Origin of the sequence: uncultured Thiohalocapsa sp. (genome assembly GCF_913063425.1) — a bacterium.
Taxonomy (GTDB): domain Bacteria; phylum Pseudomonadota; class Gammaproteobacteria; order Chromatiales; family Chromatiaceae; genus Thiohalocapsa.
Genome location: NZ_CAJXYK010000017.1, coordinates 56,595 through 103,277 on the forward strand (window position 1 = coordinate 56,595; position 46,683 = coordinate 103,277).

At 68.1% G+C, this 46,683-nt stretch carries 46 protein-coding genes (1 of these 46 cut by a window edge); 28 read left to right on the top strand and 18 right to left on the bottom strand.

The genetic code is table 11. The annotated features are described in order from the left end of the window. The 7 genes from QZ607_RS11360 to QZ607_RS11390 all read left to right on the top strand — a co-directional run. A protein-coding gene (locus QZ607_RS11360) for a diheme cytochrome c (protein WP_295882735.1) crosses the window boundary here: on the top strand, window positions 1–595 show its 3' portion. 14 nt of this gene lie to the left of the window's left edge; only the last 595 of its 609 coding nucleotides appear in the window; its start codon lies off the left edge, out of view; its stop codon occupies window positions 593–595. A gap of 102 nt (window positions 596–697) precedes the next feature. Then, window positions 698–2,017, top strand: coding sequence for a D-alanine--D-alanine ligase (locus QZ607_RS11365; RefSeq protein ID WP_295882736.1), 1,320 nt, complete (start codon window positions 698–700; stop codon window positions 2,015–2,017). A 150-nt stretch (window positions 2,018–2,167) separates the two neighbouring features. Further along, complete coding sequence (locus QZ607_RS11370) at window positions 2,168–2,356, top strand: hypothetical protein (protein ID WP_295882737.1); 189 nt, start codon at window positions 2,168–2,170, stop codon at window positions 2,354–2,356. Between the two features lie 158 nt (window positions 2,357–2,514). Next, window positions 2,515–4,248, top strand: a complete 1,734-nt coding sequence (locus tag QZ607_RS11375; RefSeq protein ID WP_295882739.1) for a choice-of-anchor I family protein — start codon at window positions 2,515–2,517, stop codon at window positions 4,246–4,248. A 161-nt stretch (window positions 4,249–4,409) separates the two neighbouring features. After that, the gene (locus QZ607_RS11380; protein WP_295882741.1) at window positions 4,410–6,053 is read left to right on the top strand and encodes an ATP-binding protein; all 1,644 of its coding nucleotides are present in this window, start codon (window positions 4,410–4,412) and stop codon (window positions 6,051–6,053) included. Further along, a complete protein-coding gene (locus tag QZ607_RS11385) occupies window positions 6,053–6,700 on the top strand; it encodes a response regulator (protein ID WP_295882742.1) in 648 nt (215 codons plus the stop codon). Before QZ607_RS11380 ends, QZ607_RS11385 begins: the two co-directional genes overlap by 1 nt. A 104-nt stretch (window positions 6,701–6,804) precedes the next feature. Continuing rightward, window positions 6,805–7,284: a rhodanese-like domain-containing protein gene (locus QZ607_RS11390; protein WP_295882744.1), complete on the top strand. Its 480-nt coding sequence runs from the start codon at window positions 6,805–6,807 to the stop codon at window positions 7,282–7,284. 188 nt (window positions 7,285–7,472) lie between these two features. Here the strand turns inward: QZ607_RS11390 and QZ607_RS11395 are convergent, their stop codons facing one another. Next, window positions 7,473–8,399 (bottom strand): NAD(P)H-binding protein, encoded by a 927-nt coding sequence (locus QZ607_RS11395; protein ID WP_295882745.1) that lies wholly within the window; start codon window positions 8,397–8,399, stop codon window positions 7,473–7,475. Between the two features lie 300 nt (window positions 8,400–8,699). Between QZ607_RS11395 and QZ607_RS11400 the strand changes: the two genes are divergently transcribed. Beyond that, complete coding sequence (locus tag QZ607_RS11400) at window positions 8,700–9,401, top strand: SDR family NAD(P)-dependent oxidoreductase (protein ID WP_295882746.1); 702 nt, start codon at window positions 8,700–8,702, stop codon at window positions 9,399–9,401. 72 nt (window positions 9,402–9,473) lie between these two features. Here the strand turns inward: QZ607_RS11400 and QZ607_RS11405 are convergent, their stop codons facing one another. Next, complete coding sequence (locus QZ607_RS11405) at window positions 9,474–9,818, bottom strand: HPF/RaiA family ribosome-associated protein (RefSeq protein WP_295882748.1); 345 nt, start codon at window positions 9,816–9,818, stop codon at window positions 9,474–9,476. Between the two features lie 1,309 nt (window positions 9,819–11,127). Between QZ607_RS11405 and QZ607_RS11410 the strand changes: the two genes are divergently transcribed. The 3 genes from QZ607_RS11410 (at window position 11,128) to QZ607_RS11420 (ending at window position 13,520) form a co-directional block, all read left to right on the top strand. Then, complete coding sequence (locus QZ607_RS11410; protein ID WP_295882749.1) at window positions 11,128–11,916, top strand: DNA-formamidopyrimidine glycosylase family protein; 789 nt, start codon at window positions 11,128–11,130, stop codon at window positions 11,914–11,916. Between the two features lie 145 nt (window positions 11,917–12,061). Next, window positions 12,062–12,475, top strand: coding sequence for a DUF4149 domain-containing protein (locus tag QZ607_RS11415; protein WP_295882750.1), 414 nt, complete (start codon window positions 12,062–12,064; stop codon window positions 12,473–12,475). A 55-nt stretch (window positions 12,476–12,530) separates the two neighbouring features. Next, the gene (locus tag QZ607_RS11420; protein ID WP_295882751.1) at window positions 12,531–13,520 is read left to right on the top strand and encodes a DMT family transporter; all 990 of its coding nucleotides are present in this window, start codon (window positions 12,531–12,533) and stop codon (window positions 13,518–13,520) included. 323 nt (window positions 13,521–13,843) lie between these two features. On the opposite strand, the gene QZ607_RS11425 is transcribed toward QZ607_RS11420, so the two are convergent. The 5 genes from QZ607_RS11425 to QZ607_RS11445 form a co-directional block, all read right to left on the bottom strand. Next, window positions 13,844–14,425, bottom strand: a complete 582-nt coding sequence (locus tag QZ607_RS11425; RefSeq protein ID WP_295882752.1) for a Uma2 family endonuclease — start codon at window positions 14,423–14,425, stop codon at window positions 13,844–13,846. A gap of 227 nt (window positions 14,426–14,652) precedes the next feature. Next, window positions 14,653–14,808, bottom strand: a complete 156-nt coding sequence (locus tag QZ607_RS11430; RefSeq protein ID WP_295882753.1) for a hypothetical protein — start codon at window positions 14,806–14,808, stop codon at window positions 14,653–14,655. A gap of 77 nt (window positions 14,809–14,885) precedes the next feature. After that, window positions 14,886–15,167 (bottom strand): hypothetical protein, encoded by a 282-nt coding sequence (locus tag QZ607_RS11435; RefSeq protein ID WP_295882754.1) that lies wholly within the window; start codon window positions 15,165–15,167, stop codon window positions 14,886–14,888. Window position 15,168: 1 nt separating this feature from the next. Next, the gene (gene metH / locus QZ607_RS11440; protein ID WP_295882755.1) at window positions 15,169–18,933 is read right to left on the bottom strand and encodes a methionine synthase; all 3,765 of its coding nucleotides are present in this window, start codon (window positions 18,931–18,933) and stop codon (window positions 15,169–15,171) included. A gap of 389 nt (window positions 18,934–19,322) precedes the next feature. Then, window positions 19,323–19,667 (bottom strand): cysteine-rich small domain-containing protein, encoded by a 345-nt coding sequence (locus tag QZ607_RS11445; protein ID WP_295882756.1) that lies wholly within the window; start codon window positions 19,665–19,667, stop codon window positions 19,323–19,325. A gap of 645 nt (window positions 19,668–20,312) precedes the next feature. On the opposite strand from QZ607_RS11445, the gene QZ607_RS11450 reads away from it, so the two are divergent. The 3 genes from QZ607_RS11450 to QZ607_RS11460 all read left to right on the top strand — a co-directional run bounded on the left by QZ607_RS11450 (window position 20,313) and on the right by QZ607_RS11460 (window position 21,539). Beyond that, complete coding sequence (locus QZ607_RS11450; RefSeq protein WP_295882757.1) at window positions 20,313–20,870, top strand: Uma2 family endonuclease; 558 nt, start codon at window positions 20,313–20,315, stop codon at window positions 20,868–20,870. 98 nt (window positions 20,871–20,968) lie between these two features. Beyond that, the gene (locus QZ607_RS11455) at window positions 20,969–21,184 is read left to right on the top strand and encodes a type II toxin-antitoxin system PrlF family antitoxin (protein WP_295882758.1); all 216 of its coding nucleotides are present in this window, start codon (window positions 20,969–20,971) and stop codon (window positions 21,182–21,184) included. Then, window positions 21,171–21,539, top strand: coding sequence for a type II toxin-antitoxin system PemK/MazF family toxin (locus QZ607_RS11460; protein ID WP_295882759.1), 369 nt, complete (start codon window positions 21,171–21,173; stop codon window positions 21,537–21,539). The genes QZ607_RS11455 and QZ607_RS11460 overlap by 14 nt, the downstream gene beginning before the upstream one ends. A gap of 66 nt (window positions 21,540–21,605) precedes the next feature. Here the strand turns inward: QZ607_RS11460 and QZ607_RS11465 are convergent, their stop codons facing one another. Continuing rightward, the gene (locus QZ607_RS11465; RefSeq protein WP_295882760.1) at window positions 21,606–21,845 is read right to left on the bottom strand and encodes a hypothetical protein; all 240 of its coding nucleotides are present in this window, start codon (window positions 21,843–21,845) and stop codon (window positions 21,606–21,608) included. A 516-nt stretch (window positions 21,846–22,361) separates the two neighbouring features. Here QZ607_RS11465 and QZ607_RS11470 point away from each other — a divergent pair. Then, window positions 22,362–23,912, top strand: coding sequence for an ATP-binding protein (locus QZ607_RS11470; protein WP_295882761.1), 1,551 nt, complete (start codon window positions 22,362–22,364; stop codon window positions 23,910–23,912). Between the two features lie 58 nt (window positions 23,913–23,970). Here QZ607_RS11470 and QZ607_RS11475 read toward each other — a convergent pair whose 3' ends face one another. After that, window positions 23,971–24,261 carry a type II toxin-antitoxin system ParD family antitoxin gene (locus QZ607_RS11475; protein WP_295882762.1) on the bottom strand — a complete coding sequence of 97 codons (291 nt, stop codon included), beginning with the start codon at window positions 24,259–24,261 and terminating at the stop codon, window positions 23,971–23,973. 524 nt (window positions 24,262–24,785) lie between these two features. Between QZ607_RS11475 and QZ607_RS11480 the strand changes: the two genes are divergently transcribed. After that, window positions 24,786–25,352 carry a hypothetical protein gene (locus QZ607_RS11480; RefSeq protein ID WP_295882763.1) on the top strand — a complete coding sequence of 189 codons (567 nt, stop codon included), beginning with the start codon at window positions 24,786–24,788 and terminating at the stop codon, window positions 25,350–25,352. 129 nt (window positions 25,353–25,481) lie between these two features. Next, on the top strand, window positions 25,482–28,391 hold the full coding sequence (locus QZ607_RS11485; RefSeq protein WP_295882765.1) for an SUMF1/EgtB/PvdO family nonheme iron enzyme: 2,910 nt from the start codon (window positions 25,482–25,484) through the stop codon (window positions 28,389–28,391). A gap of 53 nt (window positions 28,392–28,444) precedes the next feature. On the opposite strand, the gene QZ607_RS11490 is transcribed toward QZ607_RS11485, so the two are convergent. After that, on the bottom strand, window positions 28,445–28,792 hold the full coding sequence (locus tag QZ607_RS11490) for a hypothetical protein (protein WP_295882766.1): 348 nt from the start codon (window positions 28,790–28,792) through the stop codon (window positions 28,445–28,447). A 597-nt stretch (window positions 28,793–29,389) separates the two neighbouring features. Next, entirely contained in the window at window positions 29,390–29,845 is a 456-nt protein-coding gene (gene avd / locus QZ607_RS11495; RefSeq protein ID WP_295882767.1) for a diversity-generating retroelement protein Avd, read from the bottom strand. Between the two features lie 54 nt (window positions 29,846–29,899). On the opposite strand from avd, the gene QZ607_RS11500 reads away from it, so the two are divergent. Together QZ607_RS11500 and QZ607_RS11505 are read left to right on the top strand one after the other, a co-directional pair. Continuing rightward, window positions 29,900–30,142 (top strand): hypothetical protein, encoded by a 243-nt coding sequence (locus tag QZ607_RS11500; protein WP_295882769.1) that lies wholly within the window; start codon window positions 29,900–29,902, stop codon window positions 30,140–30,142. A 201-nt stretch (window positions 30,143–30,343) separates the two neighbouring features. After that, window positions 30,344–30,556 carry a hypothetical protein gene (locus QZ607_RS11505; protein WP_295882770.1) on the top strand — a complete coding sequence of 71 codons (213 nt, stop codon included), beginning with the start codon at window positions 30,344–30,346 and terminating at the stop codon, window positions 30,554–30,556. A 283-nt stretch (window positions 30,557–30,839) separates the two neighbouring features. On the opposite strand, the gene QZ607_RS11510 is transcribed toward QZ607_RS11505, so the two are convergent. Both QZ607_RS11510 and QZ607_RS11515 read right to left on the bottom strand, forming a co-directional pair. Beyond that, a complete protein-coding gene (locus QZ607_RS11510; protein WP_295882771.1) occupies window positions 30,840–31,166 on the bottom strand; it encodes a BrnA antitoxin family protein in 327 nt (108 codons plus the stop codon). Window positions 31,167–31,190: 24 nt separating this feature from the next. Beyond that, the gene (locus QZ607_RS11515; protein WP_295882772.1) at window positions 31,191–31,412 is read right to left on the bottom strand and encodes a BrnT family toxin; all 222 of its coding nucleotides are present in this window, start codon (window positions 31,410–31,412) and stop codon (window positions 31,191–31,193) included. On the opposite strand from QZ607_RS11515, the gene QZ607_RS11520 reads away from it, so the two are divergent. After that, window positions 31,411–32,178, top strand: coding sequence for a DedA family protein (locus tag QZ607_RS11520; RefSeq protein WP_295882773.1), 768 nt, complete (start codon window positions 31,411–31,413; stop codon window positions 32,176–32,178). The genes QZ607_RS11515 and QZ607_RS11520 overlap by 2 nt on opposite strands. Window positions 32,179–32,303: 125 nt before the next feature. Here the strand turns inward: QZ607_RS11520 and QZ607_RS11525 are convergent, their stop codons facing one another. Together QZ607_RS11525 and QZ607_RS11530 are read right to left on the bottom strand one after the other, a co-directional pair. After that, window positions 32,304–32,570, bottom strand: a complete 267-nt coding sequence (locus tag QZ607_RS11525; protein ID WP_295882774.1) for a hypothetical protein — start codon at window positions 32,568–32,570, stop codon at window positions 32,304–32,306. 1 nt (window position 32,571) lies between these two features. After that, complete coding sequence (locus tag QZ607_RS11530; RefSeq protein ID WP_295882775.1) at window positions 32,572–34,149, bottom strand: cobyric acid synthase; 1,578 nt, start codon at window positions 34,147–34,149, stop codon at window positions 32,572–32,574. Between the two features lie 181 nt (window positions 34,150–34,330). Between QZ607_RS11530 and dnaQ the strand changes: the two genes are divergently transcribed. After that, entirely contained in the window at window positions 34,331–35,068 is a 738-nt protein-coding gene (dnaQ, locus tag QZ607_RS11535) for a DNA polymerase III subunit epsilon (protein WP_295882776.1), read from the top strand. Window positions 35,069–35,270: 202 nt separating this feature from the next. Here the strand turns inward: dnaQ and nhaD are convergent, their stop codons facing one another. The 3 genes from nhaD to QZ607_RS11550 form a co-directional block, all read right to left on the bottom strand. Continuing rightward, the gene (gene nhaD, locus QZ607_RS11540) at window positions 35,271–36,692 is read right to left on the bottom strand and encodes a sodium:proton antiporter NhaD (RefSeq protein WP_295882777.1); all 1,422 of its coding nucleotides are present in this window, start codon (window positions 36,690–36,692) and stop codon (window positions 35,271–35,273) included. A 305-nt stretch (window positions 36,693–36,997) separates the two neighbouring features. Next, the gene (fnr, locus tag QZ607_RS11545; RefSeq protein ID WP_295882778.1) at window positions 36,998–37,756 is read right to left on the bottom strand and encodes a fumarate/nitrate reduction transcriptional regulator Fnr; all 759 of its coding nucleotides are present in this window, start codon (window positions 37,754–37,756) and stop codon (window positions 36,998–37,000) included. A gap of 318 nt (window positions 37,757–38,074) precedes the next feature. Continuing rightward, the gene (locus QZ607_RS11550) at window positions 38,075–38,476 is read right to left on the bottom strand and encodes a sulfur globule family protein (RefSeq protein WP_295882779.1); all 402 of its coding nucleotides are present in this window, start codon (window positions 38,474–38,476) and stop codon (window positions 38,075–38,077) included. 300 nt (window positions 38,477–38,776) lie between these two features. Between QZ607_RS11550 and QZ607_RS11555 the strand changes: the two genes are divergently transcribed. The 7 genes from QZ607_RS11555 to QZ607_RS11585 all read left to right on the top strand — a co-directional run bounded on the left by QZ607_RS11555 (window position 38,777) and on the right by QZ607_RS11585 (window position 45,454). After that, a complete protein-coding gene (locus QZ607_RS11555; RefSeq protein ID WP_295882780.1) occupies window positions 38,777–40,435 on the top strand; it encodes a CTP synthase in 1,659 nt (552 codons plus the stop codon). Between the two features lie 176 nt (window positions 40,436–40,611). Continuing rightward, window positions 40,612–41,889, top strand: a complete 1,278-nt coding sequence (gene eno, locus QZ607_RS11560; RefSeq protein ID WP_295882781.1) for a phosphopyruvate hydratase — start codon at window positions 40,612–40,614, stop codon at window positions 41,887–41,889. 74 nt (window positions 41,890–41,963) lie between these two features. Next, a complete protein-coding gene (gene ftsB, locus QZ607_RS11565; protein ID WP_295882782.1) occupies window positions 41,964–42,260 on the top strand; it encodes a cell division protein FtsB in 297 nt (98 codons plus the stop codon). 46 nt (window positions 42,261–42,306) lie between these two features. After that, entirely contained in the window at window positions 42,307–43,020 is a 714-nt protein-coding gene (gene ispD, locus QZ607_RS11570) for a 2-C-methyl-D-erythritol 4-phosphate cytidylyltransferase (RefSeq protein WP_295882783.1), read from the top strand. Continuing rightward, window positions 43,014–43,487, top strand: coding sequence for a 2-C-methyl-D-erythritol 2,4-cyclodiphosphate synthase (gene ispF / locus QZ607_RS11575; protein WP_295882784.1), 474 nt, complete (start codon window positions 43,014–43,016; stop codon window positions 43,485–43,487). The genes ispD and ispF overlap by 7 nt, the downstream gene beginning before the upstream one ends. Continuing rightward, window positions 43,484–44,608 carry a tRNA pseudouridine(13) synthase TruD gene (gene truD, locus QZ607_RS11580; RefSeq protein WP_295882785.1) on the top strand — a complete coding sequence of 375 codons (1,125 nt, stop codon included), beginning with the start codon at window positions 43,484–43,486 and terminating at the stop codon, window positions 44,606–44,608. Before ispF ends, truD begins: the two co-directional genes overlap by 4 nt. A gap of 369 nt (window positions 44,609–44,977) precedes the next feature. After that, window positions 44,978–45,454, top strand: coding sequence for a type II toxin-antitoxin system VapC family toxin (locus QZ607_RS11585; protein WP_295882786.1), 477 nt, complete (start codon window positions 44,978–44,980; stop codon window positions 45,452–45,454). The last annotated feature ends 1,229 nt before the right edge of the window (window positions 45,455–46,683 follow it).

Sequence of the window (46,683 nt, forward strand, 5' to 3'; positions counted from 1 at the left end):
GCGCATCGGCGGCCTGGTGGCCGGCGCCCTGCTGGCGCTCGGCCTCGCCGGGCTGGCCCTCGGCGACGACGACGATCACGACGACCACGACGACGATCACTACGAGGAATACGAGCACGAGCACGGCAGTTGGATAGAGCCGGGCGAGGACGTGAAACCCGTCGCCAACGCCACCTATGCCGAGGAGTGCGGCGCCTGCCACATGGCCTATCAGCCGGGGCTGCTGCCCGCCGCTGCCTGGCAGCAGGTTATGGCGCCCGAGGCGCTCATGGACCACTACGGCGACGACGCGTCCCTGTCCACGGCGCTGCGCGGCGAGCTCACCGACTACCTCACGGCCAACGCTGCGGGGCAGGCGCGAAAATCCCGCTCCCGTGCCTTCGCGGTGGGCGATGCCGGCGCCGGCGACCTGCCGCGCATCACCGCGACCCGCTATTTCCGCAACGAGCACCACGAGATCCCATCGAAGCTGGTCGCCGGCAACCCGGAGGTCGGCAGCTTCAGCAACTGCAATGCCTGCCATACGGGCGCGGATGAGGGCGTCTACAACGAGCACCGGGTGCGCATACCGGGCTACGGCCGCTGGGACGACTGAGCAGCAGTCGGCGCTTTGGCCCCCTTGATCGCACGCAGGCCCCAGGTCTTCAGCGGGCCGTCTAGGGTCTGGGTATGGCTTGCGGCGGCGCAGGGGGCCTCTATGCGACACGTCTTCGTCGTCGGGCTCGACGACTTCCATCTGCGACAGCTGCACACGCTGCCGGGCGCCGACGAGATTTACTTCCATCCGCTGTTCACCAGTGCAGAGCTGAAGCAGCAGGACGCCTTTCCCGTGGCCCGGCTGCTGGACGAGGGGCGGCGGACGCTGCGGAGCTTCCCGCAGCGCGTGGACGCGGTGATCGGCTACTGGGATTTCCCCGTGAGCACCGTGCTGCCCATCCTGCGTGCGGCGGTGGGCCTGCCGGGACCGCGCCTGGAGGCGGTGCTGCGGTGCGAGCACAAGTACTGGAGCCGGCTGAAGCAGGCGGAGGTGGCGCCGGAGCAGGTGCCGCCCTTCTGCGCCGTGGACCCCTTCGCAGAGGAGCCGCTGGGACAGTGCCGGGTGGGCTTCCCGTTCTGGCTGAAGCCGGTGAAGGCCGTGCTCTCGCACCTCGGCTTCCGCATCCGGGATGCCGACGACTTCGAGCGGGCCCTGCCCGTCATTCGGGCCAGCATCGGGCGCTATGCCGAGCCCTTTAATCTGATTCTGGAGCATGCCGCCCTGCCGCCGGAGGTGGCCGCTGTGGACGGCTGGCACTGCATCGCCGAGGGCATGATCGCCGCTCGCCACCAGGTGACCCAGGAGGGCTATGTCTGGCGTGGGGACGTGCGCGTCTACGGCACCGTGGACTCCCTGCGCACCGGGCCGGTGGGCTCCTCCTTCGACCGCTACCAGTATCCCTCCCAGCTGCCGGCCGCCGTGCAGGCGCGGATGACGGCGGTGACACAGCGGGTGATGCGCCACATCGGCTACGACATGGGGCCCTTCAACATCGAGCACTTCTGGGACCCGGCGACGGACCGGCTCTCGCTGCTGGAGATCAACACCCGCATCTCCAAGTCCCACGCGCCGTTGTTCCGGATGGTGGACGGGCAGTATCACCACCGCGTGATGCTGGACCTGGGGCTCGGCCGCGAGCCGGATTTTCCGCAGGGCCGCGGGCGCTGCAGGCTCGCCGCCAAGTTCATGCTGCGGCACTTCGAGGATGCCCGGGTGGAGCGCGTGCCGACGCCCGCGGAGATCGCGGCGGTGGAGGCGGCGGTGCCCTGCACCCGCATTCTGATGGAGGTGGCGGCGGGCGAGCGGCTGTCGGACCTGCGCGACCAGGACAGCTACAGCTATGAGCTGGCGACGCTGTTCATCGGCGCCGACTCCAATGCCGAGCTGGAGGTCCGTTACCGGGAGTGCCTGGCCCGGCTGCCGCTGGTGCTGGCGCCGGTGCAGGGTCGCGGAGACGGGGCGTCTGAACTGGGCGCCTGAACTGGGCGCCAGAACTGGGCGCCAGAACTGGGCGCCAGAACTGGGCTGCCGAACGGCGAGGGCAGCGGTCGGGCGGCGCTCCCGGCACCGCGCCATTCACTTATCATGCCTTTTGCTTCGGGGGCTTAGAGAACAACCAGGAGACCGTCTATGAAGTATGCCCCAATGCTCTTGCTGTCATTGTCTCTGCCGTTGCTGCTGCTCGGCTGCGCGAACATGGACAAGTCCGAGCAGCGCATGGTGTCCGGCGCCGCCATCGGCGGCGTGGTCGGCGGGCCCATCGGCGCGGGGGTCGGCGCCGGCATCGGCTATATCGTGGACCGGAGTGAGGAGGACTGACACCCCGGGATGCTGAGCCGCCTGCGACTGCGACTGCCGGGCGCGACGATCGCGCCCACGGCGAGCCCCTCCAACCGTCATAAGATCGTCGCATTCCTCCGGTAGTCTGTCCGCCGCCGGCTGACGGCAACAGATCCAAGCACCCCGGGGGGCACAGTATGCAGACCTTCGCGCGCAGCGTCCTCGCCGCCGGCATCGCAGCCGCCGGCGTTTTCTCGATGACGGCCGTACAGGCCGCACCCTTCGTAAGCTTCAACAAGGTCTGGACGCACTTTGCGTCCATCTCACAGAGTGAGCCTCAGGCCGACGTGTTCGATGAGAGCGCGGCGGAGATCGTCGCGTATGACCCGGACACGCAGCGCGTCTTCGTGGTCAACGGGGATGTCGACCGCGTCGACGTGCTCGATGCCGATGACGGCGCTTTCCTCGGTTTCCTCGATGTGTCGGGCTTCGGCGGCCCCAACAGCGTTGCGGTGAAGAACGGCATCGTCGCCGTCGCCGTGGAGGACGGCACCAGCGCCCAGGCCGACGGCAATGTGGTGTTCTTCGACGCCGCCGATGCCGGTATCGGCACGGGCGGCACGAGCACCGCCGCTGTCCCCGTCGGCCCCTTGCCGGACATGGTGACCTTTACGCCCGACGGCTCCAAGGTCCTCGTCGCGAATGAGGGTGAGCCCGACTTCTACGGGCAGGACGGCACCGATCCCGAGGGCAGCATCTCCATCGTCGACATCTCCGGTGGCGTCGGCGGCGCGTCCGTGAGCACCGCGGGCTTCACCGGCTTCAACAAGCCGGACCTTGTCACCGACGGCGTGCGCATCACGGGGCCCGGTACCGGCGGCGCCAGCGAGGCTACCGCGGCCCAGGATATCGAGCCCGAGTACATCGCTGTCTCCGAGGATGGCAGCAAGGCCTATGTGACCCTGCAGGAGAACAACGCCGTCGCTGTGGTGGACATCGATTCGGCCACGATCGAAGAGGTCCGCTCCCTCGGCTTCAAGGACCACGGCGTCGATGGCAACGGGCTCGACGCGAGCGACCGCGACAACATGATCAATATCCGCACCTGGGACAACGTCAAGGGCATGCCCATGCCGGACTCCATCGGCGCCTACACCGCCGGCGGCAAGACGTACTACGTCACGGCGAACGAGGGCGACGCGCGTGAGTACGACGTCCCTGCGGGCTCGACGGGGATTGATTACACCGACGAGACTCGGGTCAAGGATGTCACGCTCGGCGCCGGCTTCCCCGCGAATGCGCAGGACGATGATCAGCTGGGCCGGCTCCAGATGAGCAGCGTCGATCTCGACGGCTCGACGCCGACCACCTACGACGAGATCATGAGCTTCGGCACCCGCTCCTTCTCCATTTGGGACGGCGAGACCGGCGACCTGATCTGGGACAGCGGGGACTTCTTCGAGCAGCTCACGGCCGGCCTGGTGCTGACCGACCAAGACGGCAACCCGGTGTTCAACTCAGATAACGACGGCAACGACAGCTTCGACAGCCGCTCCGACGCCAAGGGGCCGGAGCCCGAAGCACTGGTCATCGGCCAGATTTACCACAACACCCTGGCCTTCGTCGGTCTGGAGCGCATCGGCGGCATCGTAGTGTTCGACATCACGAACCCCGCGAGCCCGATCTTCCTCGACTATCTGCTGGACCGGGATTTCACAGTCGATGCCACCACCATGGCCGCCGGCGACATCGGTCCGGAAGGTCTCTATTTCGTCACCCCCAATGAGAGTCCCTTCGGACGGTTCGGCTTGGTGGTGGCCAACGAGGTGAGCGGCACCACGTCCTGGTACAACATCCAGGTGCCGCTGCCGGCGCCGCTCCTGCTCTTCGGCGCCGGGCTGCCGCTGCTGCTGCTCGCGCGGCGGCGCTGACCGCGGCGGCGCCCGCGCCAATGCGCTTTCCGGCCCGGGAAGGGCCGGCAGCGCAGCGGCCACGCCCACCGGGGACCTGTACCGGCGGCCGGTGTGCCGCCGGGTCTGCTATAGTCCGGTGCTCACCATGACCATCGCGTCCGCGGTGCAGCGCCCCTGCCATGACCGCCCAGCCGCCCGTTCCGCCACCCCTGGAGTCCCGGCGCCAGTCCCGGCTCCAGCCCGACAGCCAGCGCCAACGCATCCTTGAGATCCTGCGCGCGGCGCGCCTGCTGCCGCCCCTGCTGGGTGTGGCGGTGACGCTGGTGGTGGCGCTGGTGCTGCTGCTGGTGAACATGGCGGTGCCGGGGCTCGCCTGGCCCAAGCTCGTCTGCCTCGCCTTCCTCGCCATGGGCCTGTCCGCGGCGGTGCTGACAGCGTATCGGCTCAAGACCCAGCTGCTGCAGCCGCTGGTGAATCTGGAGGAATCCGTCTCCCGCGTCTGTCAGGGTGAGCCCGGGGCCAGCCGCGCGCTGGCCAATGCCGGCGTGCTGGAGACCATGGCCCGCGGCATCGGCAGCCTCAACGCGGAGCTGACGGACCTCTACGAAGACATGGACAGCCGCGTCGCCCGCCAGACCCAGCGCCTGGCGCAGAAGACCGCCTCGCTCAAGATTCTCTACGACGTCGCCGCCGAGATCACCCGCGCCGATACGCTGGAAGAGCTGCTGCTGCACTTCCTGCGCGTGCTGAAAGAGATGGTCAACGGCCGCGCCGCCACGGTGCGCGTGGTGGCGGCGGACGGCGAGATGCGGCTGGTGGGCTCCATCGGGCTCGATGACGACCTGGTGCGCCAGCAGGACATGCAGCCGGTGGAGCTCTGCCTCTGCGGCACCGTGCTCTGCCCCGGCGAGATCGTCTGCGACAACGACCTGCGCTACTGCTCCCGCGTCTACGGCCGGCGCATGCTCGCAAGCGATGCGGTGGAAGTCGTCACCGTGCCGCTCAAGCACCACGACGAGCTGCTGGGCGCCTACAGCATCTTCGTGGACCGCCCGGGGCTGCGCGAGCGCGAAGACATCCTGGAGCTGCTCAGTACCATCGGCCAGCACATCGGCGTGGCGCTCGCCAAGCACCGCTCCGACGTCGAGGCCCGGCGCCTGTCCATCGTGGAGGAGCGGGCCTCCCTGGCGCACGAGCTGCACGACTCCCTGGCGCAGACGCTCGCGAGCCTGAAGCTCCAGGTGCGCATGCTGGGCGATGCCCTGCGCGATGCCGACGTGGCGCCGCAGGCCCGGGCGGACCTGAGCCGCATCCGAAACGGCATCGACGAGGCCCACGGCGAGCTGCGTGAGCTGCTCGCGAGCTTCCGCGCGCCCATGGACCGCCGCGGCCTCATCCCCACCCTGGAGGACCTGATCCGCCGCTTCGGCCAGCAGAGCGGCATCCATGCCGTGCTGCAGCTGAACTGCCGGCCCTTCGAGGTGACGCCGACGGAGGAGATGCAGCTGGTGCGCATCGTCCAGGAGACCCTCACCAATGTGCGCAAGCACGCCGACGCGCAGACGGTGCGGGTGCTGCTGACGCGGGAGCAGTCGGGCGACTATGTGCTCTTGGTGGAGGACGACGGCGTCGGCTTCAGCGCCCGGCGCAAGGCCGCCAGCCGGCCCGGCGAGCACATCGGCCTGTCCATCCTGGAGGAGCGGGCGCGGCGCATCGGCGCACGGCTGGACATCGAAAGCGAGCCGGGCGAGGGCACACGGGTGGAGGTCACCTTCACCGCCGGACGCACCGGCCGGGCACCCTTCACCGAGCAGGCCGCCTGATGCGCGTGCTGCTCATCGACGACCATGCCCTGTTCCGGGTGGGCCTGCTGGAGCTGCTGGAGCGCCGCGGCATCGAAGTGGTGGACGCCGTGGGCGACTGCGACGTGGGGCTCAGGCTCACCCGTGACTGTGCGCCGGACGTGGTGCTGCTGGACCTGCGCATGCCGGGTCCGGGCGGGATCGAAATCCTGAAGCAGATCCGCAGCGAGGGCCTGGACCGGCGGGTGGCCATGCTCACCACCAGCACCGATGAGCAGGACCTCATCGCCTCGCTGCAGGCGGGCGCCAACGGCTATCTGCTGAAGGACATGGAGCCGGACGAGCTGGTGGCGGCATTGTCGGACATCGTCGCCGGCAAGACCGTGGTGGCGCCGGAGCTCACCGGTGTGCTGGCCCGCGCCGTGCGCCAGGAGCCGGAGCCGGCGGCGCCGGCCCAGCCGGTGCTCTCGGAGCTGACGCCGCGGGAGCAGGAGATCCTCTGCCATCTGGCGGCGGGGCAGAGCAACAAGGCCATCGCGCGGGAGCTCGGCATCTCGGACGGCACCGTGAAGCTGCACGTCAAGGCGATCCTGCGCAAGCTCCAGGTGCACTCGCGGGTGGAGGCAGCCGTCATGGCGGTGGAGCAGGGGCTCTGCGCGCGGGCCTGATGCAGGTCGCCGGCCCGCGGGCGCGATTGACGATCGTGGACGCATCCCAGGGCAGCGCTCGGGTATAACGCCCGCGGTCAAATGCCAAGCATCGGGAGAACGCCATGAAGAACTTTCTGGAGCTGATCCGCAACTGCCTGACGGACGTGCGCGAGATCATGCCCTGGGACCTGGAGGAGCGCCTTGCGGAGAACCCGGACCTGCTGGTGGTGGACGTGCGCGAGCCGGACGAGTACGCCGCCATGCACATCGAGGGCTCCATCAACGTCCCCCGCGGCATCCTGGAATCCGCCTGCGAGTGGGATTACGAAGAAACAGAGCCGGAGCTGGTGCGCGCCCGGGACCGGGAGATTGTCGTCGTCTGCCGCTCAGGCTATCGCAGCGTGCTCGCGGCCAACTCCATGCAGGTGCTGGGCTACGAGAACGTCGCCTCGCTCAAGACCGGGCTGCGCGGCTGGAAGGACTACGAGCAGCCGCTCGTGGACGCGGAGGGCCAGGACGTGGATCTCGACGACGCCGATGTCTACTTCACCCCCAAGCTCCGCCCCGAGCAGCAGCGGCCGAAGGGCGCCGGAGCCGGCTGAGACGGCGCTCCGAGGTCAGGCTTGCGTGTCGGGGCTCGGGGGTTACGGTCTAACAGTGCAGGAGTGCAAAAGTGCAGGAGTGCAGGACCCGCAACATACAATTTCGCACTTCTGCACTTCCCAGCATCGCAGTCAGGCCTGTCCGAACGCCGGCCCTCGTGCTGCCGTGGAACCCACAGTCCGCCCGATCACTCCCCCGTCGCCAGATAGGCCAGCGTATCCGGATCGAACGGCTTCGGCGCGATGCCTAAGGGCGTGAAGCCGTCCTCCACACAGGTGTTGCCGCCGAGCAGCATGGTGAGCTGATCCCGGGTCACCGGGAACCAGTCGAAGCGCCCCATCACCGAGGCCACCGGGCCGATGACCATCACCGGTGCCGGCAGCATCAGTTTCTTTTTACCCGAAGCCGCGGCAATTCCGGAGAGGATCTGCTTCCAGCTCCAGGCATCCGGTCCGCACAGCTCCAGGGTCTGGCCGATGCTCTCGGGGGTCTCCAGGGCCTTGGCGAAGGCCGCCGCGACGTCCTCCACATGCACCGGCCCGAGCTCGAAGGCGCCGGCATCCGTGGGCAGCAGTCCTTCGTAGAACAGGGGCGCGGGCATGGGGCTGTCGATGAGCTCCTGCTTGAGCTGGGTGCAGAATTCCATGCGCCCCCGCGGTGGGCCGAAGATCACCGACGGCCGGAAGATGGTCCAGTCCAGGGGCGAGGCCTTCAGCGCCTCTTCGGCGGCGAGCTTGGTGGTCTGGTATGGGGTGGCGGCGGCATCGATGCCGTTGGCACTCATGAGCAGGAAGCGCCTGGCGCCCGCTGCTTCGGCCACGGCGATGGCCCGCTCGGCGCCGCGGCGCTGGAGCGCATCGAAGGTGATGCCCTGGCTCGGCTGCTCGCGCAGGATTCCGATGAGATACACGGCCGCATCACAGCCCTCGAAGCAGGCACGCACGGCCGCCTCGTCGCCCACGTCGCCGGTGACCGCCTCCACCGCGGGCAGCTCCGGCAGCTTGTGCTCGCTGCCGGGGCGCATCAGCACCCGGAGGCTGTGGCCGCCTGCCGCGAGTGCGTCCAGGACGTAACTGCCGACGAATCCAGTGCCGCCGATGATGCCGATCTTCATGGGAGCCCTCTTTAGGCTGATTCGGGGTGGGTCGGGTGTCGATGGAGCCGCTGGGGGCTGCGGTGGTACGTCGCAGCGCCGGTCGGCCGCTCTGACCTGCTCCCGAGGTGCGGCACTTCGTTGCGGATTTCACCCCCGCGCAAGGGTGGGGCGATCAGTGTTGTCCAGAAGATGTCGCGTCGAAAGGGCGTTTGTACCGATCATGTAAATGCATAATGCGCCCTGATGGGCTTCTTGCATAACTTCTGTCCGGCGTCATGTGCTTCAGCTCACTGAACCGCAGCAAGAGGATTATGAGTCATGTCGAAGCACTATCTGATCGTTGGCGCCAGCTCCGGCATCGGCGCAGCGTTGCTTGAAACCCTGGTGGCCCAGGGTGCGGCCGTGACGCACCTGTCCCGCGCGCCCGAGCGCGCACCGGACCTGCCGGGCACGACGGGCGTGCGCTGGGATCTGCAGGCCGAGCCGTTCCCGGCGGATGCGCTGCCGGACCGCCTTGATGGTATGGCCTACTGCCCCGGTGGCATCCGGCTCAAGCCCTTCGAGCGGCTCAAGGAGCAGGACTTCAACGCGGAGTGGGAGCTGAACCTGCTCGGCGCCGTGCGCAGCCTTAAGGGCGCCCTGCCGGCGCTCAAGCGCAGCGAGGCGGCATCGGTGCTGTTGTTCAGCACGGTGGCGGTGCAGACGGGCATGCCCTTCCATGCCGCGGTGGCGGCGGCAAAGGGTGCGGTGGAGGGGCTGACGCGCTCGCTCGCCGCGGAGCTCGCGCCCAGAATCCGCGTCAACGCCATTGCGCCGACCTTGACGGACACGCCCCTGGCGGAGCGCCTGCTGGGCTCTGACGACAAACGCCGCGCAGCCGCAGAGCGGCATCCGCTCAAGCGCGTGAATGATGCGCAGGATGTGGCACGCACCGGCGCCTGGCTGCTTGCGGATGCGCCCTCGGTGACCGGTCAGGTCATCGCGGTGGATGCTGGCCTCTCCGGCGTGCGCCTGTTCTGATGCCGGCGGGCCGCCGGTGCGCCCGGCGGCACCGCGCGCAGCCGCAAGCGTCGAGGTACGCCGCGCGGGGAATCAGGTGCCGGTGGCACGCAGTGCGTCTGCGGCGCCGGCCTTGCCGAGACTGCGGATGCGCAATCGGCGCAGCTTCGTCCGCAGCCCGGTGAACGCCGTGTCGATGGACTCCTCGGCCTTCTTGTGGGCCTCCCGCACAATGATCTGGCGCTTGGCGGACAGGTTGGCGACCAGCTCGCAACGCACGCGGTGGCCCCTCACCTGGTCGAACTCTTCCGCGATCTTGACCTGAAGGTCCAGTTGTTGATCCGGTGCCGCTTTGCCGAGCTCGGTTGCGAGCCGATTGATGCGGCGAACCAGCTTGCGATCCAGGGCAAGCATGTCTCCTGTGATTCGTACGCTCATTCACTACCTCGTTGTGATGCGTAGAGCGGTCCCGGCGTTGCCGGGCAAGGCTTGCAGGCCGATTGGCCTGATGACGTGGGAGGGTCTGGATGGGGGTGCGCTGCCGTCGGTGTGCCCACGTGAGCCTGTCGGGCGGCAGCGCGTCGATGCGCCGACCCACCAGCCCCGGCTGCGGGGCAGCCGGGCTTGCCGGCCGTCCAGCAACCCGCCGCCGCAGCCGCAGAGGCCGGCCCGGGGGGGGAGATCCTCGCGGCTGCGGTGACCAGTTGAATCGTACTGGGTCGAATCGAACTGGGTCGAATCGAACTGGGTCGAATCGAACTGGGTCGAATCGAACTGGGTCGAATCGTACTGGGTCGAATCGTACTGGGTCGAATCGTACTGGGTCGAATCGTACTGGGTCGAATCGTACTGGGGTGAATCGAACTGGGGCTCGTGCAACGGCGGTGCTTCCGAATGGTGCGGACCCAGCGGGCCGGTCGAACCATGCTGTGGCTGATTGCGCTTTGGTGTGCCGGGCGCGTGTCTGGTCGGTGGTGCCTTCCGCTGCGCCGCTGTGCCTGCGCTTTCAATACAGGGGCAGTCACACACCGCATCGGCGGCCTGTGCGGCAGCAGTGGCTGTGCGCTGGACCGACTGTCTTCGCGATGCCCGTCAATGGCCCCGGTGCCTTCTGCGACACATCGGGGACAGGAGCGATTCGGTGTCGGGGGCGTTCGGGCTGCGAGCGGGGAGACGCTGAGGCCAGCGTTGCAACCTGAACAACTCGCCTGACGATAGCACAAGTTTCGCGCCGCGTCGCCACCCTGACAGCTTCGGCTGCGACATGCGCCAGTTCGGCACAGCCCAGGCCGATTTCAACCCGCGCCCGGCGGCGCATCGCAAAGGCGAGCCGCGGGTCCGGCTCAGGTGTCCGGCGATGGGTGCGCGCGGACACCGCAACCGCAGCGGGGGTGGCTTTGTCTGCATCTTTCGCGGGGTTTTACGGGCCCGTGATTGGCGAACTTTCCGCGGCGCCCCGGCTCCAATCCCGCGAGCTTCGTTGAAGCTCTCTGACTCCTTGTCGTGTTCCCCCGCCCTCGGGCGGGGTTTTTTTTTGCGCCTGGGCCGGCGCTCATCCGGACGCGGCGGCTGAGGCCGCCCTCTGCGCCAGCCTCTGCACGGCTCTGTCCATGGCTGCGACCGCCGGCTGACCCGGCTTCGCCGTGGCTTTGCTTAGAATGGCGTCCAGCCCCGGTGGCCGCTCAGCTGCAACCCGGTCACACCGTCCTGCAACGCGCGACAAGCACCCCGCGACTCGGGCACACCGATGCCGGAAGGTGACACGATCCACAAGGTGGCCGCGTATCTGGACGCGGCGCTCCGCGGTTGTGCGGTCACCGCCGTGCGCCTGCACCCGGCGTTCGGGCCATCAGCAGGGCCGCGCCGCGTCGCGCGCGTCGCGAGCGAGGGCAAGCATCTGTTCGTCACCTTCGACGACGGCACCGAGCTGCGCAGCCATCTCGGCATGTACGGCGCCTGGCACACCTATCCGCGGGGTGCCGACTGGCGCAAGCCCCGGCGGCAGGCGTCTTTGGTCATCAGTACCGACAGGCAGGACTTTGTCTGCTTCAATGCCAAAGAGGTCCAGTGGCTGCGCCTGCATGGCTTCCGCCGTGCGGATCAGGGTGCACGCCTCGGCGCCGACCTGATTCGCGACGGGCTGGAGCCCAGGGAGCTGTTGGGTCGCATCCGGCGCTTTTGCCCGCCGCAGACCCTGCTGGTGGACCTGCTGCTCGATCAGCGCATCGCCGCCGGCATCGGCAACGTCTACAAGTGCGAGGTGCTGTTCCTGGAGGGACGACTCCCGCCCGAGCGCCGCGTGCAGGATCTGGACGACGACGCATTGCTGGCGCTGTACCGGCGCGCCGCAGCGCTGCTCGGGGAGAACCTCGGCGGCGGGCCGCGGCGCACGCGCTTCGCCGCAGACGACGGCGGTGGGCTCTGGGTCTATGGTCGCGCCGGGCTGCCGTGCCGGCGCTGCGGGGCGCCGGTGCGTCGCGCCAAGCTGGGCATACTGCCGCGCTCCACCTACTGGTGCGAGCGCTGCCAGGGCTGAGCAGTTGGTCCATCACGCAGCACGCCGCCGGGCAGTGGGTGCCGATGGTCCGCCATGCCGGTGTTGCGTCCAATGAGACCATCCCAATGATGCCTGTCAACCAAGGCGCACACGTTTGCGTCAGTTCCGTTCAAGGAGCCGCACCATGAGCCTGACCCTCGGTTTCCACGTCATCGCCGGCCTCGCGCTGGCGCTCGCCTTCGGTGGCATGACCTTCTTCTCCGCGGTCATGGCGCCGCTGGTGTTCACGAAGCTGCCCTTCGAGACCGCGGGCGGCTTCATCCGCCAGGTCTTCCCCTGGTACTACCTGAGCATCGGCATCGTCTCGGCGGTGGCTGCGCTGACGCTGCTGCTCGGTGCCCAGCACTGGGCCGCGCTCATGGCGGCGCTGGTGGCGGTGGGCTTCTGGGTGGCCCGCCAGGTGCTGATGCCGCGCATCAACGCGGCGCGCGACGGCGGCGAGCACGCGCTGTTCAACCGGCTGCACCGCGTCAGCGTCATGATCAACGGCGTCCAGTGGCTCTTGCTCGCGGCGGCGCTGGTGCTGGTGTTGTTGTGAGGTGCCTGCTGTGTGACGGCGTCGCGGCCGCGGGCCTGTCGTCCTCGGTGGCGGCATGACCACAGGCGGGGGCTCCACGCAGGCGGTGGCGCATCGGCATGGGCTCAGGGAATGGCTGAGCCTGCTGGCGCTGACGGCCATGTGGGGCTCGTCCTTCCTGTTCACGAAGATTGCGGTGACGGCGCTGCCGGCGGAGACGGTGGTGACGGTGCGGCTCGTCATCGCCGCGGTGGTGCTGGTGCTGCTGGCCCGGCTGTTGGGGCGGGCGCTGCCGCGCGGCGGGCGGCTGTGGTTGTTCTTCGGCCTGATCGCGGTGGTGGGGAACCTGCTGCCTTTCTCCCTCATCACCTGGGGGCAGCGCGCCATCGACAGCGGGCTTGCGGGGATCCTGATGGCGGTGATGCCGCTTGCGACCCTGGGGCTCGCGCACCTGTTCGTGCCCGGCGAGCGGCTCACCGGCAACCGGGTGGCGGGGTTTCTGCTGGGCTTTGTCGGCGTGGTGGTGCTGATCGGGCCGGAGGCGCTGCTCGCCGTCGGCGGTGCCGACGGGCCGCTGGTGCCGATGCTGGCGGTGCTGGCGGGGGCGCTCTGCTACGGCACCTCGGCGATCCTGGCGCGGCTGCGCCCGCCGAGCGATGCGCTGTCGACGGCGGCGGCCACCATCGGCATTGCCGCGCTCCTGTCGATGGCGGTGGGGCTGCCCGGTGCATCCGCAGACGCCGCGCTACCCGCCGTCACCGACCTCGGCCCGCGTGTGCTCGGGGCGCTGCTGTTCCTGGGGCTCTTCTCGACGGCCACCGCGATGGTGGTCTACTTCCGGCTCATCCGCACCGCGGGGCCGTCGTTCACGTCGCAGCTCAACTATCTCATTCCGCTGTGGGCGGTGGCAGTCGGCGTGGTATTCCTCGGCGAAGAGCCGACGCTCGGGCATCTGCTGGGGCTGGTGCTGATCCTGGCCGGCATTCTCTGGTCGCGGCGGCCGCCGCCGCGGGCGCCGGAGCCCGTGGGGATGCCTACTCGAACAGGTCGCGGAAGGCCTTGCTGAAGCCCCTGCAGGCATGCCAGTCGGCCTTGTCCATGGCCGCGTCGGTGACCCCCGCGGTTCTCCTTCTGCTCACCCATAAGCTGCTGGATCTCGAAGCCTGTTGCGCTTCGACTCTGTGCCCGAGACCGGCGAGGCGAACCTGAACGGGCTGCTGTCCGCACAGCCGGGATGGGCGCCAGCGGAATCCGGGCACGGCGTCACCAGCACGGAGGCGTCAAGGGGCTACGGCAACCCCTGGATTCCGCTGCGCTGCATCCAGGCTGCAACGTCTCCGCTCATCGAAGATGTGCCAGGGTCTGTGGGCGACCGCGACGCTCGGACGATCAGACTGCGTTGAATTCGACCTTGTCGTAGAGCTCGCCGAGCCTGAGCTCCACGTCGACGGCAGCGAGCGGGATGCGGTCTTCGGCGCCGATGAAGGCGGTGAACTGCCAGGTGTCGTCCGGCTGGCGCACGAACAGCTCCGCCTGCATGCGGTCCTGCGAAAGCAACAGATAGATTTGCAGGCTCGGCAGTGTCCGATAGTGGGCGAACTTGTCGCCGCGGTCGTAGGCCTCGCTGGAATCGGACAAGACCTCGACGATCAGCGTGGGATTGGTGACCACGTCGCGGCGGTCGTCGTGGAAGGCGCGCTCGCCGCAGATCACCATGGCGTCCGGGTAGGTGCCGACATTATCGGCCTTGATGCGGACTTTCAGGTCGCTCGGGTAGACGCGGCAGGGCTTGCGCTTGAGCGCGTTGCCCAGCTCGCGGACGACATTGCCGACGATCAGGTTGTGCTGCTCCGTCGCGCCGGTCATCGCGAAGACCTCGCCGGCGACGAACTCGCTGCGCTGGTCTTCGGCGGCGCGCTCGATGGCGAGCCAATCCTCGAAACTGAGCTGGGGTAGGGGCTGGGCGGTCATGTCGGCCACGCTCTGGGGTTGCGAAGCGGTTGATCGACAGTATAGCGCTGCGTGCCGGCGTCCCTGGGGAGATACCGGTTTATTGGGCATCCTGCCCAAAAATCGGACGGAACCGCTCCTGGTCTCAACCAGGGGCGGTTTCCCGGTTCATTCATTTTCAGCGCCCCGTTCCGAACAAGGCGCCGCTGAAAATGGCGGGCCATTCTGGCCCGCACGGGAAACGCCGATCAGTCGGCCTCCTGGATACCGTGCGCGTCGAGGGGGGCGCCGAAGTCCCGTAGCGCAGCCATCACGCGCCGGGCATTCGTCGCCTCGGGCTCGATGAAGAGGTCGAAGTCGCCGGTTGCCGGCGGGTACGCCGTGGGCGGCCATCGCGTGAGCACCGACGACGATGAACCGGGCGCCGGCATCGAGCAGCGCGGCGATCATGTCCTGGAAATCCGCGTTGTACTCCGGTGGCTCAGTCATCGCCCCGCGCATCGCCGGGGCGGATGACCCGCCCCGGCATCTGCTCGCGCCGGTAGTCCGGCAACGGCTTGCCGGCCATGGCCCAGGCATCGAGGCTGAGTCGCCAGACCATGGCCATGCGCTCGGCGGCGGTGGTAGCGCCGGTCAGGTCATCGTTGGGCTCCTCGCCGACCTGGTACCGGCGGATCGGCCAGTTGCGGCGTGCAACCGCCCGCGCCCGACGGCAGTCGTCCGGGTGCGCCGGGCTCGGTTGGGAATGCTCCGGTTCTTTCATCTCAAGGATCATAGCCCAACACCGGCGACAGCCAGCGCTCGGCCTGCTCCAGCGTCATGCCCTTGCGCGCGGCATAGTCCTCCACCTGGTCCTTCTGGATGCGGCCGATGCCGAAGTAGCGCGAGTCCGGGTGCGAGAAGTACCAGCCGGAAACGGCCGCCGTCGGCAGCATCGCGAAGGACTCCGTCAGCGTGAGCCCAATGCGCTCATCGGGCTTCAGCATTTCCCAGAGCGTGGCCTTCTCGGTGTGGTCCGGGCAGGCCGGGTAGCCGGGGGCCGGGCGGATGCCGGTGTACTTCTCGGCGATGAGGGCGTCGTTATCCAGCCGCTCATCGGGCATGTAACGCCAGAGGTTGGTGCGCACCAGCTGGTGCAGCCGCTCGGCGAAGGCCTCGGCGAGGCGGTCGGCGAGCGCCTTCAGCATGATGGAGCTGTAGTCGTCGTGGTCCGCCTCGAAGCGCTCGACGTGCGCATCGATGCCGATGCCGGCGGTGACCGCAAAGGCGCCGATCCAGTCCCGCTTGCCGCTGTCGGCGGGTGCCAGGTAGTCCGCCAAGGAGATATTCGGCTGGCCCTTGCCCGCCGCGCGGAACATCTGCTGGCGCAGCATGTGCAGCTCATGGGCCTTTTCGCTGCGGCTCTCGTCGGTGTAGATGGCGATGTCGTCGTCACCGATGGTGTTGGCCGGGAAAAAGCCGCAGACACAGCTGGCCTTGACCCACTTCTCCTGGACCATCTTCTCCAGGAAGGGCACTGCGTCGGCGAAGAGCTTGCGCGCTTCCTCGCCGACGATCTCGTCGTCCAGGATGGCCGGATACTTGCCGGCGAGCTCCCAGGCGTTGAAGAAGGGCGACCAGTCGATGAAATGCTTGAGGTCATCGAGCGGATAGTCGTCGATGGTGACGATCACGCCGTCGCCGACCCGCTCCAGCTTCACGTTCAGATCGAGGCCCTCCGGCAGGGCCACCTCGTCGCCGAGGATGGCCGGACGCCCCGGCGTATACGCGTCCCAGTCGATGGCGACCTTGTTGGCGCGGGCATCATTGATGGCCATGAACTTGCGGGTGGTGCCGCGGCCCTCGCGCTCGGCACGCATGCGCTCGTACTCGGCGGCGATCTCCGCCACATAGCCGTCGCGCTGGGTCTTGCTGAGCAGGTTGCTCACCACGCCGACGGCGCGGGAGGCGTCCACCACATACACCGTCGGCGCCTCGCGCTGCGGGGCGATCTTCACGGCGGTGTGCAGCTTGGAGGTCGTCGCGCCGCCGATCAGCAGCGGCATGTCCATGCCCTGGCGCTGCATCTCCTTGGCCACGTGCACCATTTCGTCGAGCGACGGGGTGATCAGGCCGGACAGGCCGATCATGTCCACGTTCTCTTCACGGGCGCGCTGCAGGATGGTCTCCGCCGGCACCATGACGCCCAGGTCGACCACCTCGTAGCCGTTGCACTGGAGCACCACGGCGACGATGTTCTTGCCGATGTCGTGCACATCGCCCTTGACCGTGGCGATCAGGAACTTGCCGTTGCTCTGGCCGGCCATGCCGGAGGCCTCCTTTTCGGCCTCCAGGTACGGGAAGAGATAGGCCACGGCCTTCTTCATGACGCGGGCGGATTTGACCACCTGCGGCAGGAACATCTTGCCGGCGCCGAACAGGTCGCCGACGACGTTCATGCCGTCCATCAGCGGGCCCTCGATGACCTCCAGGGGCTTGTCGGCGTTCTGGCGGGCGGCCTCGGTGTCCTCTTCGATGAAGTCGGTGATGCCCTTGACCAGGGAGTGCTCCAGGCGCTTCTCGACCGGCCAGCTGCGCCATTCCTGGTCTTCGGCCTTCTCGGCGCCGGAGCCGTCGCCCTTGTACTTGGGCGCCAGGTCCAGCAGCCGCTCGGTGGAGTCTTCCCGGCGGTTCAGGATGACGTCCTCGACGGCCTCCCGCAGCTCGTCGTCCAGATCGTCATAGATGGCGAGCTGACCGGCGTTGACGATGCCCATATCCATGCCCGCCTTGATGGCGTGGTACAGGAACACGGCATGGATGGCCTCGCGCACCGGGTTGTTGCCGCGGAACGAGAAGGACACGTTGGAGACGCCGCCGGAGACCAGCGCATTCGGCAGGTTCTGCTTGATGCTGCGCGTGGCCTCGATGAAGTCCACCGCGTAGTTGTTGTGCTCCTCGATGCCGGTGGCCACCGCGAAGATGTTCGGGTCGAAGATGATGTCCTCGGACGGGTAGCCCACCTGCTCCGTCAGCACCTTGTAGGCGCGGGTGCAGATCTCGACCTTGCGCGCGTGGGTGTCCGCCTGGCCCTCCTCGTCGAAGGCCATGACGATGACGGCGGCGCCGTAGCGCCGGCACAGCCGCGCCTGCTCGATAAACTTCTCCTCACCCTCCTTGAGCGAGATGGAGTTGACGATGGCCTTGCCCTGGACGCACTTGAGCCCGGTCTCGATGACCTCCCACTTGGAGGAGTCGATCATCACCGGCACCCGGGAGATGTCCGGCTCCGCGGCGGCCAGATTCAGAAATCGGTTCATGGCCTCCACCGCATCCAGCAGGCCCTCGTCCATGTTGACGTCGATGACCTGGGCACCGTTCTCCACCTGCTCCACGGCCACCGACAGCGCCGTGTCGTAATCGCCCTCCTTGATCAGCCGCTTGAAGCGCGCCGAGCCCGTGACATTGGTACGCTCGCCGACATTGACGAAGAAGCTGTCCTTGGTGATGTTGCAGGGCTCCAGGCCCGACAGCCGGCAGGCAGGCTCCAGTTCCAATGGTTGGCGCGGCGCCATGCCTTCAACGGCCTTGGCGATGGCCTCGATGTGCTCGGGGCCGGTGCCGCAGCAGCCGCCGACGATGTTGAGCCAGCCCTCGCGGGCCCAGTCGGCGACCTCTTTGGCCATCTCCTCCGGCCCCAGGTCATAGCCGCCCAGCTCATTGGGCAGGCCGGCGTTGGGATGCGTCGACACCCGGCATTCGGCGATGCGGTTCAGCTCCTCCACGTACGGGCGCAGCTCATGCGGCCCGAGCGCGCAGTTGAGGCCGATGCTCAAGGGTTGGGCGTGGCGCAGGCTGTTGTAGAAGGCCTCGGTGGTCTGGCCCGTCAGGGTGCGCCCGGACTGGTCCGTGATGGTGCCGGAGATCATGATCGGGAGCTCGACACCGTCCTGGTCGAACACCTGCCACACGGCGAAGAGCGCCGCCTTGGCGTTCAGGGTGTCGAAGACGGTCTCGACAAGGATGATGTCGGACCCACCCTCGATGAGCGCCCGGGTGGCCTCGGCGTAGGCCGTCACCAGGGTGTCGAAGTCGATGTTGCGGAAGCCCGGGTCGTTCACGTCCGGGGAGATGGACGCGGTGCGGTTCGTGGGGCCGAGCACACCGGCGACGAAGCGGGGCTTGTCCGGCGTGCTGTAGCCGTCGGCGGTTTCCCGGGCGAGCCTGGCGGCGGCGACGTTCATCTCGTACACCAGCTCTTCCATGCCGTAGTCGGCCATGGCGATGCGGGTGCCGTTGAAGGTGTTGGTCTCGATGATGTCCGCGCCGGCGGCGAGGTACTCGCCATGGATGTCGGCGATGAGCTCCGGGCGGGTCAGCACCAGCAGGTCATTGTTGCCCTTGAGATCGGACGGCCAGTCCTTGAAGCGCTCGCCGCGGTAGTCGGCCTCCTCGAGCTTGCGGCGCTGGATCATGGTGCCCATGGCGCCGTCAAGGATCAGGATCTGATTGGCGAGTCGTTCGTGGAGCAGGGCGGTGCGGTCTGTCATAGCGTTACTGCCGTGTTGCTGGGCGCGGGGCCGCTCGGGCCTCGGTGGCCGTTCGAAGATTGATGCCGGCTGGCTTGATCGTCTGTGCGGGCGCGGCTCGGCTCGGGCCGCTCAGGCTGCATCTCGCGCGGTGCCCGGTTGCGCGGCCCGGGGCGCGGCGACCCGGGTGCGTCGGTGCGCAGCGCCAGGAGCCGGGGGTCGCCCAAGTCCGCAGCCGGCGCGGCGGGTCGGGCGCATCGCCCGGCTTGATCGCGGCGTGCGGTCAGCCGGGTCGGCGTCGGCGCGGCCGGAGCGGTGTCTCGTCGCCGTTAGGACGCCGGCAGCCGGGGCCAGGTCGGCAGTGCAGACCGCCGCGCAGGCCGGAGCGGGTCCGTTGTCCGCGGTTTCGGTTATTCCCCGTCGTGATCGCGCGGGGGCCGTTCCTTGGGCAGGTAGCGTGGGTCTTGCTCGTGACCGTCCCAGATCACCGGCTTCGCGAGCCATTTTTGGATGAAGGCCCAGGACGCCTGGTAGCCGTCGTGGGGCAGGGTGCAGGCCGAGCAGTCCTTGCGGCGCACGCCGTTCGCGTCGGTGAAGACCTTGTACGGCCCCGGGCACTCGTACGCGATGAGGGGACAATAACAAAAAAGGCAGTTGAATTCCCGCTTGACGCCTGGGTGACAGGGCAGGAATGGGCATTCGTGGTTGGTGAAGCCCTTGAAAGCCTCGTTGGTCGTGGTGTCTTTTGGCTGCATGGCTGGGGGAGATCCCTGGCCTCGGGACCTTTGGGGTGCTGACGAAAGCTCAGCAGGTAGGGGCGCAGTCTCTGCCGCCAAGGGCGAACTGCGAGCGCCGGCTTTCAGCCGGCTACGCGCGCCGGGGGCTCGATGCCCCGGCGCGCGATCTGCGGCGCTGGAGCAGGGCCATTCCCCATGCCGGGCCGCTTGGGCGGGCGACTGCGCTCGTGCCCTCGTGCCAGCCCAGGCGACGCCGACGCGGCATCGAGCCGCGACGGCGCCGAGCCGGCTGGAAAGCCGGCGGTTCCAGTCAGCCGCGCGTGGAGCCCCGACGGCTGGTGGCTGCCCATCGGTGTCAGCGTCGCCTACGAAGCCCACCAATGCCCGAGCCACGACCTCGCCGGCCGGCTCACGTCACGCATGCCGGAGCGCCTCCGCGGCGACCAATGGCATTCGGAGGCGGATGCCGAAGCCTATGCCGACCTTCAGCCGGGGCGGCACCGTCAAGGTTCCGTTCCCGTACACCAACCGCCCCACGCTGTTGCCGTGACTAGGCGCGGCGGTCGCATCGCAGCGTCGCCTGCGCTAGCCTGTTGTGAGAGCCGTTCGGGCGCGGTATGCGCCTTTCGACCACCCGAGTGCAACCCCCAGCGAGGCAAGCCGATGGAAGCCCTCAAGCGCCACACCGTCGCCGATCTGCTCGCCGAGCCCGACGAGCGCGTCGAGCTCATCGACGGCGAGATCGTCCGCCGCCCCATGGCCCGTGGCGAGCATGGCATGGCACAGGGCAATCTCGTGGGCGAGCTGCAAACGCTGCGCCGCCCGACGGGCCTTGGCGGCTGGTGGATCGCCACCGAGATCAGCGTTGCCTACGAGACCCATCAATGCCCGAGCCACGACCTCGACGGCTGGCGCAGGTCGCGCATGCCGGAGCGCCCCCGCGGCGTCATCGAGCCGACCCCGGACTGGGTCTGCGAGATCGTCTCCCCCGGCCACGAGCGCAAGGACACGCTGACCCTGCTGCTCCTGCTCCAGCGCCACCGCGTGCCCTACTACTGGCTCATCTGGCCGGAGGACCGGACCCTGGTGGTGCATGCGCTCGATGGCGAGCACTATCGCATCACGCACACCCTGAGCGCCCCGGACGACACCGGCCAGCCCGTTGCGGTGCCGCCGTTCGAGTCGGTCCCGATCGATCTGGGCTACATCCTGGGAGGCTGACGCGCCGGAGCGCCCAGTTCCCGCCAACAGGTGACTTGACCCGTCAACGCATTGCGGCTAGGGTCCGGAAAGGAAATTCCTTACCTTCGGTCCAAGTCGTGATCACCAGCAAGCTCACCAGCAAGGCGCAGACGACCGTCCCGCAGCCCGTGCGGGCCGCATTGAACCTCCAGCCGGGAGACGAGCTGGAATACCGGCTCGAAGCCGGCCGCGTGATCCTGACCAGGCGCGCCGCCGAGCCCGTGGACGACCCCTTCCGCACCTTCGACGAATGGCATTCGGAAGCGGATGCCGAAGCCTATGCCGACCTTTAGCCGGGGCGACATCGTCAAGGTCCCGTTCCCCTACACCAACCGTCCCACGCGCCAGTTTAGGCCCGCACTGGTGATCTCCGGCGGCGACGTCGCCGACGGCGAGCGTGCGGGCTTTAGCCTGATCTGGGTGCTGATGATCACCAGCGCACAAAACCGCGGCTGGCCCGGTGATGTTGCGCTCGGGGACCTTTCCGGCACCGGCCTGCCCGCCCCGTCCGTGGTCCGCACCGCGAAGATCGCCACCATCGAGGCCCGGCACGCGGCACGGCTCGGGCGCGTCGGCCACGCTGTAGGCGCCCAGGTCCTCCGGCGCGTGCTGGCCCAGCTTGGCGTCGAGGCACATGCAGAGCGTTGATCCATGGGTTCAGAGGCGCGCCATGGGGTGGCGCGCTCGGTGCGACCCGCGCTGATCCGGGTCGCTTCAATCCTCGGGGCTTGGCAAGCTGATGGGCGATCCGGCGTCCCCCTGCCCGCCGCTTGGCTGAATATCGATGTCGCGGCGCCGGAGCGACGCCTGCGGCCGCGGCGGCGGTCGAATGCGCAGCTTCGGCGCGCTGGAGACGTTGGAGCAGGCGGCGCGCGAGCCGGAGCCGGCGCCGCAGCGGGCCGTCGCCGCTGTTCTGGCATTGGCGCCGGGCAACGAGGCGACGCTCGCGGTCAACGTCTCCTGGGATGATGCCAACGCCTATGCCGCCTGGTGCGGCAGTATGACAAGGATTGGTATCGCGCCGAGGATCGGTCCAAAGAGAACCCGACCGGGCCTGCGCAGGGCAGCTGTCGCGTGGTGCGCCGTGGTGCGTGGAGCGGCAGCCCGGCCAACGCCTACGCGGCCAACCGCGACCACTCCCCTCCGCTTTGGCGTTCCGACCACCTTGGGTTCCGTCTGGTGTGCGCTCGCCCCATCCGCTGACCGCTGCATCGCTGTCGGCTGATCGCTGACGTCCGCGTCGCTGTCTTCACCGCGCGCAGATGGTACGGACCACATAGCGTATCTCGTTGGGGGCGGCCTTCCGCTTCGCCGAGGCGTATCCCCAGCGGTGCCGGTGGCCACGGATCTCGCGCCGTTGCGCCGGGGACGGCGCGCCCACGGCCGCGGAGCACGGACGGGCGCTGCGCCGAGGACCCGCCGCGGCTACACTGGGGTTTCCCGCGCCCGCCCGCCCGACCGCCGCCCACGATGACCCGCCTGCGCCTGCCCATCGGCATCCAGACCTTCCGCGAGATCCGCGAGGAAGGGCACTACTACGTGGACAAGACCGGCTTTGCGCTGCGGCTCATCGAGCAGGGCAAATACTACTTCCTGTCGCGGCCCCGGCGCTTCGGCAAGTCGCTGTTCCTCGACACCCTCGCCGAGCTGTTCGCCGGCAACGAAAGGCTGTTCGAGGGCCTGGCGGCGCAGGGGCGCTGGGACTTCGCGCGGCGGTTTCCGGTGATCCGGCTGAGCTTCGGCGGCGGCGTGGTGCAGAGCCCCGAGGCGCTGGACGCGCGGATTCGGGATTTGCTGCGCATCAACATGGAGGCGCTCGATGTCGCCGTCCCGCAGCACCTCGACATCAGCGGAACCTTCGCGGAATTGATCCGCCGCGCGGCGACCGCGCGGGGTGAGCGCGTCGTCGTGCTCATCGACGAATACGACAAGCCCATCCTCGACAACCTCGCCCGCCCCGAGACCGCCCGCGCCATCCGCGACGGGCTGCGCAACCTCTACTCCGTCATCAAGGACAGCGACGCGCACCTGCGTTTTGCGTTCCTCACCGGGGTGAGCAAATTCAGCAAGGTCAGCCTGTTCTCCGGGCTCAACAACCTCAACGACATCACCGTCGATGCCGCCTACTCGGCCATCTGCGGCTACACCGAGGCGGACCTGGACACCGTCTTCGCCCCCGAGCTGCCGGGCCTCGACCGCGACGCGATCCGCCACTGGTACAACGGCTACAACTGGACCGGCGAGGCCGTCTACAACCCCTTCGACGTGCTGCTCCTGTTCGACAAGCGCCAGTTCCGCCCCTGGTGGTTCGAGACCGCCACGCCCACCTTCCTGGTGGACCTGCTGCTGGAGCGCCAGGTCTTCCTGCCGCGGCTCGGGCAGCTCCTCGCCAGCGAGGCCCTGCTGTCGAGCTTCGATGTCGGGCGCATCGCCACCGAGGCGCTGCTGTTTCAGACCGGCTATCTCACCATCGACTCGGTGCGGCAGGTGGGCGCGCTGCTCCAATACCGCCTGCGCTACCCGAACCAGGAGGTCTTCGCCAGCCTCAACGGCGCCATGCTGGAGCCGCTGCGCAACTTCGACAGCGCCGCACCGGAGCAGACCGCACGCCTGTATGACCTGCTGCTCGCCAACGACTTCGCCGGCATGCAGCAGCTTTTCACCGCCTTTTTCCACAGCATCCCCGGCGACTGGTACTGCAACAACCGCATCGCCCGCTACGAGGGCTTCTACGCCAGCGTCTTCTACGCCTACTTCGCCGCCCTGGGCCTGGACCTGCGCACGGAGGAAGCGAGCAACGCCGGGCGGCTGGACATGGCCCTGCGCTTCAACGGCCAGGTCTACCTGTTCGAATTCAAGGTCGTCGAGCTGGCCCCCGAGGGCCGCGCCCTGCAGCAGCTCAAGGACAAGGGCTACGCCGAGCCCTACCGCGGCGACGGCCGCCCGATCCACCTCATCGGCGTCGAATTCAGCCGCAAGCACCGCAGCGTCGTGGGGTTCGAGGTCGAGACCCTGGTCTAGGTACCGTTTCCCTGCCGGAGGATGACCCGGCGGGCAGCCGCCGAGATAACGAGCCGGGTCATGCCGCCGGGCTGTCCGCGGGCGGCTCGCGGTCGATGGCGTCGAGGTAGGCATCGACGTCGGCCGCGCCCGCGAGCGTCGCGCAGCGCCCCGCTTCCAGGTCCGCGACGCCCTCGGCCACGGCCCGGCGCAAGGCATCCAGCCGGGCGGCGTCCTCCGCCTCGCGCTGCTCCAGCAGCCGCAGACCGGCGCGCAGCACCTCGCTCGCGTTCTGGTAGCGGCCGCTCGCGACGAGATCGCCGATCACGCCGTCCTGGTGATCGGTGAGAACGACGTTGCGTGTGGGCATAGCTTGGCTCCGCGGCTGACTGCGCCTGTTCCCAAGGTTACAAGGGGTGGCAGAATCTGCCAATGGTGCCTCGCCGCGTTGATGCCGGCGGATGGCCGCACGGCAGCAGCGCGCTGCAAGCGCGAGTGTGAGCCGCGCCCCGGCGGCCGTGGCGGCGGCCGGACTGGCCTCCCGCCGAGTGCCGAGGTGGGCGATGCCCGACGCTGGTGCTATCGTGCATTGGTTGTGCACGAAAACCGACGGATTTCACAATGAGCACGACTGCAACCCCGACGATGCTGAAGGTGGTCGGCAGCAACGGCCAGATCTCGCTGGGCAAGCAGTCCGCCGGCCGGCAGGTGCTGCCAGGCTTTGCCGGGTGCTGACCACCGTGGTCCGGCGCCTGGCTGAAGATGGACGGAAAGCATCCAGTGGACAGTATTGACGCCAGTTCACAGCCGCAGGCTGCGCCCGCGCCCGAGTCCGCGACAGTCAGCCAGCCGCCGGCCGCGCAGGATGCGGGCGTCAGCGTCGCAGCCGACGGCTTGCCCGAGCACCTAGAGGCGCTGGCCCCGCGGGGTGCGAATGCCGATCCCACCGCGTGGCAGGACACGGTCTGCAACCTGGCCACCGACCTGTTGCCCTGGCTGCTGAAGCCCGATCAGTGTGGCGACCTTTACATCGGCGTGCTGACCAGCGTGGTCCTGGGCGTGCCGACGGCACTGGCAGCCCTATGGCTCTGGCTATGGCGGCGTCGCGCCCTGCGATCCGCCGGGGCGCGTCCAGACCCGGCTTGTTTGCTCGATTCCGAATTGCTCTCGCGGCTGCAACGTCTGCTGCTCGGCCTCCCCCGCTGGCAGGACCCCCGCGCACGGCGCCGCTTCGTCACCAACGCCCTGGGCAAGGGCCATCCGCTGCTGCACGACATCGACAGCGGCGGCAGCGCCCGCGATGCGGCCTTCGCCGTGGTGGACGCCTGTGCCGGCAGCGATGCCGGCGCCCTTTGTGCGCTGCTTGCGTGCGTCCCGCGGGAGTTTGGTCCTGATCCGTCCCGGGACGCGGAGCTGACCGCGCTGCGCGAGCTGCTGCGCTGCGATCCGCCGAGTCCGTGAGCGCGGGGAGCGTTGGCATCCGGTGCGATACCGCGCTAGTGTTTCCCCCGAACCGACCCTTTGCCACGACGCGCGTCCGCCCAAGTCGCATTCGGCCCCTTCCCCGGTGCCTTTTCCGGAGCCAAAGCCATGGACCAGACGACCCACGACGGCACGCTGCTCGATCTCCAGGAACTGCTGACCCTGCTGCCGCTCTGGCAGCGCGACGCTCAGCGGCGCACCTTCGCCGAGCTGGCCCTCGGCAAGCGCCACCCCGTGCTCGGCGAGATGACCTGGGAGGGCGCCGCCCGCGACGTCGCCTGCGAGCTGGTGTCGCGCTGCGACGACTTCCCCGGCGCCACGGTGGCGCGCCGCGGCGGCCTGTCGCCGCTCTGCGCCCTGCTCGCCGAGGCCCGGGAGCGCTACGCCGAGCACGCCGACGCCGGCCCGCGCATCGCCGAGCTGGCCGCACGGCTCGGCTGCCCCGGCCGCGAGCCGGAGCCGGACTGGGACCACCACCCCTATCCCGGCATGGCCGCCTTCGACCACACCCAGGCGCCCATCTTCTTCGGCCGCGAGACCGAGACCCGCGAGCTGCTGGCCAAGCTCCAGGGTAAGCAGGGCAGCCGGCTGGTGCTGGTGACCGGCCGCTCCGGCTCCGGCAAGTCCTCGCTCGCCCGCGCCGGGCTCTGGGCTAGCCTGCACGACGCCGCGCGCACGCCGATCCATGGCTCTACGGACTGGGTCATCAGCGCCATGAAGCCGGCGGCCTACCGCCTGCAAGACCCCTTCGAGGCGCTGATCATGGGGCTGGAGCGTGCCGAGCCGCGCGTGCTCGGCCTGCGCGACCCGGCGCCGGAGGCCGACGACCTGAAGGCCGACCCCGGCGCCTTCGACAATCTCCTGCGGCGCGTGCTCGCCGGCCGGCCGGCGCAGGCCGAGTGGCTGCTGATCATCGACCAGTTCGAAGAGCTGTTCACCAACATCGACAAGCCGCTGTCCACGCTGTTTCTGGACCGGCTCACCGCCGCGCTGGACCTGGACCGGTTCCGTGTCGTCGCCACCGTGCGCTCGGACTTCCACGACGCCTGCATGGGCCATGCGGGCCTGCTGGCCGAGATGAACAAGGACGGCAGCCAATATCACGTGGTGGCCCCGGACGCCGGTGCGCTGGGAGACATGATCACCGGCCCGCTGCGTCGGCGCACCCTGCGCCCTGAGTACCGTGCCGACATCGACGACGCCCTGGTGCGCCGGCTGAAGCAGGACGCCGCCGGCCAGCCCGGCAGCCTGGCGCTGGTGGCCTTCGCGCTGCGCGATCTCCATGACCGCTGCTCGGCCGACCATCGGGCAGGGGGGCGCGAGCAGCCGCTGATGACCCTGGCGGATTATCTGCCGGCCAAGGGCCAGCCGGACGCTGCCGACGCCCCCGAAGCGCCTGAAGCGCCCGACACCCTCACTGGACTCGACCGCATCATCAAGGATCGCGCCGAGAAGGCCGCCGCACGGGCCAAGGTCGATACCGAGGCCGTGCTGCCGCGGGTATTCAGCCAACTCCTGACCATGCAGACGGACGAGGCGGCCACCCGCAAGCGCCAGGACCTTCAGCACTGGCGGGACGACCCCGAGGCACTCGGGCTCATCGAAGCGCTGGCCGCCCCCGAGGCCCGTCTGCTGGTGATGGGCGCCGACGATGGTGCCGACAGCGCGGCGGGTGCGCCCGGCGCACCGGCGCAGGCCGGCCGCGTCGTGGAGGTCGCCCACGAGGCCCTGTTCCGCGCCTGGCCGGCGCTGGCGGACTGGATCGGGCGCCGCAAGGAGGCCCTGATCCGCGGCCCGCAGGTCCAGCGCGACGCCCGCCGGTGGCATGAGAGCGGCCGGCAGGACAAGGACATCCCGACCCACATGCTGGACGACCTGCGCGGCCTGTTCGACGCCGCGGAGCTCTGGCCCGGTCTGATCCAGGACGAGCCGCTGCTCGCGCACTTCCTGGCGCGCGACGACGCCGCCGAGCTCACAGCGCTGACCCTGGCCGCCCATGCGGCACGGGCAGAGGACGCCGCCGCCCGCGGCCACCTGCTGCACACCCTGACCCGCTTCGAGCGCAAGGCGGAGACCCTCACCGAGCTGGTGCGGCAACTGCGTGAGCGCGATGCCGAGCAGGGCAGCGACATCGCCGGCTGGCTGCGCGCCGGCATCGACATCGACGCCCTGTTCGCCGGCCCCGATGCCGAGCGCTGGCACTGGCACCGCGTCGCCGTCGGCAACCTGCTGGATGCGCTGGGAGACGAGCGCGACGGCATCGGTCTCGATGCCGACGGCCTGCCGGCCATCGCCTGGTGCGAGGTGCCGGCCGGTGAATTCATCTGGCAGGACGGCGAGAAGCGCGAGACCGGCGCCTTCCGCATCGCCCGCTATCCCATCACCAACGCGCAGTATCGCGCCTTCACCGAGGCCGACGATTATGCCGACCCGCAGTGGTGGTCCTGGTGGCGGGAGGACGTCATCGGGCCGCCACCGGAGCAGCCGCAGTGGCCGGCCGGCAACCGCCCCCGCGTGCAGATTGCCTGGGTCGAGGCGGTCGCCTTTTGCCGCTGGCTGACGGCGCGGCTGCGCGCCCGCGGCGACCTCGGCGACGATGAGGCAATTCGGCTGCCCACCGAGCTCGAGTGGGAGAAGGCCGCCCGCGGCTCCGATGGCCGCGAATTCCCCTGGGGCAACGGCTATGTCGGCGGGCATGCCAACGTCGACGAGACCTACGGCAAGGAGCCGGTCGGCGAGCTGTATCTTCGCGAGACGACCGCGGTCGGCCTCTATCCAAAGAACGTCTCGCCCTTTGGGCTGATGGACTGCGCAGGCAACGTCTGGGAACGGTGCCTGAACAAGTACGACGACCTGGAGGATGTGGGCTTGAAAGGCGAGGAGATGCGCGCGTTGCGCGGCGGCGGCTGGGGCAATGAAGCGGCCTCGTCGCGCGTGTCCTCTCGCTCCCGCGACAGCATGAACAGCCGGAGCAACAGCATCGGTTGTCGTGTGGTGCTCGCCGGCCCCATCCGCTGAACGCTGAATCGCTGTCCGCTGTCCGCTGTCCGCTGACGTTCGCGTCGCTGTCTTCACCGCGGACGTTCACCATGGTGCCGGCCAAGGTTGGGCTTCTGGCTCCCACGCTCCGGCGTGGGAGCAAGGGCGGACGCTCCTGCGTCCTCGGTTTTGGCCGAAACGATGATCGACTTCATCACGCGCAGCGCGGTTGCGCGCGCTTTTTCGACCGAACATGCCAAGTGTTCACTTTGGGCCTCGCGTTGGTGCTCGCGATGGCCTAGGCTGAACGAAGCCGGTGGAACCGGTGGGGTGCCCCGGCATCGGCGCGCGTTGCGCGGCGGCGGCTGGAACAATGAAGCGGCCTCGTCGCGCGTGTCCTCTCGCTCCCGCGACAGCATGAACAACCGGAACAACAACATCGGTTGTCGTGTGGTGCTCGCCGGCCACATCCCCCTTTCCCGACTCAGGGTCCGACAGGCCTTGCCGACTACGGTTGACCAATTTTCTGATCAATCTGCGGAGGGTTGGTAACGGGATGGCGCGGGTGCGTCCCGCCCGCACGGCCGCCGAAGCTCGGCGCGCTGGGTGACCAGCAAGGCCGTCGGACGCATATCAAACCGAGGCGCCGCCACCGGGCGCAAGCCCCGTGGCGCCTCACCCCACTCCAGCGCCCCTTGCGCCCTCGCTCCCACGCTCCAGCGTGGGAGTGTCTGGCGACCGCTCCAGCGGTGCGTCGGTCGCCGCCGCGCCAACCCCACGCGACGCTGGAGCGTCTGCCCTTGCTCCCACGCTGGAGCGTGGGAGCCAGACCGAGTTTGCTGTCTGCGGCCAAACATGCCTTTTTTACGCGCTCGGCTGACGAGAGATCAATGGCCTACGGACGCGCGGACGGCGGATGCGCTTCGCTTATCCGCCCTACGCCGGATACTTGCCCGGTCTGTGGAGCGTGGGAGCCAGGCGCCATGCGGGCATTCGTGCCGTGGGAGCGGCGTCCCCGCCGCGAGGGCCCGGGCGCGTCACTGCCCCTGCGGTTTGCCCTGCCCGGGCGGCAGGCCCTGGGCCAACGCCCGCTGCTCCTGCCTGATCCAGCCGCCGAGCAGCCGGCCGATCTCCGCCACCAGCTTGCTCACGTGCTCGTACTGCCCGTCGTTGAGCCAGTGCCAGCGGTGCGCGAGCCTGAGATACAGGCGCAGCGTGTTGAGCGCGGCGTCGGTCTCGGCGAGCGCCGCGAGCCTGGGGCGTCCGCGCCGCGCATGCGCCCGGTACAGCAGCTCCGGCAGGTCCAGCGCCGCCCCGAGCAGGCGCGCGGTGACGGTGTGCCGGAAGCCGCGCGGAAAAGACTCGCCCTTGGGCACCAGCCATTCCAGCAGGTCGAAGACCCGTGCAAAGATGACCAGCTCTCGGCGTGCCGACCGCGGGGCCTGCCCATCGGCAATCTGACCTCGCAGTTCTGGTCCAACTGTTATCTGCACCCGCTGGACCGGTTCGTCACCCGCGGGCTGGGCTGCCGCGGGTATGTCCGCTACGTGGACGACATGCTGCTGTTCGCGGATTCCAGGGCGCAGTTATGGGACTGGAAGCGGGCGGTGGTGGAGCGCCTGGCGGGGCTGCGGCTGCGGGTCCACGCAGGCGCGGCACAGGTCAGTCCGGTGAGCGCCGGCGTGTCCTGGCTCGGCTTCGTGCTGTACCCGACGCACCGGCTGGTGAAGGCGCGCAAGGCGGTGGCGGCGACGCGGCGGCGTTCGATGCCTGGCGCGCCGGCCGCATGAGCTTCGCCAGGTTCGACGCGAGCATGCAGGGCTGGATCAACCACGTGCGCTGTGCCGACAGCTGGGGCCTGCGCGAGCGGGTGCTGAGCCGGTTCGTGTGGTGAGGCGATCGGGTGCGACTGTTCGAGCCGATTGTTGTCGGCTTCGGACGCGGTTACAGTGCCCGGATGCAGCAACCGACCTGTCCATCTGCTGTCACCCATGAAGACCCTGACGCTTGAGATCGACGAGCGCGCCTACCCGGGCCTGCTGGATTACCTGCGCGGCCTGTCGTCGGAACAGTACCAGTTGTTCGATGACGACGACGCCTTGAGCGCGTCCGAGTTGTCGCGCATTCACGATCTGCGTCGGCAGCTGCAGGCGGGCGACGAGCGCGAATTCGAGGACTGGCAGGACGTTCGCGACCGCCTCTGATGGCGGCGTACCGCCTCAAGCTGCATAAGGACGCGGTCCGCTTCCTGCACCGCATCGGACCGCGTAGACGCCGGGCTACCTGCGTGACTGCATGATCGAGCGGCGCCGGCCGCGGTTGGACTGGGCCGCCGCCGACGCGCCGTCGGCGCCGCGAAGAGCCTGCGATTGCCGAGCGGGCGGATGCCGCGCACGGCCCCGATCGATAACATCGGCCCCGGTTTCGTATGACAGGTTGGGCTGCCCCCAGGGGCTCAACGGCCCGACGTGCCACCGGGGCGGCCAGTCAGGACGTTTGGCTCGATGCGAGCTCCTCGCGCAGCACCCGACGCAGGGTCCGCTCCAGTTGCTCGCTTTGCTGCTGGCCGCGCATGTGCTCCTTCAGCGTCTCGTTGATCAGCGTCTGGTAGCTGCCGCCGGTCTCGGCGACCTGATCCTTGAACCAGGCGATGACGGCGGCGTCGAGACGGATGGTGATGCGCGTCTTGGTCGGATCGGCGGGCAGGACGGGGCCGGGCCGGGCGTCGCCGAAGTCGATCTCCGCGTCGAGGGGGTCTTGGTCTTCCCGGGGGTCGCCCTGGAGGTCGCATTGGGGGGCTTTTTGGGGGTTCATGTTCGTCCGGCTCCGCGGTGCTGGTCAGTCGATGCGGTAGGCGCGTCGCTCGCCGGGGCTTGCGCGACGGGCGGAGATGATGCGGATCGTGTCGCCGCGCCAGGTATAGGCGACGACCAGAACCCGCCCGAAATCATCCGCGCCGATGACGATGTCACGATCCTCGCCGCGGGATCGGTCCTCGCGCGGGCCGGCAAAGGGCTCGGTGGGCACCGACGTCGCAGCGAACCCGAGGGAGGGCCGCATGCAACCCGATCCATATCGCCTGGTCCGCACGTGTCATGCAGTTGCCCTGGTGGCGCTGCTCGGGCTCGCCGCGACCGCTGCCCAGGGGCAGCATGGCGCCGTGCAGGACGCCGAGGCCCTCGCCGCCCGGGCCGGGCAGGACCTGGAAGCGGCAGTGCGGAAGATGCAGCCGATGGTGGAGCGTTACGGCTACGCGGGTGTGGCCGGTGCCGTGTCCCTGGAGGGGTTCGGCATTCCGGCCCCCGGGCAGTCGTTGTTGATGGCGGGGGCGCTGGAGTCGGCAAAAGGGCACATGCACTTGGCGCTGCTGCTGCCCATCGCCGTGCTGGCCGCGGTGTTGGGCAACAGCCTGGGGTATCTCATCGGCCGGCGCGGCGGCCGGCCGCTGTTGCGCCGGCTGGGCGTGAATGAGGCGCGGGAGGCGAAGCTTGCCGGGCTGTTCGACCGCTACGGTGGCGGCTTCATCCTGATGGCCCGTTTCTTCGACGGGCCGCGGCAGTTGAACGGCATCCTTGCCGGCACCCTGGCCATGCCCTGGTGGCTGTTCACGGTGTTCAACGTCGCCGGCGCCTTGCTCTGGGTCGGCCTTTGGGGCCTGGGGACTTTCTATCTGTCCGAGCATCTGCATGCGATCCATGACGTGCTGCGGCGCATCAACCCCTGGGTGGCTGGTGTCGTTCTGGTCGCCGCGATCGCCGTCCTCGTCTACCTGTTCCGGGGCCGGCGGCGGTCACCGCGCCGACCTGCGCCCGGCGAGCCGGGTTAGCGGGCGCGCACCCCGCTTCAGCGAGGACGGTTGGCCGAAGCCGGGCGCGAGCGCGCAGGCGCCGGTTCGCTGAGCTGCCGGAGCGCCGCATCCTTGATGCCCATCACGCGCAGGATGGGTTGCTCTCAATCCGCCAGTTCCAGCCGCTGCTCGACCCGCTCCAGCCGGCGGCGCAGATCGGCGATTTCTTCCGCACGAGCAGCATCGACGGCGTGGAAGGCGGACAGATGTTGCTCAATGGCTGCGAGCCCCGTTTCGACACCGGTGAAGCGCAGGCGCATTTCGCCTTGGATGTCGTCGAGCTTGCTGTGCAGGCGGCGGAGCATTTCCTGCGTTAGGTTGTCAGGCTCTGCCATGCGCTTATCCTCGTATTCGCTTGTCTGCTGCTGCATGCTAGCGCGCCAGCGCCAGCAGCGCATCCAGGTCCAGATTGGCCTCGATGTGGTCGGCCAGGTCGTCCAGGGCCTGCTCGATGCGGGCCTCGAAGTCGAGCCGCGCGGCCTGGGCGCCCATTTGCTGGAGCCAATGGGAACGGAAGGCGTCGCCTGAGAAGATGCCGTGCAGGTAGCCGCCCATAACGCGGCCGTGGTGGCTGACGGCGCCCTCCGGCCTGGCGGTGCCGTCGGTGTTCCGGAGCACCAGCCAGGGCTGCTCCAGCCCGGCGCCGGTGGTGCGGCCCATGTGCATCTCGTAGCCCGCGACGGGACAGCCGCTGACGTCGTCCTGCGCAGACAGCTCGATGAGGCGCTTGTCGCCGCCGATCTCGGTCTCGATGTCCAGGAGTCCCAGCCCCGGCGTGTCGCCCGGCGCGCCTTCGATGCCCTGTGGATCGCGGACAACACGCCCGAGCATCTGAAAGCCGGCGCAGAGCCCGACCACCCGCCCGCCGCGGCGCACGTGGGCGAGGATGTCGATGTCCCAACCCTCCTTGCGCAGGATGTCGAGATCGGCCCGGGTGGCCTTGGAGCCTGGCAGGATGACGACGTCGGTGTCCGCCGGCAGGGCCTGGCCCGGCATCAGCCAGCGCAGATTCACCGCAGGCTCGGCGGCGAGCGGGTCCATGTCGTCGAAGTTGGCGACGCGGGACAGGCGCGGCACGGCGATGTTGAGGGTGCCGGTGTCCGCCCAGCTCTGCTCCGCCGGGCGCTCCAGCGCCAGCGAGTCTTCGGCGGGTAGCCGGGATGCTCCCTCGAACCAGCGCACCACGCCCAGAAAGGGCCAGCCGGTGTGCGCCGTGATGGTCTCGCAGGCAGGCTCGAACAGCGAGAAGTCGCCACGGAACTTGTTCACCAGGTAGCCGACGACGCGCTCGCGGTCAGCCGGGTCCAGCAGCAGCCAGGTGCCCACCAGGTGCGACATGGTGCCACCCTTGTCCAGATCGCCGACGAACACCACGGGCACATCGGCGCGCTCGGCGAAGTACATGTTCGTGATGTCGCTGTTGCGCAGATAGATCTCCGCGCCGCTGCCGGCACCCTCCACCAGCACCAGGTCGGCCTCGGCGCAGAGGCGCTCGAAGCTGTCGAGGATGGCCGGCATCATGCTCTGGCGCATCTGGTGGTAGACCCGCGCCGGGCAGTTGCCGAGCGCACGCCCGCGCAGCACCACCTGGGAGCCGACGTTGGTCTGGGGCTTCAGCAGCACCGGGTTCATGTGGATGGACGGCGGCACGCCGCAGGCGCGGGCCTGGAGCGCCTGGGCGCGGCCGATTTCACCCCGCGGGCGCTCGCCGTCGGCCCCGGGCGCGGCGTCCGTGTCCTCGGTGACGGCAGCGTTGTTGCTCATGTTCTGCGCCTTGAACGGGCGCACCACGAGCCCCCGCCTGGCATAGGCCCGGCACAGCCCGGCCACGAGCAGGCTCTTGCCGACGTCCGACGCCGTGCCCTGGATCATCAGCGTGCGGGCGCGGCGCGGGCCGTGGTCGCCAAGGGGCGGGAGCTGGAGGTCGATTTGCGGCGGGGTGTCGGGCATGGTCTTGGGCGGGCTTTGTGGTCTGGGGGTGGGTTTGGTTAAGCTGCCGGGGGTAGTGCTTAGTGCTTAGTGCTTAGTGCTTAGTGCTTAGTGCGCAGTCCGGGGCGACGGCCGCGTCGGTGGGCAGCCGAGCGCCGGCGATCGGGTGAGAGATTGGGGCTCAAGAGGAACGACAACCGTCATGCGTCAAATCGTCCTGGATACGGAAACGACCGGTCTGGAGCCCTCGGAGGGCCATCGGATTATCGAGATCGGCTGCGTGGAGGTGGTGGAGCGGCGCCTCACCGGCAACGATTTTCACCGCTACATCCAGCCGGACCGGGAGATCGACGCCGGCGCCGAGGCCGTGCACGGCATCACCAACGAGTTCCTGGCAGACAAGCCGCGCTTCGCGGACGTGGTGGAGGAATTCATCGACTACTGCCGCGGCGCGGAGCTGGTGATTCATAACGCGCCCTTCGATGTCGGCTTCCTGAACCACGAGCTCAGGCTCTGGCGCGAGGATGCGCCCGCCATCGACAAGCTCTGCGCGGTGTCAGACAGCCTGGTGCTTGCGCGCCGCCTGCACCCGGGCCAGCGCAACAGCCTGGACGCGCTCTGCAAGCGCTACAGTATCGACAACGCCCACCGCGACCTGCACGGCGCCCTGCTGGACGCCCAGATCCTCGCCGATGTCTATCTCGCCATGACCGGTGGGCAGGTGAGCCTGCACTTGGGCGGCGAGGAGCATGTGGAGACGGGCCTGCGGCGGGAAGCGGTGCGCCACATCGAGGTCCCCCGCGGCAAGCTCCGGGTGGTGCGCGCCACTGCCGATGAGCTCGCCGCCCACGAGGCCCGGCTCGCCGCCATCCACAAGGCCAGCGGCGGCTGTGTCTGGCTTGCGGAGGATGCGGCGGACGGCGGCGCAGTCGCCCAATAGGCCAAAAACAGCGAGCACGCAGCCACCCGTCTCGAAACAGCTCGCGCTGGGACGCGACGACGCAACCCAACGACGCTGCGGCTGCGGGCCGTCCAGCCAAGTCAGCGAGGATCAGCCTTGTTCTTTGCGTCGCAGCGGCGTTGCGAAAGCAAGCAATGTCGTCCCCGCCTGGTGGGCTGTGCTGCGACGAGCCCCGCAGCCCTCAACCGCTCACCGGAATCGAAAAGGTCCAGAAGTTGACGATGAGGTGGGCGACGATGCTCGCCACGAAGCCGAGGGCAATGTACTTGGTCCACTTCAGGTGCTCGAAGAAGGTGTAGATCCCCTTCGCCTGGCCCATCAGCGCCACGCCTGCGGCGGAGCCGATGGAGAGCATGCTGCCCCCCACGCCGGCCGTCAGCGTCGCCAGCAGCCACTGGCCCTGGGACATGTCTGGATTCATCGTGAGCACTGCGAACATCACCGGGATGTTGTCGACGATGGCCGACAGCACGCCCACCATGGTGTTGGCGAAGGTCGGGCCTACGTCCACATAGGCAAACTGCGACACCAGCTCCAGGTAGCCGATGAAGCCCAGGCCGCCGACGCAGAGGATGACGCCGTAGAAGAAGAGCAGGGTGTCCCACTCTGCCCGCGCCACCTTGTTGAAGATGTCGAAAGGCATGCTGTCTTCGAGGGTGCCCGCCCGCACCGTCGACAGCTCATGCGTTTTGTACAGGTAGTACGAGAAGAACTTCAGATACGCGAGCCCGGTCATCATGCCGAGCACGGGTGGCAGGTGGAAGAAGTTGTGCGCGCTGACCGCGGTGGCGATGGTGAGCAGGAAGAGCAGCACAATGCGCTTGGCCCCGCGCTTCATCTTGACCACCTCGTCGCTGGGCGGCGGCGTCTCGTCCGGGATGGCCTTGTGCATGAAGTAGGCGGGGACGAGGTAGTTCACCAGGGAGGGGATGAACAGCAGGAAGAAGGTCTGGAACTCGATGATGCCGTTCTGCCAGACCATCAGCGTGGTGATGTCGCCGAAGGGGCTGAAGGCGCCGCCGGCGTTGGCAGCGACGACGATGTTGATGCAGCCGATGGCCACGAAGCGCGGGTTGTCCGCACCCACCGCCATCACCACCGCACACATGAGCAGCGCCGTGGTCAGATTGTCCGCCACCGGCGAAATGGCGAAGGCCAGGAACCCGGTCATCCAGAACAGCTTGCGGTAGCCCCAGCCGCTGCGCACCAGCCAGGCCCGCAGCCATTCGAAGACCAGCCGCTCTTCCATGGCGTTGATGTAGGTCATCGCCGCGAGCAGGAACAGAAAGAGCTCGGCGAACTCCATGATGTTGTGATGCACCGCGTCTGCGACGAGGTGGTGGTCGCCGTGGTGCCCGGTGTAGTAGTAGGCAATGATGAGCCAGATGACACCCGCCGCCAGCATCACCGGCTTGGACTTGCGCAGGTGCGTGAACTCCTCCGCCATCACCAGCCCGTAGGCGACGGCGAAGATGCCGAGCGCAGTGAAGCCGACCCAGGTGGCGGTCAAGTCGAGGCGCTCACCGCCCTCTGACGCGAACGCCAGGCTCGGCACCAGGACAAACAACAGGGCCAGCATCGTCTTCACTGCCGGATGATGCATGGGAGCTCCTTCGGGAATCGGCTTGGTGGGAAGTCGTGACCGAACGGCAGGTCGATGCCGGGTGTGCAGCGTGTCAGGCATGCCGCCGCGGCGCCTGCGAAGGGCGCAATTGTAGTGGTTTTCTCGGGCGTCGCCGAGTGGGTACCGAGTGTCGGACCGGGGTCAGCGGATGGCGGCGAAGAAACCGGGCTCTGCTGCCGGCCTGCTGGGGCGCCGGCCTGTTGGGGCGTCGGCGGGAGGCCACCGGCGCCCGCGAGTCAGGAGCCCGCGGGTCGGCGCCCTGTAGGTCGGCGGAATGGTTGGGCTCAGTTGGAGTGCTTGCGGCTGCCGGCGGCCGGTGCGGCGCCGGCAAGGTTCTCGATGGTGGGCAGGTTCAGGATCTCGACGTGCTTGCGGTCCACCTTCACCAAGCCCTCATCCTGGAAGCGGGTGAAGAGCCGGCTCACGGTTTCCACGGCGAGCCCGAGGTAGTTGCCGATCTCGTGCCGCGACATGCTGAGGTAGAAGTCCGTGGGGGACAGACCGCGCTTGCTGAGCCGCTGCGACATGCTCACCAGGAAGGCCGCGAGCCGCTCCTCCGCGTTCTTCTTACCCAGCAGCAGCAGCATTTCGGCGTCGTGCCCGATCTCCTTGCTGAGCAGCCGATACATGGAGTGCTGAAGGCTCGGGATGGACGCCGCGAGCTCCTCGAAGCGCTGGAAGGGCACCTCGCAGATGGCCGAGGTCTCCAGCACCTTGGCCGAGCAGGCGTGGGCGTCCTGATCGATGGCGTCGAGGCCGATGATCTCGCCCGGCAGGTGGAAGCCGAGCACCTGCTCCCCGCCTTCCTCGCTCGGCGTGTAGGTCTTCACCGAGCCGGTCTTGACGACGTAGAGCGAGCGGAAGCGCTCACCGCTGCGGAAGAGGTGGTCGCCTCGGTGGAGGGGCCGCGAGCGCTTCACGATGCTGTCCAGCCGGTCCACATCCTCCGGCGACATGCCCATGGGTAGGCACAGCTGAGACAGCGTGCAGTTCTTGCAGGCGACCCGGATGGTCTCGAAGGAAATTACTTTGCGTTGAGTCAAGGCAGTGTACCTGGCTGGTTGACGTTCTCATTTTGCAACCCAGGTTGACATGCATCAAGGCCGATTCCCGCCGCTTTCACGCGTCTGTATTGGTGAAATTACTGAGGGGGCTGCGACGAAGCCGGATTGTGTGCTGCCGTAACGGCGGCTGGGACCGTCGGGCGACACGGCGCAGATGGCAGCGGCTCCGAAGGAGCGGACGCGGGGCGAGATGCGCGAGCGGGTGGCCGTCACCCATGCCTGCCAAACAAAAACCGCGCCCGAAGGCGCGGCTCCTGCGGCCGCCGGCGGGCGGCCCGAGGCAGGCGAGACCCGCCCTTACTTGGCCTGTTCGCCGGCCGGAGCGGCGGGCGCAGCCGGCGCGCCATAGGGAGCGCCGTAGGGCATGGGCGGTGCACCATAGCCGTAGCCCGGGTAGCCGTAGCCCGGATAGCCGCCGTAGCCGCCGTAGGGATAGCCGTAGCCGTACCCGCGCCCATAACCGTAGCCGCGACCGTAGCCACGACCATAGCCGCGGCCGCCGCCGGACATGCTCATGTTGAAGTCGCCGTAGCCGTCGCCGAACATGTCGCCGAGCATGTCGCCCATGCCGTCACCCCAGCCGGAACCGTAGCCGGGGCCGCCGTAGCCCGGGCCCCACCAGGCCTGCGCGGCGCTCATGGAGAAGGTGGCCGCACCGGCGATGGCGGCGATGCCGAAGATCTTGGCAAGCTTTTGCATGATCTGACGCTCCAAAGGGATCTCGTGTGAATTCAGCGTGCCGGGGCGGCGACGGCCGTGCAGGCCGACGGTCGGCCCCGGTGGTCCGTAGGATACGAACGCGGCGCAGTATACGTGTCCGGTTTCGGCTTGTGAAGTGCGCTAAAAGGCGGTTTCTTGGGGCAATTCGCCGCAAGTGGGGATGCCGCGGACGCTTTTTCGGCGCGAATTGAGGACGGGGGGCTAATTTGCTAACGTCCTGCCTGCGCTCGTGCTCTCACCCGCGGGTCGGCCCCGTCGTTGTCGGGTTTTCAGGAAGCCATGACCAAGCTTATTTTCGTCACCGGCGGCGTTGTGTCGTCCCTCGGTAAAGGCATCGCGTCCGCGTCCCTGGGCGCGCTGCTGGAGGCCCGCGGGCTGCGGGTCACTATGATCAAGCTGGACCCGTACATCAATGTGGACCCGGGCACCATGAGCCCGTTCCAGCACGGCGAGGTCTACGTCACCGACGACGGCGCCGAGACCGACCTGGACCTGGGCCACTACGAGCGGTTCCTGCGCACCCGCATGGGCCGCAACAACAACTACACCACGGGCCAGATCTACGAGAGCGTCATCCGCAAGGAGCGCCGCGGGGACTACCTCGGCCGCACCGTGCAGGTGATCCCGCACATCACCGACGAGATCAAGTCCAGCATCCTGCTCGGCGCCGACGACGCCGACGTGGCCCTGGTGGAGATCGGCGGCACCGTGGGCGACATCGAGTCGCTGCCGTTCCTGGAGGCCATCCGCCAGATGCGCGTGGAGCTCGGGCCCCGGGCGGCCATGTTCATCCATCTCACGCTGGTGCCTTACATCCGCACCGCCGGCGAGATCAAGACCAAGCCCACCCAGCACTCGGTGAAGGAGCTGCGCTCCATCGGCATTCAGCCCGACGTGCTGCTGTGCCGCGCCGAGCACGACCTGCCGGACGACGAGCGCCGCAAGATCGCGCTGTTCACCAATGTGCCGGAGAACGCAGTTATCTCTGCGGTGGACGCCGACAACATCTACCGGATTCCCATGCTGCTGCACGCCCAGGGGCTGGACGCACTGGTGGTGGAGCAGTTCGGGCTCGAGGTGCCGGCGGCGGACCTGGCTGAGTGGCAGCGGGTGCTGGACGGCTTCGAGCACCCGCACCAAACCGTCACCGTCGGTATGGTGGGCAAGTACATGGACCTGACCGAGGCCTACAAGTCGCTGTCGGAGGCGCTGGCCCACGCCGGTGTGCACACGGGCACGCGCGTGCGCATCCACTATCTGGACTCCGAGGAGATCGAGCGCACCGGCACCGAGTGCCTGGTCGGCGTGGATGCGGTACTGGTGCCGGGCGGCTTCGGCGAGCGCGGCATCGAGGGCAAGATCGCCGCCGCGCGCTTCGCCCGCGAGCACCGGCTGCCCTACCTCGGCATCTGTCTCGGCATGCAGGTGGCCGTCATCGAATACGCCCGCGACGTCGCCGGGCTCGCGGGCGCCCACAGCACCGAGCTCGACCCCGAGACCCCGCACCCGGTCATCGCCCTCATCACGGAGTGGCAGACCGAAACCGGCCAGCGCGAGACCCGCGCGGCGGACGCCGACAAGGGCGGCACCATGCGCCTGGGCGGGCAGAACTGCCGGCTGGAGCCGGGCAGCCTGGCGCGGCGGACCTACGGCCGCCACCAGATCCGTGAGCGCCACCGGCACCGCTACGAGTTCAACAACAGGTATTGCGACCTCATGAAAGACGCCGGCCTGCGCTTCTCCGGATGGTCACTGGATTCCAAGCTGGTGGAGATCGTCGAAATACCGGATCATCCCTGGTTCGTGGGCTGCCAATTCCACCCCGAGTTCACGTCCACGCCGCGCGACGGTCATCCGTTGTTCCGGGGCTTCATCGAGGCCGCCCTGGCGGAGCGGGGTCGCCGTGCGGCGGCGCCGTCGGCGGACAAGGTGGCCTGACGGCACCGTCGGCATCCAGCGTCGCCGGCGACCATGCCGGGCGCCGGTGCGCCGGCCCGCAAACAACTTCCTGCACCGCAAACGGCCCTCACCACATCGTCTCAAGCTCAACGACAGGCTCCCCATCGGGCGATTGCCCCTGCTGTAACCGCGACCCCTAGCCGGAGAACCGAACCATGTCCGAGATCGTCGATGTCCGCGCCCGCGAGGTGCTCGACTCCCGTGGCAACCCGACTGTCGAAGTCGATGTCATCACCGCCGACGGCGCCATCGGCCGCGCCGCGGTCCCTTCCGGCGCCTCCACCGGCTCGCGCGAGGCGCTGGAGCTCCGCGACGGCGACAAGGCCCGCTACGGCGGCAAGGGCGTGCTCAAGGCCTGCGCCAATGTCAACGGCGAGCTGAAGGACGCCGTGACGGGCATGGAGGTCACCGAGCAGGAGGCCGTCGATCGCAAGATGATCGACCTGGACGGCACCGACAACAAAGGCCGGCTGGGCGCAAACGCCATCCTCGGCGTCTCCATGGCCACCGCGCACGCCGCGGCGCAGGAGCGCTCCCTGCCGCTGTACCAGTACCTGGGCGACGACGCCGTCACCCTGCCGGTGCCCATGATGAACATCATCAACGGCGGCGAGCACGCGGACAACAGCGTGGACTTCCAGGAGTTCATGATCCTGCCCGTGGGGGCGTCGAGCATCCGCGAGGCGGTGCGCTACGGCGCCGAGGTCTTCCATGCCCTCAAGGCCGTGCTGAATGGCCGCGGGCTCGCCACCGGCGTCGGCGACGAGGGCGGTTTCGCGCCGGACCTGCCGAGCAACGAGGCCGCCATCGAGGTGATCCTGGAGGCCATCGACAAGGCCGGGTTCAAAGCCGGCCAGGACGTCTTCCTCGGCATGGACGTGGCGGCGTCCGAGTTCTACGAGGACGGCACCTACAACCTCAAGGGCGAGGGCCGCAAGCTCGACGCCGCCGGCATGACCGACCTGCTCATCGAGTGGTGCGACAAATACCCCATCCTCAGCATCGAGGACGGCCTCGCCGAGGGCGACTGGGACGGCTGGAAGGACCACACCGACCGCCTCGGCGGCAAGGTGCAGCTGGTGGGCGACGACCTCTTCGTCACCAACACCAAGATCCTTCAGGAGGGCATCGACAAGGGCATCGCCAACTCCATCCTCATCAAGGTCAACCAGATCGGCAGCCTCACCGAGACCCTGGAAGCCATCAAAATGGCCGAGGACGCGGGCTACACCGCCGTGGTCTCGCACCGCTCCGGCGAGACCGAGGACACCACCATCGCCGACCTGGTGGTCGCCGCCGGCACCGGGCAGATCAAGACGGGCAGCCTGTCGCGCTCGGACCGCGTCGCCAAGTACAACCAGCTCATGCGCATCGAAGACCAGCTCGGCGACGCCGCCGTCTACCCCGGGCGCGCCGCCTTCAAGCACCTCTGAGCGCCCACCGCTGAGCCCCCCCTTTTTCAGCTTGGGACCCCACAGGCCATGGACACGCAGCACAGGACCGGGACATGACACGCTGGGTCATCCTCGGACTCCTGCTGCTGCTGGGTCTGCTCCAGTACCGGCTCTGGGTGGGCGACGGAAGCCTTGCCGAGCTGCATGCCCTGCGCGCCCAGATCGACGAGTATCGCCAGGAGCTGGAGCGCCTGGAAGCCCGCAACCTCGCCCTGGCCGCTGAGGTCGAGGACCTGCGCAGCGGCCTCGAGGCCATCGAGGACCGCGCCCGCAGCGAGCTCGGCATGATCCAGCGCGGCGAGGTCTTCCTTCAGGTCATCGAAAAGCCCGAGCAGGAGGGCGGCCAATGAGGCATGGCGCCGACTTGAGCCGGGCGTGCCGCCGGGTGGGTCGCAAGTGAGCACCGGCGTGCGCTGCTGGGGCCTGATCCCTGCCGCCGGCGTCGGCCGGCGCTTCGGTGCCGAGGTGCCCAAGCAATACCTGGCCCTGGCCGGTCGGCCCGTCATCGACCACGCCATCGGCGCCTTCGTGGCGCATCCCGGCATCGCCGGCTGCGCCGTGGTGCTGGGGGCCGAGGACGGCTGGTGGGCGGATGTCAGCGCCTACGCCGGCCATCCCAGGGTGCTGCGGGCGCCGGGCGGCGCCGAGCGCTGCCATTCCGTGCGCAACGGCCTGGAGGCGCTGGCGCAGCGCGCCGCCGACGAGGACTGGGTGCTGGTGCACGACGCCGCGCGCCCCTGCCTGCGCCGCACCGACCTGGACCGGCTGCTGGAAGCCCTGCAAGATGAGCCCGTGGGCGCCCTCCTTGCCGTCCCCATCGCCGACACCGTCAAGCGCGCTGACGCCGGCCAGGTGGCAGAGACCCTGCCGCGCAGCGCCCTGTGGCGTGCCTACACCCCGCAGGCCTTCAGGCTCGGGCTGCTGCGCCGCGCCCTGGATCATGCCGCAACCAAGGACCTCATCGTCACCGACGACGCCAGCGCCGTGGAGCTTCTGGGCTTAAGGCCGGCACTCGTCGAGTGCAGCGCCGACAACATCAAGATCACCCGGCCGGAGGACCTGCCCTTGGCGGCCTTCTACCTGGAACAACAACGGGAGACGCCATGCTGATCGGGCAGGGTATCGATGCCCACCGCTTCGCACCCGGCCGCCGCTTGGTGCTGGGCGGCGTGACCATCCCCCACGACCAGGGCCTCGCCGCCCACTCGGACGGCGACGTGGTGGTGCACGCCCTCTGTGACGCCCTGCTCGGCGCCGCCGGGCTCGGCGACATCGGCCACCACTTTCCGGACACCGACGCGGCCTATGCCGGCATCGACAGCCGCATCCTCCTCGGGCGCGTCATGGAGGCACTGGCCGAGCGGGGTTTAACCGTGCACAACGCGGACCTCACCATCGCCGCGCAGCAGCCCAAGCTCGCCCCACACATCGCCGCCATGCGCCAGATCCTGGCGGCGGATCTCGGCTGCCCGCCCGAGCGGGTCAACGTCAAGGCCACCACCACCGAGCGCATGGGCTTCACCGGCCGCGGCGAAGGCATCGCGGCCTTTGCCGTGGTGCTCCTCGAACAGTCGTGAGCGCCCAGGACCCGCCCCCCGGCGCCGACACCGCAGTGGCGCCTCAGCCAGGCGACAGCGCCATCGGCACCCCGCCCTGGCGCAGCTTCCGCACGCTGCCGCACGCCCACGGCGCCCCCCTGATCCGCTTTCGGTTGCGCTCGCAGCCGGCGGACTTCGTCGTGGACGAAGTGCTCGCCTTCGGCCCCGACGGCGACGGCGAGCACCGCCTGCTGCGGGTCCGCAAGACCGACGCCAACACCGACTGGGTGGCGCGGCGCCTCGCGGGTCTCGCCGGTGTGCCGCATAAGGCCGTCGGCTATGCCGGGCTCAAGGACCGCTTCGCCGTCACCACCCAGTGGTTCTCCGTGCATCTCGGCAAGCGGCCCGAGCCGGACTGGACGCTGCTCGCCGGCGACGGCATCGAAGTGCTGGAGGCCCATGCCCACAAGCGCAAGCTCCGCCGCGGCGTGCTCGCCGGCAACGCCTTCGATCTGGTGCTGCGAGACGTGCACGGCGACACCGAGGCCCTGGCCGCACGGATCGACACCCTGGCCCGCGAGGGCGTGCCGAACTACTTCGGCCCGCAGCGCTTCGGCCGCGACGAAGGCAATCTGCACCGCGCCGCCGCCATGCTCACCGGTGCCCCGGCCGAGGACGACCGCGGTCGCCGCGCCGACCGTCACCTGATGGGGCTGTACCTCTCCGCCGCGCGCTCGCAGCTCTTCAACGAGGTACTTGCGGCGCGCGTGGAGCGCGGCGACTGGCACAGCGCCCTGCCCGGGGAGCGGCTGCAGCTGCGGGGCAGCCATTCCCACTTCCTCGCCGAGACCATCGACGAGCGCATCCACGCGCGCGTGGCCAGTGGCGATGCCCAGCCCACCGGGCCACTGCTCGGCGCCGGCGAGCCCCTCACCGCCGCCGAGGTGGCGGCACTGGAGGCCCACATCACCGCGCCCTTCGCGCAGTGGCAGCAGGGCCTCGCCCACGCCGGCCTCAAGCAGGAGCGCCGGCCCCTGGTGCTCTACCCCGAGGCCCTGCGCCTGCACTGGACCGCGCCGGATCGGCTGCGTATCCAGTTCAGCCTGCCCGCCGGCAGCTATGCCACCGCCCTGCTGCGGGAGCTCGGGGACTGGGAATAAGATCATCATCGCCCGGAGCGAGCCGCCGGAGCGGAGCCTGCGGGTGATCGAAGAAACACCTGGCGCCTCGGTCGACGCCAGGCCTGCGCGACAGCTTTCTCCCGCAGAGCAGACGCTGGGCGCTTGACGACGGTGGGCAGCAATCGGCCAGAAGCCGACATTGACGGCCCCAGCCTCCCGCGGCAGCATGCAGCTTTGAGCGGACCAAACCTGACCTAAGCTAAGGTCGCACGAGACGCCGCCACCTCCGCCGGGGTCGGTGATCGTCTATCGCTCGCCGAGGGTCTCGTACTTCTGGATAACTGGCGGTTCAGAGGAGTTATCCGGAAACGGGATGATCACTTGTTGGGCATGGAACCAAGAGAGACGATGCAAGAGAAAGTATATCTCGACTCCACCATCCCCAGTTATTACTTTGATAATCGTGAATCCGTAGCTGCCTTTACAGCGGTTACAAGAAAATGGTGGACAGAAATGTCCACCAGCTACGATCTTTTCATATCTGACGCAGTGCTCCAGGAGTTGAATGCCGGCGATTACCCGCGAAAAGATGAAATCATCGAATTCGTGTCAACGATTCCGTTGCTGCCGCTAACCGCGGATCTTGAGCATATCGTCGAGTTCTATGTGGCCAACTACGTTATGCCGAAATCTCTGGTCGGAGATGCACTGCACCTGGCCTGTGCGAGTTATTATGATATGCAGTATCTCCTTACATGGAACTGCAATCACCTCGCTAACGCGAACAAGAAGCGGCACATCCGAGTGATCAATGGCCGTCTTGGTTTATCAACACCTGAAATAATCACACCGCTTGAGCTATTTGCAGAGGAAGAGAATCAATGATTGAGTCAGAAATACTCCAGGAAAAGTATCGCGTGCAGAAGCGGCTATCTGAAGAAAACACTTCTATCCACGATTATCTCCTACGTTCACATCTAGCCGCAGAGCAGGTTGCCACGTCACACGGGTTTCGCCTCCAATACGCAAAATTGCCCCACAAAAGGCTCCAGCCGACTGCCGAAAGTGCCGCTCGCTCCGCTCGCGCCACTTTCGGCAGCGGTTGAGCCAATCGTTATTGAGCCTGCCCCCAGGTAGTTCAATCTGGGGAAAAGGGGCCAGGGGGAAAAGGGGCCAGGGTCAATTAAATGTCGTTCTCCGCTCGCGTAATTGACCCTGACCCCTTTTCCATCGGGACTCTCCACAGTCGTGTGCTTGGCGGCTCACGAACGGAGTTTCTCCGATGGACTCCTGCAAATGTCAAACTGCTACTGTCACTCCGGCAAAGCCGGGGGATTACCTTTTCCATTTATTGGGGGATAGCTCAGGGGCCGACCACCTTCGCCGAGGAGTGACGCGGCGGCAACGAAAATGGTGAAAATGGTAAAGCGTCACCGTAACTCCTGGTCCCAATCCGATTATGCGTGTGCGCATCGGTCCCGAGTTGTTGCGCAGGCTTTCGGCTTCAACTGGTGCATTATTTTCATGAGACATCTTGACAACCTTATCCTCGGAGTTGTTTTGCTCGTCGTAATTGATGTTGCTCATGCTGACACCTATCGTTGCTTAGGAAGTGAGGTCGTCACCGAACCGTTTACCTACGATCTCAGCATCGAGCATGATCATATCGATGTCCATATAACCATCAACGATCAATTGCCGACGAGAAGATACTTCGTGGTCGGAAAGGAACAGAGAACGATCTTCGCCAGCAATGTCCGAGCTACCCCCTCAGGCGCGACATCTGAGAGCGTTATATCGGTCGGTACGATCGTTTTCGACGTTAAGCGCAAGGTACTTTGGGATCTTAATATAAATTACTGGCCTGATCGACCAGGGGTCGTAGACAAATGGGGTCCGTTTGGAAAGAACGCGCCAGTGTTCTTTAACGGGCCATTTAAATGTACTGAGAGATAGTTTTTTCGCCAGATTAAGCAATAACGTTATGCGCCTTGTCGGCACTAGAGACTGCCGTTCCACGCCCCCTGTGTCAGGCTAGTTGTCGCCTCCACCTTGTAGGACTGTAACCGCAACAGGGGGCGAAGACGAGAGACCCGTGCCGAGATACTCCGACG

Bases quoted from the DNA above. Each gene is read 5' to 3' on its own strand.
- QZ607_RS11380 (WP_295882741.1), top strand. From the start codon at position 4,410: ATGACCGCCCAGCCGCCCGTTCCGCCACCCCTGGAGTCCCGGCGCCAG.
- QZ607_RS11370 (WP_295882737.1), top strand. From the start codon at position 2,168: ATGAAGTATGCCCCAATGCTCTTGCTGTCATTGTCTCTGCCGTTGCTG.
- QZ607_RS11390 (WP_295882744.1), top strand. From the start codon at position 6,805: ATGAAGAACTTTCTGGAGCTGATCCGCAACTGCCTGACGGACGTGCGC.
- QZ607_RS11530 (WP_295882775.1), bottom strand. From the start codon at position 34,149: ATGCCCGACACCCCGCCGCAAATCGACCTCCAGCTCCCGCCCCTTGGC.
- QZ607_RS11585 (WP_295882786.1), top strand. From the start codon at position 44,978: ATGCAAGAGAAAGTATATCTCGACTCCACCATCCCCAGTTATTACTTT.
- QZ607_RS11525 (WP_295882774.1), bottom strand. From the start codon at position 32,570: ATGCAGCAGCAGACAAGCGAATACGAGGATAAGCGCATGGCAGAGCCT.
- QZ607_RS11475 (WP_295882762.1), bottom strand. From the start codon at position 24,261: ATGCCCACACGCAACGTCGTTCTCACCGATCACCAGGACGGCGTGATC.
- QZ607_RS11420 (WP_295882751.1), top strand. From the start codon at position 12,531: ATGACCACAGGCGGGGGCTCCACGCAGGCGGTGGCGCATCGGCATGGG.
- metH (WP_295882755.1), bottom strand. From the start codon at position 18,933: ATGACAGACCGCACCGCCCTGCTCCACGAACGACTCGCCAATCAGATC.
- QZ607_RS11435 (WP_295882754.1), bottom strand. From the start codon at position 15,167: ATGAAAGAACCGGAGCATTCCCAACCGAGCCCGGCGCACCCGGACGAC.
- QZ607_RS11400 (WP_295882746.1), top strand. From the start codon at position 8,700: ATGTCGAAGCACTATCTGATCGTTGGCGCCAGCTCCGGCATCGGCGCA.
- QZ607_RS11490 (WP_295882766.1), bottom strand. From the start codon at position 28,792: ATGTTGTTGTTCCGGTTGTTCATGCTGTCGCGGGAGCGAGAGGACACG.
- QZ607_RS11415 (WP_295882750.1), top strand. From the start codon at position 12,062: ATGAGCCTGACCCTCGGTTTCCACGTCATCGCCGGCCTCGCGCTGGCG.
- nhaD (WP_295882777.1), bottom strand. From the start codon at position 36,692: ATGCATCATCCGGCAGTGAAGACGATGCTGGCCCTGTTGTTTGTCCTG.
- QZ607_RS11445 (WP_295882756.1), bottom strand. From the start codon at position 19,667: ATGCAGCCAAAAGACACCACGACCAACGAGGCTTTCAAGGGCTTCACC.
- QZ607_RS11505 (WP_295882770.1), top strand. From the start codon at position 30,344: ATGAAGACCCTGACGCTTGAGATCGACGAGCGCGCCTACCCGGGCCTG.
- QZ607_RS11515 (WP_295882772.1), bottom strand. From the start codon at position 31,412: ATGCGGCCCTCCCTCGGGTTCGCTGCGACGTCGGTGCCCACCGAGCCC.
- QZ607_RS11555 (WP_295882780.1), top strand. From the start codon at position 38,777: ATGACCAAGCTTATTTTCGTCACCGGCGGCGTTGTGTCGTCCCTCGGT.
- QZ607_RS11450 (WP_295882757.1), top strand. From the start codon at position 20,313: ATGGAAGCCCTCAAGCGCCACACCGTCGCCGATCTGCTCGCCGAGCCC.
- QZ607_RS11520 (WP_295882773.1), top strand. From the start codon at position 31,411: ATGCAACCCGATCCATATCGCCTGGTCCGCACGTGTCATGCAGTTGCC.
- QZ607_RS11410 (WP_295882749.1), top strand. From the start codon at position 11,128: ATGCCGGAAGGTGACACGATCCACAAGGTGGCCGCGTATCTGGACGCG.
- dnaQ (WP_295882776.1), top strand. From the start codon at position 34,331: ATGCGTCAAATCGTCCTGGATACGGAAACGACCGGTCTGGAGCCCTCG.
- QZ607_RS11460 (WP_295882759.1), top strand. From the start codon at position 21,171: ATGCCGACCTTTAGCCGGGGCGACATCGTCAAGGTCCCGTTCCCCTAC.
- QZ607_RS11485 (WP_295882765.1), top strand. From the start codon at position 25,482: ATGGACCAGACGACCCACGACGGCACGCTGCTCGATCTCCAGGAACTG.
- eno (WP_295882781.1), top strand. From the start codon at position 40,612: ATGTCCGAGATCGTCGATGTCCGCGCCCGCGAGGTGCTCGACTCCCGT.
- QZ607_RS11385 (WP_295882742.1), top strand. From the start codon at position 6,053: ATGCGCGTGCTGCTCATCGACGACCATGCCCTGTTCCGGGTGGGCCTG.
- QZ607_RS11375 (WP_295882739.1), top strand. From the start codon at position 2,515: ATGCAGACCTTCGCGCGCAGCGTCCTCGCCGCCGGCATCGCAGCCGCC.
- ftsB (WP_295882782.1), top strand. From the start codon at position 41,964: ATGACACGCTGGGTCATCCTCGGACTCCTGCTGCTGCTGGGTCTGCTC.
- QZ607_RS11425 (WP_295882752.1), bottom strand. From the start codon at position 14,425: ATGACCGCCCAGCCCCTACCCCAGCTCAGTTTCGAGGATTGGCTCGCC.
- QZ607_RS11395 (WP_295882745.1), bottom strand. From the start codon at position 8,399: ATGAAGATCGGCATCATCGGCGGCACTGGATTCGTCGGCAGTTACGTC.
- QZ607_RS11510 (WP_295882771.1), bottom strand. From the start codon at position 31,166: ATGAACCCCCAAAAAGCCCCCCAATGCGACCTCCAGGGCGACCCCCGG.
- QZ607_RS11550 (WP_295882779.1), bottom strand. From the start codon at position 38,476: ATGCAAAAGCTTGCCAAGATCTTCGGCATCGCCGCCATCGCCGGTGCG.
- QZ607_RS11365 (WP_295882736.1), top strand. From the start codon at position 698: ATGCGACACGTCTTCGTCGTCGGGCTCGACGACTTCCATCTGCGACAG.
- QZ607_RS11405 (WP_295882748.1), bottom strand. From the start codon at position 9,818: ATGAGCGTACGAATCACAGGAGACATGCTTGCCCTGGATCGCAAGCTG.
- ispF (WP_295882784.1), top strand. From the start codon at position 43,014: ATGCTGATCGGGCAGGGTATCGATGCCCACCGCTTCGCACCCGGCCGC.
- QZ607_RS11470 (WP_295882761.1), top strand. From the start codon at position 22,362: ATGACCCGCCTGCGCCTGCCCATCGGCATCCAGACCTTCCGCGAGATC.